Source organism: Methanogenium cariaci JCM 10550 (assembly GCF_001315945.1).
Lineage (GTDB): Archaea > Halobacteriota > Methanomicrobia > Methanomicrobiales > Methanomicrobiaceae > Methanogenium > Methanogenium cariaci.
The window spans coordinates 272,191-326,868 of the sequence record NZ_BBBG01000001.1 but is presented as its reverse complement, the minus strand read 5'-3'; the positions used below and the strand labels follow the sequence as shown (position 1 = coordinate 326,868).

Below are 54,678 nucleotides of genomic sequence, written 5' to 3'. Positions count from 1 at the left end.
CCCCCCCTCATAGACTCCGTCTATGTATATCTTGGCACCTGAAATCGGACTGCTGGTGGTATCATCTACTGCAATGACTGTCAGAACGACGGCCTGCCCACACCCACAGAGCGCACCCAGCAGAAGCAATACACAAACGGTACGGTACCAGTTCATGGGGGGGAAAATATCATATTACTATCATTTAGTCCATTCGGTCGATATCAATGGAATCCCGGGGAATTCTGTCAAGGAGCATCCCCCCCTCCACTACTACCGGAAACAGGCGGCGTGCCTCCTCAAGGGCCCGGCTCAGATGTTCCTCACTCCCCCCCGCATAAATGGTATAGATGGTCTCCCCCCCTTTCCTCACCTGAGTCCCGATCTTCGCATTACAGTAGATACCTGCACCCTTATCATGCGGCGCACCTGCAGTGCGGGCAACGGTGATCAGACCGGAATTATTGAGGCTGACCACATACCCGGATACCGGAGACGGAATAGACGCATGATGTGCTCCGGGAAGAATGTCGGATGAACGAACGTCCGGTTTACCGCCCTGCACTCGAATAATTTCACGGAACTTTTCCAGTGCCGCACCGGAGGAGAGCAGGGAACGTGCCACCTCCTCTCCCTCACCGCGTTGTGCTTTCCCTGCCATCTCCAGCAGAATACCCGCGATTGCCACACTCTTTTCAATGAGTGAGTTGGGCGTCTGTGCCCCCCCTTCAAGAACGGAGAGCGCCTCTGCCACTTCGAGATTCGGCCCGATGGCACGCCCCCCCACAGGCGAGTCCCCCCCATAGGTGACGGCACACTCCACCTGCATGCCGAGGCGGCTGCCGATTTCGATGAAGTCCTGTGCCAGCCGACGGGCATCCTGCATGGTCGAGACCTTGGTGGTGGGGGGGCCGACCGGTATGTCTATCACGACCATCTCCGCCCCCCCGACGGCAAATTTCTTTGCCATGACACTGGCGATCATCTGGCCGCGTTCGTCTATCTTGAAGGGATACTCCACCCGGATGATCAGGTCATCGGCCGGTGCGATATTCGTCGACCCGCCCCCCCAGACAATCACTCCCCCCCCACCCGGTCGGCCATCGTCTGCACCTCATCTGCGGTGAAGTCGACCGGTGCAAGGACTTCCATTAAGTCTGCCGTGCCGCCCGCACCGGTGATAGCACGAGAACTGGTCTTGGGAATGGTGAGACCGGCAGCAGCGATGATCGGCACCACAAGGAGCGTGATCTTGTTGCCCGGCACCCCCCCCGATGGAGTGTTTGTCGACCACCGGATGACCGGCAAATTCGATGCGTTCGCCGGTCTCGACCATCGCACGGGTAAGCGACTCCACCTCATCGAGGTCCATGCCGTTGATGTAGCTTGCCGTGACAAAGGCGGTGATCTCATTGAGAGAGAGGTTTTCATTCACCATATCACGGACGATGGTCATCATCTCCTCAGGGGGGGTGAGACGCCCTTTGTCCATCTTCTTGCGAATGAGACGAATGGATGAAGGGGGAATCCCTGTATGTACCTCGACTGCGTCTCCTTCGCTGAGACCCAGGTCAGAGCACGTGACATTATAGAGGGAAATCGTACCGGGAGTGAGGAGGGATGTGGTAATGTCAACGACGATGGGAGCAGATTTTCCGGTTTCCTGATGGATGACACGGAGACGGTCACCGTCAAAGACGCCGAGGCGGCGTGCATCCTCTTCATGGATAAACGCACCACGGCCGGCAATATCGACACGTTGTACTAAAAGCTGCATACAGTTCACCTGGCAGGAGAGCATCCTCTGGCCATATAAGAGAGGATTGCAAAGACAGGATGATAAGATTACCTGATTGCGGCGATGACAAACACCTTGCATCAGCGGGATATACGCACAGAAATAAACAACAGGAATGCCACCCGGGGGGGCGGCTTTAAAAAAAAGTTGGATTAGTTAATTTAGTCCTTGCGGGCAATGAGTGCTGCTACAGCACCAAGACCGATAAGGGATACAAGAACACCAAATCCAGGTGCTGCTGTAGGCTCAGCGGTTGGCTCTGCGGTAGGCACTGCAGTAGCTGTTGCAACCGGGGGGGTTGAGACCGGGGGGGTTGCGGTTGCGACTGGAGTTTCATCTGCTTTCAGGACGTTGAAGGTCTGGGTTGCAGTCTGATCTGCTACAATACCCTGTACCTTGACGATGTACTCATCAGGAACAAATGAAGATGCGTCAACTTCAAATTCCCAGACATTCTCGCCATCTTTGTCACCTGCGGTAACAAGGACGCTGCCGGACTGTCCGGAGAAGCCGCTAGCCTGAGTCTTCTCTGCTGGTCTGAATGAGGACGAAGAAACATCAACAATCAGGCTGTCGCCAACTGCGAGGTTGGTGGTACCGCTGATGGTGAAGGTTTCGCCAACATACTTGTCGCCGATTGGACTGATGATGATCTTTGGCTCCTCGATCATGAAGGTGAGCTTGTAGTAGGTATCGTCAATGTCTGCACTGTTCATTGCGTTAACAAGTGCGGTTGCTGCATTGGATCCCTGGAGACTGCCAGTGCCTTCGAGGATGAAGACAGGCGGTAAGAGACCAGCAGGGGTAGCGAGCTGTCTGTCAAGAACCGGACGAACAACAGCGGTCTGACCGACTGCAGGGTTTCCTGCCTGTGGTGCAAGATCGAAGAGATCGTTGGTCATTGGGTGCTGAACAACAACAAAGTACTGTCCAGGTGCGAGGTCTGAGGTGCCGGAGAACTTGTACTCAAATGCACCGTTGTCCTCAACGGTCTCGGTGGTGTATGACACGTAGTTCTTACCGAGGATCCAGATTGCAACACCCTGTGTGGGGGGGTCGCCCTCTGCGTTACCGGTGATGTACATGTCATCGCCCCGTGCAACGGTTGCTGAGGAAGTGGTTGCGGTCACGAACGGCTGTTTGATACCAACGGATACAGTTCCGTAGGTTGCGTCGTCCCTGCCGAGGTCATTATAGTTGGTTGCGGTGGTTACTGCGTAGATGGTGTATGAACCTGCATCGAGGTTTACACCTGCGGTGTCCCACTTGTACTCCCAAGTGTCGTCTGTCTCAACGTTTTCGCCGCTCCATACTGCACCAGAGTCAAGGAGACCGTCTGGGTAGTTTACGCTGCCAATGATTGCAGTGTTAACTCCATCACGGGGGTCCTCGATTGAGCCACCCTTGTTGGGCAGGTTGGGTCCGGTGATGTAGAGCCAGGTGTAGTCACTGTCAGTGTTTGTACCTGAGATGACAATTTCCTGACCAATGAAGTACTGGCTGTCGCCTGCTGTGGTGATGGTAATGTCACCAGCTTCGATCTTTACCTTGACGGTGTCATAGGTTGGGTTGTTTGCGACAACTGATACGGGCGGAACTGCAAGTGCATTTCCGGTGAAGTAGTCAGCTCTGATCGTGTAGGTCTGGTCTTTGGTGGTCTCGTCAGTGCCGAAACCGACGGTGCGGCTACCGGAGCTTGCGAGTTTGACCATTGCAAAGCAGTCTCCGCCAGCGATAGACACATCGTTAGCGACGGTCTGTCCTGCACGGAACTGGTAAAGTGCTGCGTTGTCACCTGCAGCGGTACCTGCAACGAAGACTTTGTCCTGGTTAGGTTTGACAAATGGTGCGGTGTCGGGTGCGGTGACACTGCTGGTTCCCTTTACCCAGAGAACGTAGTACTCGTCAGGCCGTCCGGTGATGGTGATGGAGAAATCGTTGTTGCGGACAACAGTGTCCTTGTTGGACTCGACTTTTACATCATCTTTGCCGACTTCAACGGTGTAGACTTTTGACTTGGTGACGCCGGTCACGGTTCCTACGTTGTCCTTTGCACTGTTCAGGTTGACCTGTGCATAGAACGAGTAGACGCCAGCCTTGTAGTCCGCCCGGTCAAGTGCCCAGTTGGAGTTAAGTTTAGAAGTTGGCTGTGCAACACCAGGCAGATAGAACTGTGATGTGGCTGGAACAAGATTTGTCAGACCGGTTGTGGTAAGGGCTGCCTCGTCGTTGTAGAGTGCAGTGTAAACAGTGCCCTCTTCGTCAACAACAACTACCTTAATGTTGGTTGCATCGCCAGCTACATAGTTCGGACGGGACAGGAGGCCTTCGTAAAGGTTGCTGTCAAGGCGGAACGTAATGTAGGTGTTATCTTTGACAACACGCTCGTTGGTCATGTCTTCGCCAGTGCCGGAATTGTATGCCTTAACATCAATTGCGGGCATCATGACGTTGATAATCGAGGTCTTTGTTCCTGGAAGATACCAGTTACCTGTGCGGGTCTGGAAAGTTGATGGTGAAATCACTTCGTTCGTTGGACCCTGACAGGTATACGTTGCTGCCGGAACGGCCGTAAGTGGGTCGTCACCGGATGCATACCAGTTAAGAACGGTGCCTACCGGAACAGTAACACTAGGTGTTGATTCAAAGGTGAGGCCTTGCTCACCGACAAATACGACTCCACCCGGTGATATGGTGGTTACTTCTGCTGCTGCTGGTGCAACTGCGAGAAGAGCCACTGCCACAAGGGCGAGGAGTGTAATACTAATTTTTGCTTTCATTCTAGCCTCCATACGATAAGTTGAGGAACAGCATGGAATTTCGTCATATGACGAAAAACGATTCACTTTGCTCCATACTCCGAACGACGGAATATACCACAATATTTGACAAACACTTAATATATCCTTTGTGGTTGAAGTATTTTTGAAAAACGGACAAAACGGCGGAATTGTCCGCCAAAACTCAAATATTCGGCCAATCCCACCACCGATGGGCTTGTGAAGAGAATGCACCCGCCCCCTGTAATATCAACGGTTTGGAATATGTATGGGGGGGAGAATTATGGTCGAAACCTATCCGGAATACGCGCCCAATTACCCGGCAGGCCCCCCCCGGCAGGAGCAACCTGCCGCATCACTGCCGCACATTCTCAGGACAATATCGCCAGATTAATAAAGTGCAGACCCTAACATAGTAACGCAATACCTTGGCATTGCTCAGTCCGGTAGTGTAGCGGTCAATCATGTGAGACTCTGGATCTTGCGACAGCAGTTCGAATCTGCTCCGGACTATCATTCTTCTTTTTGAGTTCGTTTCAGTGATTACAACAGAATAACAAATTCTACGCAATGATGAAATTTTGTCGTTGAGCGGGTCGGAACCTCGGAGAATACGAATCGTAATCTGGCCTTCCCAATTGCACAACGGGAAAACGTCCCCCCCCGGTACAAATCAAAATATCCTCCCGCTCATCCTGCCCCACCTTCTTTACGGGCACAGCGATTGCCACCATCTTTTGTTTCTCAGCCGTTGACCCACATGCACATTCCAGGTGACGAGTACCGGGTGTGCAACCTGTCCTGACTCCCGGAACTGCGGCGCATGATGCTCACCAATTAGGACAACAACCGGACATCAACCATCCCCCCCAAATCCTCCAACAGCAAATTCCACAGATTATTGTCCCGGAAAAATACATCCCCACAGAAGCCCGGAGAGGACAGATCTCAGTCGAGACAACCAATCCATCCTCCGAAATATATCTGTCAATAGCGACCCCCTTAATAGCTCACAATCAACCGCAATTTCAGCAAATAAAAGGTATTACAACCGTCAATTTCCGGCAGTAAAAACGAGCAGAAAACACGTCCATTTTACCCACGGATTCCCTAATGCAGGAGGTCAAAGAGGGCGGATAACAGGTTCCAAAAACAGGGGAAAGGCAGTAATCCCACATACGATATACATCCAACCGGTTTGCACCTTTACGCACGTATTATTTGCATCATTTCCATGTTTATAGTGGAAAATATCCTGCGTACAACCTTGATCAGACAATTCCGGCGCGCATGCAGGATTCATCGTTACGTTTACACACGCTCCGGATTCACAGAGACACAGACACCCACCCGGCTACAATAGTCAGACATGCTGTGTGTTCTCCCGGATGCATGGAAACTTCCCTTACTACCTGTACACATCTCTCCATACTCTACTTCTTTAGAATAATATGCACCGATACGGCGTTGCCAGAAGTCCATGTGTTTTCATTTTGCGGGTGCAAACCGGTTAAAGGAGTGTAATCATCAGAACCTGATGGCCACCAAATCATCCTCCGGAGTAATTATTCCGGCAGCATTTTTACAGAACCAAAGATTCAGATGTCTTCAAATCAGGAACAGGATCACAGCGCCGACAGCACGAATCTGATCCGTCCGGTCCGGCATTCAGGCCAGAAATGCCGCCAGAATACCACTGAGGAATATTCCGTCAAACGTACCCGCTCCGCCGATACTCACCAAGGGTGCGCCAATCTTATCCAGATGACGCCAGTTCATGAGATCGGCTCCAATTAATGTACCCATCGTGCCGCTTGCAAACGCAATGGGCGGAGCCGCAAGCGGGTCACCAAAGGAGAAAAGAATCCCACACGCGAGGGCACAGAGCGGCGGAATAAAGATGGGAGTCGTGATACCCAGCCCCGGAACTACCTTTGCCGCAGCGTGCGTAATGCCTGCCACCAAAAGAATTCCCGCACCCCCCTCCCATAAGAACTGCCAGCGGCTGCGGGAAGACCTCGGGTGACGAGAGGATATAGTACACCAGATATAGTGTGACGAAAAGCGGGATGAGGACACCCCCCACATTAACGGCAACAGTGGTGTCCGGACTGTCATGCATCGCAGCTATCCTGCCAAAGCGGTCCCGGAACGGATATTCCCGATTACTTCCTCCCGCGATACGCGTCACCGGAATATTGATGAAACTCCCGATAACAGACGCGATGATTAACAAGATGACCTCCCAGCCGGAGAAGCCCAAACTCCGGAACGCCCCTCCGATCACTCCCAGAAAGAGCAGCGGAAGAAAGAGCAGGATCAGGAGGATCACTACAACGATGAGCAAAAAAGAGAACGGATTGAAATAATACTGCCTCATTTCCCGCCCCCCCGGTGTAGTGTCACTCCCCCCCTTTTGTACAGATCATACAGGTATGGTCACGGTGGAACGGGTCCAGCGTGCCGGTCCAGACAATGGTCAGACCCATCTCCTGAAGTGCCGTGCGAGTCTCTTCTGCCACTTCCTCTGACTTCTTCCTGACATCCACGCTCCGTGCCTTCAGCATCAGAACCACGATACCACCGTTTTTGAGGAAGGGCAGATTCTTCCTGAGAATATCTGCCTGATTGGGCTGTGCCACATCCTGATAGATCATATCCACCGCCTCCACAAAGCACCCATAAACCTCTGGGCGGTTTGCATCCCCCATAATGGGCACAATGTTATGTCTGCGGCGTGCCACCTCAATCAGGTCCTGCATCGGACGGGGGGGAGCGAATTCAACGGCATAGACCGTCTCAACGTAATCCGCCACATGGGAGACGGTCGTGCCGTTCGCCGCACCCAGGTAGAGCACCCGCATGTCGGCCGTCAGGTCCAGCGGAGCACCATTGATGACGGCAGCAGGGAGTTTGCTGCGGTGCGGATCCCAGACCCGACATCCATTCAGCATCCGCTCGCCGTAGACACCGCCTTCTCCGACGGACACGATTGTCCCGCGAATGAGTTTCATTCCTTTTCACCTACACATCAATCCTGTCCTGGGCACGTTCGATAAATGCCGGGTCCAGCTCACCACGATAAAAGTCAATCTTCGCTGCAATCGCAAGTTTCCCCCGCAACCGCACGCGACACCTTCCCCCTTACATTCCGGGGGGGGCGTTATGCACCCGGCGGTGCTGGAAAATGATACCGTGTTTGGGGGGGGCGGACTCCCCCGCCCGGAGATGGGAAAAGAGCGCCCCTTCCGCACCCAACACCTGGATCGTGGACGCAGGCAGACCGGCAAGAACCGAGAGTCCGCCCGCACGTTCCATCAGGCGTGCCGCCACCAGGCCCCCGACAAGGGCACTACAGTTGGGCATCACCGCATCGGTTCGCTTGGAAACATCCCGCATCAAAGTGGCACGCTGATCCGAGAGTGCATCGATCTCGGCACAGATACGCCCAAGAGGCCCCCTCTCCTTCTTCATCACTCCGACCATCCGTTTCGCACTCATCGACTTGTACTTACGGGAGAATCCGGGATTTCTGACAAGATACCACTCCACTGCCTTCTCAGTCAGCAGATTGACCACCTCGTCAATCTCATCAAGCATCCGCACCATCTGGATCAGTTCAGCGTCGCCTTCACTGAACGCCGCGATAATCTTACGCCGGGCATCCCGTATCGTGACATTGCGCAGCTTTGCAAGATACTCCTCACGATCTCCAAAAAACCGCATTCACATGCCTCATCCACAGAGACCGGGACAAATCCGGCATCCACCTTTCCCCCGTATCGTATCACACCGTTCCAGGATCCTGTCCTCATCGCCCTGTGCAGGTGTGCATACCCCATCGTCAATGTCACCGAACCAGTAGCTGCGCATCTACCTTACCATTGCATATCCCCCCCACTAATAAATTGGTTGGAGAAGACGGCTTTCTGACACAAACCGGCTTAAAGCCAGAGAGCAAATCCTGTTTCACCAGAGCATATCCATGATCGTTGCAGCAGTAGTGTTATTTGTATTAGGTATGGCACTCCTTGTCAAGGGGGGGGCCGACTATTTTGTGAAGGGAGGCGGAGGCCTCGCTGCACGCTACGGAGTATCCTCAGCCACCATCGGGTTTACCGTCATTGCATTCGGCACATCACTGCCGGAGTTTGTAGTGAGTGTCAATGCCATCATCTCCGGCAACTCCGGGGTGGCGCTCGGCAACGTACTGGGCAGTAACATTGCCAATATCGCCCTGGTACTCGCCCTTTGTGCCATCATCAGCCCTGCCATGTTCATGTCCGGGCCGTCCGGCAAGGGCCGGGTGGAAAACGAGACCATCCTCATGATCGCAGCCACGGTATTTTTTGCTCTCTTAGCACTGACCGGTGAGCTGACCCGGATTTCCGGCGTGCTGATGCTCGTTGCGTTCTGCGTTGTCCTCTCTATCACCTGGAAGAAACTCGGCACCGAACCGGTGGAACGCATTGAGGTGCACGGCAAAATGGACTGGGTAATGACCGCGGGTGGTCTGGTGGCAGTCATCATCGGATCCCAACTGGTGCTTGACGGGGCAATTACCATCGCCGAGGCCTTTGGCATACCGGAGTTTGTCATCGGTATGACCATCGTCGCGTTCGGCACCTCACTCCCGGAACTGGCCACCTCCCTCGTGGCCATTCTCCGTGGCGACCTCGGCATATCGGCAGGCAACCTGATGGGCAGCAACATCTTCAACCTGCTCCTCGTCCTCGGTACCGGTGCCCTCATCCGCCCGATACCCATCCCGGCATACACCGACGTCATCATCATGCTGCTCTTCTCCCTTGCGGTCATCCCGATTGTCAAGGGCAAACCCCCCCGGGTGATCCGGGCCTGGGCCTCACTTCTCGTGGTGGCCTACTTCGCCTACGTGATCGCCCTCTATATCATGTAGAAGCAGAGCGGACAGACGAACACATTCTCTTTTCAGAACCATTCCGTTCCGGACATCATTTCTTTGTTAAATAACGTTGAGCGAGAACAAAATGACCGGCAGCATCACCGCACCCATACAGGTGACTCGCCGGACATTGACCAGCGACGGAATCAACCCGACCAGGGTGGCACAGACCAGAACAAAAATCCCAAAGAACCCGGTCAACAGGAAGGCCAGCAACGTGACAGCACCGATCACGGTGTAGCTCATCGCCCGCACCGGTATACCTCCCAGAAACTGTGCACCCCGCCCACAGACAATAGTGATGACAAAACCGCAGAGTGCGGCGGCCACCCCCCCACCAGCCAGAATCAGCAGCGGCGACGGCATGCCAATACTGTCCAGCACCACCATCACGCCGTTGCGCATCCGCCCCCCCAGTGCAATGAGGGCCGCAAGACCGAGGAAGGCGTTCGCGGTGTTCGCCGCACTGGTGGCAATGATATATCCCCTTCCCCCCCTCGCTGCCCGCCTGGAAGAACGGCGAGAGGAGGGTGTTGGCCGTTGCATTGGACAGACCCGGCAGCCACCCCCCCACCACCGCTCCGGCAACGGTGCCCATACCCGCGTGCCAGGCAAGGCTGCGACCCCCGACAGACAGGCCGGCCCGCTCCTGTGCGGGCATCACCCCCGCCGGAGGCACGCAGCAGCACCGATATACCGAAGAGCCCGGTCAGAAGCGGCATCAAAACCGACGAGGCGCCGGAGACCGGGGGGGAGATGAGCCAGGCATACCGGAAGGCAAAGAGACCCAGGATGCCGGAGAGCAGAAAGACTGCCACAGACCATTCCGGGGGGGATTCGGAACCGAGGATCAAAAGACCGGCAACGAGGATGAGGATGATGCCCAGCCACCAGTCGATATAGGACTGCAAACCCGGCAGAAAAAACATAAAGACGACAAAGAGCGGCATCACCATCACCACCGAGACGGCACTCCCCCAGGCAGAGAGACGGACGGCCTCCTCACCCCCCCTGCCTGCATGCAGAGGCATGCGCCGGGAGGACAGATATGGCGGTATCTGCGTCCGGGACACCAAAGAAGGTGCTGGGCACACAGTCGGTGAAGGTATGCACCACCAGGGCACTGAAGAGGGCAATCCCCCACCGCCGGTGCACCAAGAACGGCCAAAAGCCCGCCTTCGGCTGCCACCAGCATGCCTGCCATGGTATTGGCATGGATGCCGGGAACAAGGCCGCTGATAGTGCCGAGCGCCGTGCCGATGAGTATACCCGCGATGATCTCCGTTGCCACAAATCATCTGTGGCATGCAACAGGGGAAAAAAGATCCGAAACACAAAAAGCAATGATACCTCAGGATGCACATATACAGTAACATGAAGATTGCAATCACCAGGCTTCCGGAGAAGGCAGGCTCTGACCAGTCACTCTGCCAGGAATTTGGCCACGAATGCCTCATCGTCTCCCCCATGCAGGCACAGGTGTACGAAGATGCCGTGAAGGCCTTTGTCACCGCCGCGAATGAGGAGACCTATGACTGCATCTTCTTCACGAGTGCCCTCCCCGCCCGTCTCATCGGGCCACTCCTGAAGACGGCGGCACGTATCATCGCAATAGGACCCCCCCAGACCGCAGAATATCTGGCAGAGGAGGGTATCTCCTCCGAGACCCTGCCCTCCCATTACTCCCGTGACTTTGTCACCTATCTCGGGGACTGGATCGTGGGAAAGAAAATAGGCATCCCCCCCCGTGCGGATGTCCCGAACCCGGTGCTCATGGATGCCATCAATCGTGCAGGGGGGGGACAGGCCGGGGGGGAGATGCGAGTCTATGCACTGGAACCCACTCATGCGCCTCTTGAAACAGGGGGGGATGCAGAGGCAATTCTCTTCACGAGCGCCAATTCCTACACCTATGCCACCTACCGGAAAGAGGGATTGCTACCGCTTGCCATAGGTGAAGTCACGGCAGAACGGATGAGGGCAGACGGAACCGAGCCGGTTGTGGTCGGGAACGGCACCCTCATGGGCACACTCGCCGCACTGAACCACTATCTGGAAGAGAACGGACACATGTCTGCGGATCTTCATCTTGACATGCCCCCCGCGGCGGCATCATTGCGGTGGACAAACCACGGGGCCCGTCCAGTCACGAGGTGGCCGCATGGGTGCGTGATATGCTGGGTATGCCCTGTGGTCACGGCGGGACGCTGGATCCGGACGTCTCCGGTGTGCTTCTTGTCATGGTAGGCAGGGCGGCCCGTCTGGCACCGGTGATTCTCAGTCATGAGAAGGAGTACATCGCTCTGCTGCGCCTCCACGGGGGATGCGACCGAGGCACAAATCCGGATACCGCGAGAGAATTTATTGGGAAGAATTACCAGCGCCCGCCCCCCCTGAAAAGTGCGGTGGCCCGTGCACTCCGTATCCGGACGATGTACGAGATTGATGTGCTCGATATCGACGGCAGGGACGTGCTCCTGCGTGTCCGCTGTGAAGCGGGCACCTACATCCGGTCCCTCTGCCGCCACATCGGATTTGCCATCGGCACCGGCGGCCAGATGGTTGAACTCCGGCGGACACGCTCCGGCGGATACGACGAAACGATGTGCTGCTCCCTGCATGCCCTGCGGGATGCCACAGAACAGGCAAAGAACGGAAATCCCGAAGAACTCCTCTCATACATCCGGACACCGGAATCTGTCCTGGAAGGCATCCCGACGATCACCATCCGCGACACTGCGGTTGACGCCCTCTGCCACGGGGGGGCATCCCTTGCAGGCGTGGGCGTCACGGCCACCGACACCTTCAAAAAGGACAAAGAGGTCGCCGTGATGACCGCACAGGGGGGGGAACTGGTCTGTATCGGCACGGCCCTGGCTGCCTCGGACGCGATTGTGCCCGGTGCAACCGGCATTGTCATCAGACCGAAGATGGTGATCATGCAGACCGGCACCTATCCCAAGGCTGGGTCACCAAACCGCCTGTCGTGAGACCGAGGAAACAGGAGAAAAAACCTGCACCCACTTCACGGACAGAAAAGAAGGGAGAACGGGCGGAGAAAAAGACGGCACCCCCCATACCCGCAAATCGTTGCGCCCCCCCGGACCCAAGAAGCGCCCGGATAACAGTAAAGAATACCTGAATACCAGTAAAAACGGCAAACGCCGCGGTCTCGCGGAAAAATCATCCAAAGGTAAAGGCAAAAGTGGCGGAAAACAGGGCCAGAGCAAGTACGGCGGAAGCAAATCGGTTCAGCGAAAGAAGGGAAACCGCTGATATCGGGTCTGCAGGCCCGTTAACAGGTAATATTTCAATCAATTTTTTTCTTTTTTGAGTCTCTTTTCGTTGTTCAGTTCACCCGGTTCATCAACCGGCATTTCCAAAGACTGCATACTGATCCGCACGAACCCATCCCATCCCTCCTCATTGATCTGCGCCCCCCCCACCCCCCCGATGGTTCATGGAGAAACCCCCCCATCCGGATCCCATTTCGACAGCAATTCACCAGCAGAAAACCCATAGCATTAAGAAACGCCACCCCCCCGAATAGTGTAAGGCAGCAATATGCTGTGCTGAGGTAGTCTAGTCTGGTAGGGCGCAGGCCTGGAAAGCCTGTGGGGACTTTCCCCCCCTCGGGAGTTCAAATCTCCCCCCCTCAGCGTATTGATCCTTTTTTATATCTCGCTATTCCGCCACACTAGGTTATTTCTAAAAATACGGCTGATTCTAAGCATTCTCTACATACCACACCGGACAGGTATCAGAAGAACCCTGACCCTTGTCACTCGATAATCACAAACCCCCCCTTCTTCTTAGTACCACACCGCGGGCAGACCCAGGTGTCAGGCAGTTTTTCAAACGGGGTGTTCGGTCCGATGCCCTGGGTATAATCACCGGACTCCGGGAGATACACATACCCGCATTTCGTGCACTTGTATTGGTCCATGACCTGACATGCCCGGCAGGACATATATGTGTTTTGAGGAGCAGAACATGAGGAACACGAGTTGCCACCATCTTTTTATATCCCGCCCGCATATTGCGGGATCGTTTACGGCAGGGAGAAGTGCCGGAAACAGAGGTGAACAAAATGGAAGAAGGCCCCCCCGAGGAGCAATCCTCCAGCGCGATAAACAGTCCTATGCAATCGTCCCCCCCGCACACCCGCAGGCATCGTCAGCCCGGAACACCTGGAAAGCATCGTCAAGGTGGCACGGCGCTACGAGATCCCGGTAATAAAGATCACATCCGGTCAGCGGCTGGTGCTTGTCGGTATCAAAGAGGAGGATGTGGAACAGATCTGGAACGAACTCGGCATGACCGTCGGGGAAGCGACCGCACCCTGTGTTCATTATGTGCAGGCATGCCCCCCCGGCACCGCGGTCTGTAAATACGGGCTGCAGGATTCCCTGGGTCTCGGACTCGAACTCGAAGGAGTCTATCAGGATATGCACCTGCCGGCAAAGCTGAAGATGGGCATATCCGGCTGTCCCCGGAGCTGTGGGGGGGAGAGTTACCTGAGGGATATCGGGGTGCTGGGCACCGGGAAGGGCTGGACCGTCATATTCGGCGGCAACTCCGGCGGAAGGCCGCGTATCGGGGGGGACGTGGTTGCAAAAGATCTCTCTGCAGATGAGGCCAAAGACCTCGTGAAACGCCTCCTTACGTATTATCAGGATACGGCAAATCCGGGCGAGAGAACCGCACGCTTCACGGAACGGGTCGGCATGGACCGCATCAAAAGTGATCTGCTCTCATAAGGGAAATGACCCTCATGCTGCATTTGCAGAAAGATTGAGCAGCACTGCCCCTGCAATGATCAGGGAAATGCCTGCAAACTTCACCAGACTCACATCCTCATGAAAGAAGAGGACACCCACCAGTGTGATCCCGGTGATACCAAATCCGGCCCAGACGGCATATGCGATGCCTACCTCCATTGACGAGAGCGCACGGGAAAACAAGTAGAATGCGGCAGCGAAACAGACCGCAAAACAGACAGAGGGGGGGATTGCCTTTGAAAATCCCTCAGAGAGTTTCAGACAGGTGGTGCCCACCACCTCCAGCACAACACCCACTCCCAACAGACCCCATGGTCCAAACATTATACATCAAAATCATCCCGTCAGTTAATATGGGTTTATGCTGATGGATCCGGACACCAGAAAGCAGGCCGCAGAGTCATCCGGACCTGGACCGGCGTCTCGTCACATCCCGGCACAGCACAACTCCATCACACGCGCGTTTTCGCCATTTCATTCGGCAATGAAAGGATGTCCATTTTCTTCAGGGAGGGAATCGGCTCTCATGTCAGGTTTCATCGCCAGACATTCCGCATTCTGCAAAAATACCGGATTATCACCACCAAACTATTTATGGATAAATAACAGGAATAGAAAAAAGGGAGGCCATTCCCACGCAGAAATCATATACAAAAATACCAGTCAATGCCACCCGGCCATCAGGCCTGCGGCAGAGAACCATTCTTATCCTTGTGATCATCATGGCATCTGCCGTTTTCGGCTGCGGATGCATCAACAACACCGCACCCGCTGCACCTGCAGAAGAGATAAACCACTCCTCACCCCCCCTGTCTGTCGCGGTCACCATACCCCCCCCTACCGGGAGTTTGCCGAAGCAGTCGGAGGTGACCGTGTAGAGGTCATGGTCATGGTACCGCCCGGTGCCAGCCCGCACACCTACGAGCCCACGCCCGGCCAGATGCGGGCGCTTGCAAAAACCCCCCCGCTGTATCTTGCTGTTGGTTCAGGCATCGAATTCGAGGATGCCTGGATGAAGAGGCTCACCCCCCCGGTCAACCCCCCCGATATGCAGGTCGTGGATACATCCGCGGGCATCACTCTGTTACGTACAGACATGGACACCGCCACCGCGGATGAAACGATTCGCGATGACCCCCATGTCTGGCTGTCACCGGCAAACGCCCGCATCATCGCACGCAATATCGCCGATGCCTACATCGCATATGCACCAAACGACGCCGCATATTTTGAGGCCCAGTTTGTTGCATACGATCAGAAACTCGCCCGTCTTGATGAAGAGATCACAGAGACCTTCTCAGAAACCGATAAAAAGACCGTGCTGGTCTATCACCCGGCATGGAGGTATTATGCCGACCGCTACGGGCTTGTCCTGACGTCCGTTGAAGAGGACGGAAAGGAGCCCTCGCCTGCCTCGCTCCAGACGATCATCGCTTCAGCCGATGAGGCAGGTATACCGGCGATATTTACCTCACCGGAGTCACCGACCCGCAACGCCGAAGCCATCGCAGATGAGATAGGCGGCAGTGTTGTCTATATCAGCCCCCTTGCAGAGAACTACACGGAAAATCTGGTGCAGGTCACCGATGCCTTCAGGACGTGGGCGGTATGAACACCCCCCCTCGCCGGTCATCGAAGTGGATCACGTAAACCTCGGACAGGGGGGGGCCCAGCCGGTGCTCGAGGATATCAGCCTGACCATCAATGAACACGAATTTCACGCGATCATCGGGCCCAACGGTGGCGGGAAGACCACACTTTTGAAAGTGATCCTCGGGCTCATCCGCCCGGACTCCGGCACGGTCCGGGTGATGGGCGGCACCCCCCATGAGATGCGGGCGCATCTCGGCTATGTACCCCCCCAGTTCCGGACATTTGACTTTCAGTTTCCGATATCGGTGCAGGACATGGTCACATCCGGTCGCCTCGGTCACCTCACGAGTCCGTTCCGGCGCTTCTCCCGTGAAGACACGGACGCGGCGGCAGAGGCCATGGAGACGATGCAGATTACCCACCTGAAAGACCGTCCCATCCATGACATATCCGGCGGGGAACGCCAGCGGGCGATCATTGCCCGTGCTCTTGCCGGAAAACCCTCTATTTTGCTCCTCGATGAACCCACCGTCTACGTGGACAGCCCGACCGCGGTGCGGTTCTACGACATCCTCAGCCAGTTGCGGGAGACGATGACCATCGTGCTTGTCACCCATGACATCAGTGCCCTCTCACCGGATGTCACCCATATCTCCTGTGTCAACCGGCGCCTCTTCACCCATCACGATAATCAGATCACCGACGATATGATTGCCGGTGCCTACCCATGCCCGGTGGATATCATCGCCCACGGCGTGCCGCACCGGGTCATCACCGACCACGATAACCGGATATTCGGGGGCAGAAGATGATCGAGGCACTGGGATTTGAGTTCTTCCGCAACGCACTCATCGCAGGGTTCCTTGCCAGCATCGCCTGCGGTGTCATCGGCAGTTTTGTGGTCGTCAAACGTATGGCGTCCCTTGCCGGTGGCATCTCCCACGCGGCATTCGGAGGTATCGGCCTCGGATATTTTCTGGGCATCAGTCCGCTTGCCGGTGCTGCGGCAGTCGCACTCGGCACTTCCGCTGCCACCGCGTGGATACGCATGAAGGCGGACCAGCACCTCGACACACTCGTGGGTGCAATCTGGGCCACCGGCATGGCGGCAGGTATCCTCTTCATCTACATCACCCCCCCCGGCTTTGCACCCGACCTCTTCAGTTACCTCTTCGGCAACATTCTCCTCGTCCCCCCCCGCGAGACCCTGTTGGTGATGGCCCTTCTTACCGCAGGGATCTGCGGCATCGTGGCCATCCTTTACCCCCCCGCCTCGTTGCCGTCACCTTTGACGAGGAGTATGCTCCGTGATGGGCCTGCACCCGGACCGGATCATGGTGATCCTCCTGCTCTTAACCGGCCTCACGGTGGTGATGCTCATCCAGATCGTGGGTATCATCCTTGTGATCGCCCTCCTGACCCTCCCTGCCGCCACCGCCCGGCTCTTCTCCCGCAGTATGAAAGAGCTGATCGTTGGTGCGTCCCTGCTGGGCATGGTATTCACCACCGCAGGGATCTGGCTCTCCTATGCCTTTGACATCCCCTCCGGTGCGACCATCGTCATCGTGAGTGCATGTGTCTACTTCGGAGCACTCCCCCCCCTGCAGCACCGGATACTCTGCCGCAGGGAACCTATCTGAATACAGACAGATTCCCCCCCCTCCGGGGGGGGCAGGTGGGTAAAAAATGAGAGATCAGGACGCCTGCATAAACCGGACAGAGACACTGCCGTCTTTGGTCTGCAGGGTCAGATCTTCCCCCCCGCTGAGCTGATAGGTGACCGCCGCCTCCAGTGCCGCCAGGTAGCCGGTCTCCTGTTCCATCACCCCCCCTGCAGGGTTTCACAGTACATCAGGGTAAGGCCCAGCGGACCGACCGAGATACTCGGTTTGTCTGTGGTATATGAGCCGAAATAGGTGTTGCACCCGGAATTTCCGGTCACCTGTCCGTCCGTCCCGAAGACTGCGGTCACCTTGCTACCCTCCAGTGCAGATACCGTCTTCCCTTCTGCGTCCCGGTACGAGACCATATGCCATTCCCCCCCGGTGGTAAGTTTCGGCTGTGCCACCGTGTAGGTCAGAAGAATACTACCGCCTGCATCCCGCAGAGTGAGCGTCTTCGGTGCCCGCTCAAATGTAGCCACATCCCCCCCGAGGAGATTCAGGTAGCGTAACTCCTGCTCCATCACCCCCCCCTCAGGGGGGGATGCACAGTACATTTTCGTGGAACCCGCCGGACCGATGGTCATCTCCGTTTCGCTCACCGCATAGGATGCAAAATAATTGTTGCACCCGACACTGCCGGTCACCTGCCGTCTGCACCGAATTTCGCAGTGATGGTGGTGTTTGCCAGAGGCGAGACCACACCCTTTCCGTTGTAATACCCGGTCAGCTCCCATGTCTCCCCCCCCTGGGGGGTGGGAGTATACCGTTCATACACCGCCATCCGTTTGCCGTCCGCATCCATGAAGGTCAGGTCACCGGGACCGACACGGTAGGAAGCGGCTGCCTGCACGGCTGCCAGATACGCACTCTCCTGCGCCATCACACCCTCAGGAGATGCGCAGTACATCTCGGTCATCACGAGAGGCCCGATGGAGATGGCACTGCCGGTCACGGTATATGCACCGGAATAACTGTTGCATCCCGCATCCCCGGACATCTGTCCATCTTCACTGAACGCGGCTGTGACAGTAGTCCCTGGGACAACAGAGACAAATCCACCCGCTCCGTTATTGTAGCCAGTAAGCAGCCACTCGGTTCCGTCCAGGTTCTGATCCACGGCATGGAAAATGAGAATCTCCTGTCCGGCCGAATTGGTTATGGTGAGCAGGTCACCCGATACCGTGTATTCCGCCGCTGTCTGGAGAAGGGACAGGTAGCGTGACTCCTGATCCATCACACCTGGCTCTCCGCAGTACATCATCGTCACAATCGGCATACCCACCGTAAGCGACTGCCCGTCTGCGACATACGGCGCATTGTAGGTGTTGCAGCCGGACGTGCCACCCACAGTATCCTCTGCAAACTCTGCCGTTACCGGTGCTGTGGCAAGCGTTTCTGCCATAGACCCATCAGCATCCATATACTTCTCCAGCATCCAGACGGTCTCGGTCAGTTTCCTTTCCTCGGTCACCGGCTCCTGTGTGCATCCACAAGAGAAGGAGACAGCAAGGATGATGAGAATTATCCCCCCCCGGTCAGTACAACTCTGCTCATATGCCCCTGAATCACACCCGGACAATAAATATGTAGTGGTGAAACCGGACAGACGCGGGTTCACACCTTCGTTCACTCCGGCACCTGTAGCCCACGATACAGGTCATGATGAATGAATCCCAAATTCTGGTTAAGCAACGTTTACATACACCAAAAATGGCCCGAGCCCCCGGAAAAACGCGTCCACACAGAAGCCCGGAGCGACCCTTTCTCCACCAAAGACAATCCATACATCCTCCCAAAATATCCGACAAACACGACCCCGCAATGGCCCACAAAAAATCATTATTTTAGCAAATAAACGATATTAAAACCGTATTTTTCCGGCAGAAAATGGAAACCGAAAATACGTCCGTTCCGATCCCCGATTCCCCCGTACAGGGAGACAAAAAGGTGAGATTCAATTTCCGGATACGGAAAAAGAGAGAGTGCGGGATTACGGTTCCAGACACGCCCGGCCCAGTTCAAAGGCCCGGATATTGGTCTCCACCGTCTTCGGTGGCACGCACCGGGTGATGGCCTCCCGGAGTGCCTCAACACTTAGCGGCAGCGCGTGTGATGCCGCACCCAGCATCACCACATTCTGTGCGAGAACTGTACCCGCCTCTACCGCGAGGCCTGCCGCATCGATGGCGGTGCAGGTGACATCTGCCAGACGTTCCTGAATCTCAGTCGGCGTCGGCACCTCTGCACCGGCGGCGAAGGCAGATGTGGGCATAATGACCACATCGCTGGTGACAATTGTGCCACCGGGTTTCAGGAAATGACGGTAGCGGAGCGACTCCAGGAGATCAAACGATATGATCAGATCGGCTGTCCCTGGTGAGATGAGGGGGGCCGTATACTCCGCCGATCCGGATATGGGTCTCTACCGATCCCCCCCCGCGCTGCGCCATGCCATGGGTCTCAGCACCGCGGACGGGGGGGAGATCCGCAATCAGACATGCCGCGCCCAGTATGTTTGAGGCAAGAATCGTGCCCTGTCCGCCGACACCGACAATAAGCACATCAAAGGATTCGTTCATTTCGCACCTCCCTTGTGAATGGCACCCGCAGGACAGATATCGGCACAGACCGAACAGCCGCTGCAGAGGCTGGTTATCACTGCCTTTTCATCGTGGAATTCAATGGCCGGGCACCCGAACTTTATGCAAAGACCACAGCCGGTGCAGATCTCCGGGTCAACCACATACGGTTTCCGGCGGATGCCCTCACGGCGTGCGGCAATCACACACGGCTGCCGGGCGACGATCACCTTCACCCCCCCGTCACGGTCTTTTGCCGTTTTCAGTGCCTGAAGAAGACCGGTGAGATCATAGGAACTGACCGTCTCGACCCAGGGCGCACCGACAGACCGGCATATCGCTTCCAGGGCAACCGGCGGAGAGGCGACACCCGTTGCCGTCACCCCCGTATTCGGATTGGGCTGGTGGCCGGTCATCGCCGTGATACGGTTATCGAGAATGACGACAGTCATATTGGCACCATTGTAGACCGCATTCAGAAGACCCTGAATGCCGGTGTGCAGAAAGGTCGAGTCACCGATGGTGCAGACCACCGGTCGGCTCTCACCGGACTGCGCGATACCGCTGCCGACCGTAATGGACGCCCCCCCATACAGATGGTGGTATCCACCGTGCCGAGCTGGATGCCCAAAGTGTAACAGCCGATGTCACTCGGGAAGATACCGTCGCGAAACACCTTCTTCATTGCATAGAAGACCGCGCGATGGCCACATCCGGCGCATAAGAGCGGTGGCCGGGCCGGAATGCCCGCCTCGGGCGCCACCACCGGATAGGTCTTCGTGGGAGTAAACCCGGCCGATACCATCGCCTCTGCCACCGCGGCAGGGGGGGAGAGTTCGCCTTCCAGCGGCAGATGACCATCCATCTTTCCGTGCACCAGCGTCGTTGTCGCTGCCATGCGGACTGCCTCCTCGATGACCGGCGAGAGTTCCTCAATGACAAGCACCGTCTCGTGCTGGTCCACAAACGTTTTGAGCCATTCGGGGGGGTCGATCGGGTAGGCACCGATCTTGGCAAACGAGACGCCTTCCGGAACCAGTTCTTCCGCATAGGCCGCGGCAATACCACCGGTGATGACGGCGGTCGTTCCGCGCACCTCTGCGGTGTTGAACCCGCCTTCGACGAACATCTTCGCAAGGCCCGCCTGTTTATCGTTGAGTTTTTTGTGCAGCATCCGCGTATGAACAGGGATGACCACATACTGCTGCGGGTTCCGGACAAACTCACCGGTCCGGTGTCCGGTGCCGATGTCACCGGGTTCAACGTCACTTTTGGAATGGCAAATGCGTGTCGTCGGGCGGAAAAGCACCGGCAGGCCCACCTCTTCGGAAACGGCAAAGGCAGCCTTCATCATCGAATGCGCTTCCTGAACTGTCGCGGGGTCCAGACACGGAATCTTGGCAAAGAGGGCATAGCGTCTGCTGTCCTGTTCATTCTGTGAACTGTGGGCATACGGGTCATCGGCGGACAGAATCACAAACCCACCGGTGACACCAGTATAGGCACTGGTGAGAAGCGGGTCTGCTGCCACATTGAGCCCGACATGCTTCATGGTGACAAGAGAACGGATGCCGGTCCACGCCGCAGCAAGGGCATTTTCAAAGGCAACCTTCTCATTAACCGACCATTCAACGTAGAAATCACGGTCTTTCTGGTGGCGAAGGTAATCAATCACTTCTGATGAGGGAGTCCCCCCCGGGTAGCCGCTGGCAAAGTCAATCTCTGCTTCCAGGCACGCATGGGCAATCACCTCGTTTCCCAGCATATATCGAGTATTCATACCTGACAGAACGTATGAGTAAGAATGGGTTTATACTATTCTGATCCGCCGCGTCTCCACCCCCCCCTCAGACGGACAGAAACAACGCCCGGGAAACAAATCAAAACCATTAATTACTCATGAATCCCATCTTATTAGGTAATCCGAAGGGGGGGGCCCGTAGCATAGTCGGTGGTGCACCCGGCTGATAACCGGGAGGTCGTGCGTTCGAGTCGCACCGGGCCCACTATTTTTGTATTTTTTTAATGCAGAGAGTCATCCGTTTCATTTCATTTCCTTAATAAGGAACGCCTCACCAATACAGTGTATGGACAAACGACAGGTCGCAGCTGTCTTCATCGCAGGCATCGCAATCTTCGCATATCTCTCATTCATCGGCCAGTTTGCGGCAAGCATCGTTGTTATGGTGATACTGATCATCGGTATGACTGCCTACCTGACCGTGCTGGGAAAAACCATCAGTGAGATCCCGGAGCTGACCGCAAAACTCAGCCAGGACGCAAAGGCCATCATCATCAGGAACTCAGGCAACACCAGCGCAGTACATATTCATGCCGCAGTCGTTCCGCTTGATATCGAGTACGATGTCCCGGAGATCCCTGCAGAAGAGGAACATACCCATTCCCTTGATGCCATGATCAGCGAAGCAAAGGTGGTCATCACCTGGAAAGACATGAAGGGCAATTTGTTTAGCCACGAGAGCGCCATCTCCGCACTGGGCAAAGGGGGGGAGGACGACCTGCTCAAACCCATGTTCCCGATGTTTGACATCAAAAAGTGATCCGGCAGATACAATCTGCGGATTTTTTCAACCGGTTTCCAAATATTTTCGGACGGGTTTCCCATCGAACGACTTCTAAAAACGGATCCGGATATTCCCGCATCATGGATAACATGACAGATATCTGCGCATACTCACCCTGATCCGCGGGAAGATACTTCTGTTGTATAATAAAAGGAAGGAGGTTGACAAGGTGTGTGTAACCTGGCTTTACCGTCCGAAAAACCCGTATGGCGTCAGAGCCCGGCAGGGAAATGATGCCGGACACTCCCTATGTCACAGACATGGGATGCGCCCACGTTGGCGGCATGTACAGCAGAATGCAGCAGATGGCGGAAGGTGCCGCCATCATACCGAGAGATTATGGCGCTTTGTTCGACCTCTCCGGCCAGAATCGCACCGGAAGCAATTTGGCTGGCGGAATCTGCCAGAGCACACTCACCCGAACCCGCACTGGTATGAGAGACGTCCCCCCCGTGCTGGGGGGTCTCATTCTTCCGCAATATCCTCTTCTCTTGAAGAAGCGTCTCTCTATTCTCTCTTAAATCTCTACCATTCGGTTGGAATGCCCCCCCGTTTTTATTATGGCGGAAAGTGCCGCATCCTGCTGCAAAGCTACCGCCATTCCGCCAACGTCGCCCTGCTATTGGTGGGGGGACGGTCGCTGTGATCGTTTCCGGGGTAAGAAATGATCAGGGCATTCAACGGTTTTTTGTTTTCAGCATGCCCTGATTGTCGTTATCGTTCACTCAGGCGAGAGTGCCACAGGAAAAGCCGAATCCGGACCCCCAGACGAGGGCCCAACCCATCCTGAAAGCAGTTCAAAGCTTTTTCCTGCACGCACACGCCACGCAGCTCTCCCAGCATGCCCCCGGATAGTCTCCCGGTCTCCTGATGCAAAGGCCGTGCGGACATCGGTCACATCAACGCCCTGTTCCTCAAGCACTGCAAGACGGTTCTCCATCGGCTGGTCGCAGCCTGGATCGCAGGTCTGATCACGGTTCTGGTCGCGTATCTGGTCGCAGATGGGGTCACAGGTTCGGTCACGGATCTGGTCACCCATACCGCTGCCACCTGCGGCACAGCCGTTGCCCGCACCCATACCCATTCCGGCACTCACCGGGGCGATGACGAATGCAACGAGGCAGAGAGCCCCCCCTGCAAGGCCTGCCCATAGTCTCTTTGAATGTATGTTCATCTGGTATCACTCCTGTGTTGGTATCGCGGGTGCGGGACAGATTGCCTGAGGCGTGCCCCCCCACCCCCCCGGTACATACATCCACCCGGTCAGATAAATGAACAAAATGGGGGCAGTTCCCATTGGAGAACCGGATGGTTCCATACATGACAACAGAACCCAGATACCAGGAAAGCATCAGGCGACGACTCAGGCACCCGGCGGGAATGTGTTCCCCCCCGCCGTCTCCAGTGCCTCCCGCAGGTCATCCGCCGATGCAAACCGGTCATTCGGTCTCTTCTCCAGACACCGGAGAATGACCCCCCCGTCCAACGGCTCAAGAACGGATAATAGACAGAAGGTGCCTGCGGAATATCCGTCAGGATAGCAGTTGTCATCTCGGCCACACCAGTTGCAGAGAACGGACGGACACCGGTCACGCATTCGTAGAATACCACCCCCCCGACCCCCCCATAGATGTCGGTGCGTTCGTTTGGTGACCCGAACCGGGTGGGGGCAACCTGTTCCGGTGCCGCGTAGTTCAGGGAGAACCCCCCCAATGGGGTCGTCTCGTGCCCGTCGGCGAGGATGGAACCCAGCCCCCCCAGTCGGTAAGCTTCGGCAGACCATCATCCGTGATGAGAATATTCTGCGGTTTGATATCTCGGTGGATGATGCCGTGTGCATGAGCATACGCAATACCTGCCGCGATGCCTAGGACAATTTCCACTGCCTCTGCAGGGTTTAGCGGAAGGGACTTCTCTGCAAGCGATCCCGGCAGATACTCCATCTCGACAAAGGGAACCGGCAGGATGTTCACCGAGAAGAGAGTCACGATATTAGGGTGGGAGAGCTGTTCCCAGATACGCATCTCCTTCAAAAACATCTTCCCGGTCACTTCATCAAAACTGATGGGAACCTTCACTGCCACCTCCTCCCCATCCGAACGTCTTTTTGCACAGAAGACACGTGCAATACCCCCCCCTTCCCGACAAACCGGACATCCTGGTAGCGTTCGGTGAGCGGCAGCGGGAAATACGTCGAGCCCGGTGACCCGTCCATCACGGCTGCCTCGTCGGGAAACGACGGGCCACCCAGAGACGAGGTCACGGCCACCGTCTCGTCAAAAGGAACCGCCGCTTCATCACGGGGGACTGCCGTTCTGCGCCGTTTCCCGGTAACATACCGATAGAGCAGGGCACCGCCCGCAGCCGCGAGCACACCCACGACGACGAACAGTAGCACCGGGTCAATCCCGTAATGGTTCAGGGACAGAAACGATTCCTGACCCCCCCCGTAGCCATGAGATTCCCCCCCGGATGGTGCCTGCATCTCTGGCAGGTATACTTCCTTATCATGCAGGACAGTAGTGTTTTCGGGTATGAACCCATGCTGCCCGGCACCCCCCCAGGCCCTTCCATCCGGTCGTCCGCACCGGAGGGCAGACCGCCTGCGGCTGCCGCTCCGGTAACAATGCAGCACACTGCGGCGAGGAGGATCACACACCCCCCCAAACCGAACCAATACGCGTTACTTCGTCCACCCGTTGCGGTCACTGGTCTGGTGCCCCCCCTCTCGTCTCTGTGTCTCCCAGAATGAAGAGAAACCTCGCCCCCCCTTCAGACCCCCCCGTGCAAGTTCGAGCAGATCCCCCCCGTCTTTCAGCGGATGCTCCACACCCACAGAGACCGGCATCTCATTGATATACGAACGCTGGTGCTTCTGCAGTCCTCATACGTCCACCCGGACGCGGTCTTCCGGATGATCCCGTGAGGTTTTGAAACACGGGTCACCCCCCCCTCATACCGTCGGGAGAGGACAATCGCTGCATCCGGACGACCAGACGAGGCGGGAATATAGCGGTGGGTGATATCGGTTCATCTGCACCCGCCCTGCCCGCCGCATCGGCCCGTCCGAGATGAATGCTCGTATCGGTCAGAGGAAAGACGACCGTCTCTTTTGTCTCCTCCGGCATCACGAGGAGAGGAACATCCCCCCCGGCATACTCGGTCGCCACCATTCGGCGTGTCTCCTCCACCATCCCGGCAAAGGCGCCGCCTGCGATTCTCACATCAATGTTGCTGAAGATACCAAGATTTCGGATCACCGTCTCCATACCCCCCCTGAGGCAACAGAATATTTCCAGACGGGAAGGGCACCCCCCCCGGAGGTAGAACGTCCGATACCTGCCTCTTTTTTCACCACACCCGCATTCAGAAGTTTGGCCATATGCTTTTTGGTGTTCTCGTAACTTGTGCCAATATCCCCCCCGGCAACCTCCCGGATATCCTTTGGCCCTGCCTCCAGCACCTTCAGGATCTTCAGGCGTGTGGGACTGGAGAGCGCGTTCAGGTATTCGGAGAGGTCTGCATAATACTCCGGATCATCTGCCGCCACCACCGTCTCACTCATCACATCTTCGTTCTGCATCGTATCACCCGTCTTTTCCCTCCCTGTCAATCCGTATCTGAGCAAACAAAATATTCCGGCATCTCCCCGTGACAGACTGCTGTTGCTACGGAAAGATGCATATGAAAAAAGATCTGCTCCCGGACACCCAATAAAACTATACTACAGGGAACGTCCCGTCAGGGAACCGGATGGTTCCATACATCCGCCCCCTGCAAAAAAAGACAAAACAGCAGAGTACTGCTGTTCATGGAAAATCAGTCTGTGGCGTCAAGCTCTTCTGCAAGCAGAAAATCAAGGACCCTGCCCATTGCCTCATGAAGGCCGGATTCATTGAGAGCAAACTGCTGCACGGCCTTATAGAGCATCACCACTGCCTCCAGTCCGTAGAGGGAGATAGCATCCTCTGCCGAGAGGTCTTTCTTGTAGACGTCGATTAAAAACCCGTCACTGCTGTACATCAGTTCCGAGAAGACACCGTCTTCGCCCAGCACCAGATACTGGTTATCCACCTTCTTGGTGGTGTCATCCGGCCGGTAGGGCATGGGGTCGGTCTTTCCCAGAATCAGCATCTTCTGGTCAAAGTATACCGTATCATACAGTTCGCCCTTGCCGTCCTGCTTTCCCCCCCTGAGCATCATCAAAAGACCGGCGGTGGGAACAATCGTTGCCGCATCCGCTGCAAGACGGGATATCAGAGGCACCAGTGACGCATGAATCTCCGGGGGGGAAAGGGCCTCAACCCCCCTTCCGTGCCCTTCTTTGCACAGGCAACGGCTGTCTTAAATCCTTCTTCAATCTTGTCCAGATCGCATGAACCCTGCATACTGAATCGTTATACAAAAGAGGCATTAATCCTTCGCAAAGATTGAACCGATCCCAGAAGGTGACAGACAACAAAAGGGGGGATTTTAAAAATGAGAGAGGAGATCAGACGGGTGCGGCCAGCAGGTAATGGCGGTGGTGCCCGGTCACCGTCACCCAAAGACGGGTGCCCAGCGGGATGTCTTCTTTGATCACAATATTCTGGTAGGTGGCATCCCGTGCAATGACCGTCCCGTTTTTTTCTGTTCGGTGACTAAAACCGGCAGTCTGCGCCCGATCCAACGGAGGTTCTCCTCATCATAGATGCGTTCCGTGAGATGGGTAAGGGCACGGGGAGCGTTCCTTTTTCACCCAGTCGGGGGGGTGGTCGTGGTAAAGAGCGGCAGGCGTCCCCCCCTCCCGCACCGAGAACCGGGTGATGTTCACCTTGGTCGGGCGCACCCGGCCGATCATCTCAAGGGTCTCGTCAAACTCGCGGCACCCCTCGGTGGGAAAGCCTGCGATGATATCTGTGGAGACCCGCACATCCGGGATCTCGGCACGGAACGCCGCCACGATCTCTTCAAAGGTGGCCGCCGTATATCCACGGTTCATGGATGCAAGGACCGCGTCAGACCCCCCCGACTGCACCGGCAGATGCACAAACCCGAATATTTTTTCATGCGCAAATGCGGGCGCAAGGCGACTGATGATACGTCCGGCGGTCGCGGGGGGGTTCATCATGCCGACGCGGAGACAGAAATCCCCCCCCTTCGCATGGGCAATCCGCTCCAGCAGATAGGCAAGGTCCTGCCGATGTCCATGCCCCAGGCACTCACATCCTGCCCGGTGAGCTGAATTTCATACGCACCGAGAGCGGCCAGTCGTTCCACCTCGGCAACGATCGCGTCTGCGGAGAAACTCTTCAGCGGACCGCGGGCCAGCCGGGTGACACAGTAACCGCATGAGCCAAGACAGCCGGTGCCAATCTGGACAACCCCCCCGGTGTGGGGGTCGGTCATCGCCCCCACTTCCGGGCATGTGGCATACATTGTCTCCGGCAGAATGATGTGCAGGCCGGGGGGGTCAGTTTCCAAAAGAAGGTCCCGCTGCACCACGGGCATGCACCCGGTGACGACAATCTCCTTTCCGGCATAAGCCTTATACGGCGCAGCATCGTTCGTTCAGTCGCCCCCACCACCGTGCAGGTATTGATGATGATGCACTCCGCCTCCTCCGCGGGCACCTGCACGCATCCCTGCCGTTCTGCAAGAGCGATGATCTTCTCGGTATCGGCATGATTGAACGTACAGCCGTATGACTCGACGTGGATGGTCTTATTTCGCAGGGTATCCATATATGGCTCCGTTTCGCAGGAATATCGTTTCACCGGCAGGGAGATAATGATGAGGATTGGGCCGTGTGCAGGACCTTTTTCATGATCAGACGATCCTCCCCCCCCTCACCAAAATATTCGCAGATGGTCTCGGTGATCCGATACCCTAAAGAATCATAGAGGGATCGGGCCGGGTGGTTTTCCGGGTCTACGGAGAGGTAGAGTTCCTGTATCTCCATGGCCTCAAACCGCTCTTCAAGGGCCCGCATCAGAGCGCGGCCAATTCCCCCTACCACGCAGGATGGCACAACCCCCGAGGCGGATGACCCATGCCGCTTCACTCCCGCCAATGACCGGCGCACCGATGGTATACCCGCAGACCACACCGTCACAAACGGCGCAGAGAAACGTTGAGCGATAGAGAACTCCCGCCTGCCGGACAAATACCGCCCCCTGCATAGCTCATTCTGCCCCTCCCCGTTCAGCACAGACGGCGGCAAAGTCGTCGTCCGTATACCGCCGGATCATCATTTCAGCCACTTCGTTCACCTCTCTCCCTCTCAGCGTGACCGGAAGGCCCGTATGATCTCCTGTTCACAGAGGGCGTCTACAAGGACAAGCGCCAGCATACTCTCTGCGACCACCCCCCCTATCCGCGGCACGATACAGGGTCATGGCGGCCCTCTACCGTGACCGTAGTATCTTTGTTCTCCATCGTCACCGTCTGCTGTGGTTGTGCGATGGATGGGGTCGGCTTCACCGCAATTCGCATCACGACCGGCGCACCGGTCGATATGCCGCCGAGAATACCGCCTGCGTTGTTGGATGCATACCCCGCGGAGGTGATGGGATCATTATGGACGGAACCCCGCATCCGGGCCGCCGCAAACCCGGAGCCTATCTCCACACCCTTCACCGCACCGATGGAGAACATCGCCTGGGCGATCTCGGCGTCCAGTTTTTCGGCCGCAGGGGGGGCACCCAGCCCCCCCGGTGGACACCCGGTAGCGGTCACTTCGAGAATCCCGCCCACGGAGTCATGCGCCTCCTTCGCCCGGAGGACGGTCGCGGCAAAGCGGTCCGGGTCGGACTCGCCGCCGATTTCACAGACTCTGCTCTCGATACGGATGCCACGGGCGACAAGCACCTGCATCGCAAGGGCTCCGGCCATGACCCGTGAGACGGTCTCGCGGCCCGAACTCCGGCCACCGCCCCGGTGATCCCGGCAGCCGTACTTCTGGTGATAGGCAAGGTCGGCATGACCCGGCCGGGCGGTGTCACGGAGCGTGTCATACGCACTGCTCTGTGCGTCCCAGTTCCGGGTGATCATCGCCACCGGCATACCGGTCGTCTCTCCTTCAAAGACCCCCGACAAGATCTCCACCTCATCCAACTCCTTGCGGGGGGGCGAGGACAGAGGCTTTGGCCCGGCCGCCGCCGCTCCATCAGAGGAGTCAGGTGTGCCGGGGAAAAGGGTATCTGCGGAGGGCAGCCGTCAACGACCACCCCCCCCAGCGCCGGTCCGTGGCTCTCGCCAAACATCGTACAACGAAAATATCGTCCAAAGGTATTCATCCCAGTATCTCCCGTATGAGTGCGGCGTCTGCGGCAATGCCGGTGAAAAGGCGCATCTGTTCCTGCGCTTGGTACACAAACATCTCGGTGCCCCCCCGGATACACCGGCAGCCTGCAGCATTTGCCTGTTGGAGCAGTTCCGTCTCCGGCGGGGTATAAACGAGGTCAAAGACAGTCTGGTGCGCCCGGAGGTCACCTTTCTCCAGCACACTGCCGCCGCGTCCTTCCATGCCCACCGGTGTTGCGTTCACGATCAGGTCGGTTTTTTCCGGATCATAGGCGGCCGGAGTGCCGTATTCGCACCCGAAGTGACGGGCAATGACACCGGCCCGTTCCTCCGTCCGGTTCAGCACCGTCACCTCCATCCCCAGATCCTGCAGGGCGTAGACCGCCGCACGGGCAGCACCTCCCGCCCCGAAGACCACCGCATGACCGGGCGGGGGGGTGCCCGAGAGCGGTTGGCGGATACCCGTCCAGTCGGTATTTGTGCCGACACACCGGTCACCGCATCGGACCACCGTATTCACCGCACCAATCGCCTGTGCGTCTGCGGTTATTTCATCACAGTATGACATCACATCCGACTTGAACGGAATGGTCACCGAAAGCCCCTTGCACCCGACCGACTGAACCAGCGCCATGATGGCATCAAGGTCAGGCCACTCGATACGGGTATAAACACCGTCCACTCCGCAGGCGGCAAAGAGGGCAGTGAAGAGTTCGGGACTCCGGCTGTGCAGGCAAGGGTTGCCAATGACAGCAAAGAGACCGTGCAGAGGCTTGCCCTCCACCATGTGGGGATCGCCTCCAATCGCCTGCCACTCATCACGGTTTTTTATCCTCCATGTCCGCCGCAGAAGTGTGAACTGCTCCATGCGGGGTTCAGGCGAACGGCGCTCCTCTACGAACGCCTTGATGCGGGCAACAGCCTCGGCAGGAGAGAGCACGCCGGTATCAATACAGAAGTCGGCGGCCCCCCCCGGTAGAGCGGCAACCGTTCCTTACGGACGGCGGCCGCCTCGGCCTCCGGGGGAGAGAGCCGTTAACGGCGGGCGGGTGCTGCCTGCGGTTCGCGCCGCAAGGACGGTGGCATCGGCATCTAGAAACATCGTGAGACTGCCGGAGCGGAGTGCCTGCACATTATCACTTAACAGAACGGCACCGCCGCCCGTTGCCACCACCCCCCCTCGATCCTGCGGCAGCGCACGAATGGCTGCGGACTCTGCGGCCCGGAATGCAAGTTCGCCCCCCCGCTCGGCAAAGATCGCAGGGATGGCCATACCCTCAGCCGCTTCCACCATTCGGTCGGTGTCGATGAACGGGTAACCCAGATTCTCCGCGAGAAGGTGCCCGATGGTCGTCTTCCCACTGCCACGGGGGACCGATGAGAACGATTCTCACAGCATGCCTCCTTTCCGGAGTGCGTCCCAGAATCCGGGATAGGATTTCTGCACGCATTCCGGGTGCAGGATCTCCACATCGCCCCGCTTCAGGGCGACCACCGCCGCACTCATCGCGGTTCGGTGGTCGTCCTCCGGGTCAATGATACCACCGCCCGGCAGCCTGCCGGGGATGATGGTGATCGTATCACCGGAGACCACCGCATCCGCCCCGCCGAGGACGGCAATCCTGACCATCGCAGCAATCCGGTCACTCTCCTTGGCCCGCAGGTTACGGATGCCGGTAAGAGTCGTCGGCCCTTCGGCAAAGGCTGCCACAGCGGCAAGCGTCAGCACCACGTCAGGCATATCCCCCCATCGCAGCGGCGATGCCTCTGAGCCTGCCATCCGATGCGACCGTGACAGAATCACTGCCCTCCGTGACCTGGCAGCCCATCGCTGCCAGCAGAGACAGAAACATCCGGTCACCCTGACAGGAGACAGGATTTAGGTGCGTCACCTCCACCGTCCCGGCGCAGACCGCAGCGATAGCAAAGAAGTAGGAGGCAGAGGAGTAGTCCCCCTCCACCGCATACGCCGCCGGAGTATACCCACCGGGAGAGACTGAGAAGCGGCGGTAGCCGTCCCTCGTCACTGGCGCCCCCCCGAAGCTGGCCATCACATCGGTGGTGATATCCAGATACGCCCGCGATGCCGGTTCACCGGGCGTGGTGATCCGGGTCTGTTTTGCACCGCATGGTGCTGCCATCAGGGCAGACGACAGGAACTGGCTGCTTGCCGAGGCATCAACTTCCATAGACCCGCCCCGGAATGCCCCGTCCACCCGTAGCGGCGGAAACCCGGATTCCTTCAGGTAGCAAATCTTCCCCCCGGCGGTGTTCAGCGCATCCACGAGGGGGGGCGCCACCGGCCGCTTCTGCAACTGCTGACTGCCGGTCAGACAGACCGGCCGGTCTGCAAGCAGGGCAAGAGAGAGCAGCATCCGCATGGACGTGCCGGAACTGTGGCAGTTGATTGTGCATCCCGGCGAAGCAGAAAACTGTCCTCCGGTGCCCTCCACCACGAGGTCTCCGGTACCGGTGATCTCTGCGCCGAGCTGCCGGAGGGCAGTGATGGTCACCTCCGTATCCTCTGACTGCAGCGGGTTGCGGAGCACCGACCTGCCGTCCGCACACGCGGCCGCGATGAGTGCCCGGTGGGTGTAGCTCTTTGAGGGCGGGGGGCGGTGATACGGAACCGGATACCAGAGACTTTCGGCAGATGCACACTCATATGTCACCCTCCAGCCGGCCGTACCAGCGAGATCCTTGACAGACGCCAGTCTTTTGACTGCCTCCAGCGCATCTGGAAGACCCGGAGCGATCTCCACATCGATAAAGAAGATGTAGTTCCCCATACCCCGTTTGGACGGCCGTGACTCGATGCGGGTGAGGTTCAGGTGGTGCCGGTCAAACACCCCCAGCAGTTCATACAGCAGACCCGGCCGGTCCGCGTCGGGGTCGATGATCAGAGAACACTTGCCGGTCGCGGGCCGGGTCTCGGGACGGTCTGCCGATATGCGCAGAAACCGCGTGGTATTGTTCTTTGTGTTCTGCACACTGCGCTGCTGCAGGGGGGGCAGCCCGGCCATACCGGCAGCAGTCTCGGTGGTGATCGCACCGGCGCCGGGATGGGTGGCCGCCTGCGCAGCGCTTGCACTGTTGCTCTCGGTGTGGATGACCGGCACCCCAAGCATCTCAATAAAGTTCAGGCACTGGTCATGCGCCTGCGGGTGGGCGTAGAGCACGGTGATCTCTCCTGCAGGCACGGCTGCGGCAAAATGATGGGCAACCACGAGATAGGCCTCCCCGGTGATCACCACGGGGGTGCGGGACAGGCCGTCCATCACCGGCCCGACCGCACCGGCGTCACTGTTTTCCACCGGCACGATACCGTCGCACTTTCGTTCCGTTACCGCCAGAAAGACATCGGTAACCGTCGGAAAGAGGAGGAGATCATCGTGATCATCGCTGAGAAGACGAGCCATCTCATGGCTGAACGTGCCTTCCGGCCCCCAGACAGCAGAGGGTCATTTCTTTACCAGCCCCCCCTGAATGAGCCGGTTCGTTGTCTCCATGGAACCGGGGGGGATGACCGGTGCAAAGAATGCCGCATTCTCCTCGAAGAACGCGGCAAATCCGTCCGTATCGTGGGTGCAGACAATATCCTGCAGACGTGCTGCGGCAGCAGAGAACGCCGTCACCACCTCACGCACCTCCGGGTTGTCCTGAAGAATCGGGCCATAGAGCGCTGCATCCTGTCCGAGGATCCGTCCGATAATCCCGGTCTCAATCTGGTATATCGGGCTCTGGTAGCGGAGCAGGTCTTTGGGTGCGGCACCGATATCCCGCATCGTCTCTGCGACAACGAGCGTAGAGAAATGCATCAGACCCTGAATAACGGCCATCATACGGTCATGCTCTGCGGCCGTTGCCACCGTCACCCGCGCCCCTGCCGGGAGAGCATGCCCATTAGTTCATCCCCCCCTGCGGCAGGCAGGCACCGGGCGGGCACCGCAACCACGGTCTGGCCCTCCAGGGACGAGACTCCCGGTCCGAACATCGGGTGCAGGCCGATGACCTGCGCAGGTGTTGCAAGCATCGCCTCCATCGCCCCCTGCTTTATCGAGGTGAAATCACAGAGAATCTGGCCGCCGGAGAGAAACGGGGGGGCAATATCATCAATGACCGCCACCGTATCCCGTATGGGAACCGAGACTACCACGATACGTGCCTGCTGTGCGAGGTCACGATTGGAAAGCGGCGTGGTGCGCCCGGAGACAATGACCCGGTAGCCTTCCTTTTCAAAAACATCCCGGAAGAACCGCCCCCCCATCTCCCCCCCCGGCCGCCGATGATGCCCACCGTATTGGCGTCAGGTTTCACGGATCGTCTCCAGGACCGCCACCCCCCCGAAATGGCGGCCTCCCTGCTGCCGGTGGCCGAGGACGGTGTCACCCGGTCGCAGGGCGACAACCGATATGGCCCTGCCTTCGGCGCCCACCAGACGGACGGTCTCGGCATTCTGGAGCACAAGGGACGATTTCATCCCGGCATGCTCCACTTCGACAAGCACCATCGGCCGCCGTTCGGTCTTCACCCTGCCGACCATGGCAACAGTGGTAGAGCCGTCCTCACGGGCCACCAGCACGCGGTCACCTGCCGTCACTTCAGAGAGATATTTGGTCTTCCCGTCCGCCATCAGTGCGTAGGCATGCACCGCCCCCGCGTTCACCCGGAACGGCCGGGGGGGTGCGACATACGGGTTCTCCAAGGTCTCAGCCTGCACCAACAGGAAGGCGGACGAGGTATTGCCGATGAGCATCCCTTCTCCTTCCTGCATCAAAGAACAGGTATCGACACAGACCCGGTCGCCCATGATGCCGGGTGATATGGCCGTCACCGTGAAGGGCACCAGATCATACTGGGGGGGTGATGGCACGGACAAGAGCGGCAGTCGCGATGATCTCTGCCGGGTCGTCGGTCACAAGACAGATGCCTGCCGTGCCGCGCTCGAGAACGGTCAGGGCCGTCTCTGCCTCCGCTGCGCTGTGCACCGCAGCGATGATACGGTCGGACTGTGAGACGAGATTCTCCAATGGTATCACCGACCAGTCCGTGGTGGTCACGATCACCGGTGCTGTTTGTGCCAGAGAGAGTGCCTTTTCTTCACCCTCCTTGCCGTCGATACAGACTTCATGCACATCCGTCCCGAGGATCAAATCGCCGTCCGGTGCGATCACCGTCACCCGTCCGAGTGCCTGCAGCGGGGCGGCCTCTGTTGCAACGAGTGCATCCGCCCCCCCTGCTCTATCGCAGTCGTCGCACACTCCTTGCCGCAGGTGCGGACATCCACCCAGAACGTCTTCATACATTGCCCCCCCCAGTGCATCCTCAGGGGTGGCGTCCTGCTGCACCACGCGGGTGATGGCATGGATGAACCGGACGGGGGGGTCGTCACGCTGGAAGGCATTCCTGCCCATCGCAACGCCCGCCGCACCGGCGCCCACTGCCTCCCGGATCATCTGCAGGCTCTCGCGATCGCCGCCCTTCTCGCCGCCTGCGACCAAAACCGGTACCGCACAGGCACGGGTAATGGCCGCAAAGCTCTCCGGATCACCGGTGTAACTGGTCTTGATGATATCCGCGCCCAGTTCTTCTGCCACCCGCACACAGAGCCCGATGGCCGCCGGATCGGTGGGGTCAACACCCTCACCACGGGGGGGGTAGATCATGACGAGCAGCGGCATGCCCCAACGGGTGCACTGCCGGGATATGACGCCTGCCTCCTCGATCATCTTTGACTCGTTCGGGGGGGCCCAGGTTGATATGGATGGAGACACAGTCGGCACCGAGGGAGATGGCCTCCTCCACCGAACAGACCGAGACCTTGTCATTCGGATCCGGGTTCAGGGACGTGCTCGCCGAGAGATGGACAATGAGCCCGATGTCAGGTCCCGCCTTCCGGTGGCCGTGGCGCACCATCCCCCCCTTATGAAGGACGATCGCGTTCGCACCGCCCTCACTCACCGCCGATATGACCTTTGGCATGTCATGCAGCCCGTAGATCTGTCCGAGCGAGAAGCCATGATCCATCGGTATGATAACCGACCGACCGGTATTCCGATTCATGATCCGTTCCAGACGGATGGCCTTTCCGATCATACGCGCCCACCTGCCCGGAGCATCTCTGCCGCCTCCTCTGCGCTGCGGTGTTCATGCACCACCTGCGCCATCGCACGGACAAACAAGTCCGGGTGCGGGTGCTGGAAGGCATTCCTGCCGATGGATATCCCCCCCGCAGCGCCGCCTGCCATCGCCCCCCCTTCGATCATCTGCAGGGTCGCGAGATCATCCCCGCGTGCACCACCTGCGACCACCACCGGGACATGGCATCCGGCAGTGACCTCGCGGAACGAGTCCGGGTCACCGGTGTAGGGCGTCTTCACGATATCGGCGCCCAGTTCAGAGGCCACCCGTGCCGCGTGTTTGACCTCGTCTACCCCCCCCTTCTCATTGATAATATTCGGGCCGCGCGGGTACATCATCGCCAGAAGCGGCATACCCCACTCCATACACTCCACTGCGATACGGCCGAGGTCCTCAAGCATACGGGCCTCAGAGTCGGCACCGATATTGCAATGCACCGAGACACCGTCCGCCCCCATCTTCAGGGCATTGGTGACCGTGTTTACCAGCACCTTGTTATTCGGGTCAGGTCCCATATCCGTGCTTGCCGAGAGATGGAGAATCAGGCCGATGTCAGGCCCGCCTTTCCGGTGGCCGTGCATGGCAAGCCCGATATGGCCGATCACCGCATTCGCACCGCCCTGCGCCACTAGGTTCACACTCTCATCCAGGTCGATGACACCGGCAATCGGTCCGCTCGACACCCCGTGGTCCATGGGAACAATTACGGTTGCGCCCGTGTCACGGTTCATGATTCTTTCCAGTCGGATTTGTTTTCCTCTCATGGTAAGTCTCTCCCGCAGCAGCTGCCGAACAGAATAAAACGCACCTACCTTCAGAGAGTAAACGCAAACCGGTTAAAGATTGCGCTCACTTCGAAGTAGGTCCAAAAAAACTGATAATAACGATATGATGAATGCAGAAGAAAGCCTGTGCTAGGGTCGGAGACCATCACGGGCAATACGCGTTCACCACACATTGGTCTGAGTATTAGGAATATCTCGGATATAAATATTTGTGATACCGGAAAAGAAAACGATAAACCGGATCCATTACACCAACGTCCCGACAAAGATGATAAAAACAATTAAAACCTATTTTCTGAATACAAATGCGCAGGATTGGATTATTGGGGTGCGGGAATGTCGGCGAGATCATCGCACACAAACAGGAGGGATTTATTATTGCAGCCCTCCACGACGCAGTCTATGCCAGGGCACAGGCTGTAGAGGATGAATGCGGGGGGGCACCGGCATACGAATCATTTGACGAATTCCTTGCACAGGACCTGGATATCGTTGTGGAAGCTGCGTCCGTTTCTGCCGTGCAGGCCCATGCAGAAGCAGTACTTCTTTCCGGAAAGGACATGGTGATCCTCAGTGTGGGGGGGCCTTACAGATGAGACATTCCGGGACCACCTGAAGGCGTGTGCCGTAGAGAAGGGCAAAAAAATATACATCCCGAGCGGTGCCATCACCGGCCTTGACAACCTGAAGGTATGTCAGATTGCCGAGGTCAGCAAGGTGATGCTGCGGACGACAAAAAATCCTCGTTCACTGGGCATTGAAGTGGATAAACCCCTGCTCCTCTTCAAGGGAACCGCACGTGACTGTATCCTCCGCTACCCGAAGAATATAAATGTCGCCGTTGCAATTGAACTGGCATCGGGCCATGAGGTAGAGGTTGAACTCTGGGCAGACCCCGGCACAGACCGCAATACCCACGAACTGATTGTCGAAGGGGGGGAATTCGGAGACATTAACATCACCGTAAGCAACCGCCCCAGCCCGGAGAACCCGGCGACCAGTTATCTTGCCGCCCTCTCCATCCTGACATTGTTACGGAATCTCGATAACCCCCATCCAGATAGGGACCTAAAACCATGAATACCAAACAATTAAAACGAATCGCACAACTCAAAAAGGAAAAAAACGCGATCATTCTTGCCCATAACTACGAGCCTCCGGAAATACAGGACGCTGCAGACATCATCGGCGACAGCCTTGAACTCGCCGTGAAGGCCCAAAGCGTCACTGAGGACATCATCGTCCTCTGCGGGGGGTCCGGTTCATGGCGGAGACGGCAAAGGTGCTCAATCCGACAAAGACCGTGATCCTCCCGGCAAAGGATGCCGGATGCCCCCCCCTTGCAGACTTTCTCACCCCCCCGGAGATGGTCCGGGAGGCACGCAAGGCCCACCCGGATGCGGCAGTGGTTCTCTACGTGAACAGTGACACGGCGGCAAAGGCAGAAGCGGATATCGTCTGCACCTCAGCAAACGCCGTCGACGTGGTGCGCTCACTCGAAGAGACGACGGTTCTCTTCGGCCCGGACTCAAACCTCGCAGACTATGTCGCACACCGGGTACCAGAGAAACGAATCATCCCCCCCCTGCCACCGGAAGGACACTGCTATGTTCACGCAATGTTCACCTGTGATGATGTCATCACAGCGGCAGAGAAGGGTTGCACCACGATATGTCACCCGGAATGTCCCCCCCGTGAGGTCAGGAAAGGCGCCGATGTGGTGGCTTCGACCGGCGGCATGGTAAAGATGGCAAAGAACGCCGATTCTTGGATGCTGCTCACCGAGAAAGGCATTGCATACCGACTTGGGAAACTCTTCCCGGACAAGGAATTCCACGTCCGGGAAGACGCCATCTGCAAAGATATGAAGAAAATAACCCTCGACATGCTGGAACAGTCACTCATCACCGGAGAGTATGCCGTAGAACTCTCCGCCGACCTGATGGAGCGGGCACGTGGCCCCCATCGAAAGGATGATGGCACTCCGGCGGGAATAAGGAAACCATGGCACTTCGGGAAGACCTCCTCCGTTACCTGAATGAAGACATTCCGTCAGGTGACGTCACCTCACGGGCAATGATCCCTGACCGCAGGTGTGCGGCCCGTATCACCGGAAAAGAGCGTGCAATCATATCCGGCCTTGCGAGGCAGAGGCGCTCTGCAGCCACTGCAACATCACCTTCACCCGGAAAGTGGCGGAAGGTGCGGAAATTCAGCCGGGGGGGACGGTGATTGCAGAACTCGAAGGCAGCGCAGCAGAGATCCTGATGGTGGAGCGCACGATGCTCAATCTGATGAGCAGGATGAGCGGCATAGCAACCACGACCCGCCGGGTGGTAGAGGCAGCAAAAGCGGCAAACCCAAAGGTGCGTATTGCAGGCACCCGTAAGACCGCACCCGGACTGCGTCTCTGTGACAAGCAGGCACTGGTAACCGGTGGCGCTGATCCGCACCGCATGAACCTCTCGGACATGATCCTCATCAAGGATAACCACCTGACCCTCGTTCCCCCCCTCGAAGAGGCCGTACAAAAGGCGCGGGCATACAGCCGGTATGTCAACGTGGAGGTGGAAGTGGAGACGGCAAAGGATGCACTCACCGCCGCCCGTTCCGGAGCGGACATTATTCTTCTCGACAATATGTCCCCCCCAGAGACGTGCAGGGAACACTCGACCTACTCACCCAGCAGGGCGTCAGGGAACAGGTCGTCATCGAAGTCTCCGGCAACATCACACCAAAGACACTCGAGTCCTATGCGGTGCTGGGAATCGATACCATCAGCATGGGCAGCCTCACCCACACGGTGAAAAATATCGACATTTCCCTTGACGTGATGGCCGCGGTGAGCACCGTAAAGATATTCTGAAGATTATCCTCCCGAGATTCTATTTTTTTGCAACGATTGCAGCAGCCAGTATCCTAATCCTCCGGGCGACTGACACTCCGGTATGACCCATCACACTTGGGGAGGGTCTTCGTCGTCAGAACCAAAAGAGGATACCATTGCGAAGACATTGACAAGACTTTGGTTCATGTCAAAAATAGATACACTCATTTTAGAGATGAACATCTCCGCAATCAGGAAAACAGTCTTCTCCTTTCCTGAAGAGATACCGTTCACCGAACAATAGGTCCGGGCTTCACGCTGCAACCTTAGGACAACATACCCGGAAAGGAATCAAAAAAAATATTGGGATTAGACCAGCTTGAAGAGCGGGTGGTCATCGGTTGCGACATCCACACCAAGTTCTTTTGCTGCTTCTGCAAGGACAACATCGGTGAATGCGATAGCAGTGGATGCTGCTTCACAGTTCTCGATAGGTCCGTACATGATAAGGTCTGCACCAAGGGTTGCTGCCATGATGTTACAGCCGATATCAGGCGCTGACCATGCGGCCTGCTTGATACCTTCCATACCACCAAAGTGGTGATGTCCCATCTGCTCAAGGAGAACTTTCTTACCCTCATACTGCTTTGCAAGCACTGATGGATTCTTTTTGGTTCCTCTCCAGCGTTTGAGCCATGTCCAGGAGACAGTCATGTTGTGGTATGCACCACCGGTTGGGAGACCATGAATTGCCTTGCATGCAAGAATCTCACGGAATGAACCGCCTGACCCGAGACCGAGCGGTGTTGCTGCGGTATCGAGGATAGGGCGGGTAATGCCGCACTCTTCTGCAATTGCAAGCATGGACTTCTCCTGACCAGCGACGCCACCCTCTGCGAGCACTGCCTCACGGCCCTTTACGGTTGGGTCGCCAGGGTTGAATGCAAGCACAATAGCTGCGTTAACGTCACTGTTCTTGAGTGCCTCAATGTTCTCCGGGAGGATTGAACCATTGATAGAGTTGTAGATAGCACGGTCTGCCAGTCCGACCTCGGTCACATACTCACATGCGTGAGCAAGTGCCGGTGGCATGGACGAGTCCATCAGGAATGCTGTCTTGCTGTCAATGGAGTCAAACCATGAGAAGTAGTTCTCAAATGCCTCTCCTGATTCAGAGATGATCTGGATAAAGTGTTTTACACCTGTCTGGTCAGAAAGTTCCTGACACCTGTTCCAGAGCGCCTCTGCGCGATCCTTGTCAATTATGCCCTTCTCATCATCAATAACAGTCTCGTGCTTGTTATAGAAGATGGATGCACCGAGAACCCGTGGATATTCTCCGGGCTGCCCGCCTATCTTGGTACCGTTGAAGTCGTGTACCGTCTGTTCTTTCTCAAATTTGAACATTTTTTCTCCCTCCTCAGATAAATCCGCCTAACTTGGGGAGTAATACCAATAACATCATGAATACAATCAGACCAGCGACAAGGCCATAGAGAATACCTATGTCACGGCCGACCTTACGGCCATAGCGCTGAGCAAGTTCTGCATCAGCAAACTCCAGTTTTGTCTCGATAGCATTGAGTTTTGCCTCAACTTCGAGGAACTGGGGGTTTGCTGTGGCAGCCACTTCACCGCCGGCACCGCCTTCATCATCGCTGACCTCGATGACCATCGGGTCTGCGCCGAATGCACCGGGATCTTTCCCTGCACATTCGTTGATCTTTGCGGTGATCGCGCCCATGTCTTCGCTTTCCATGATGTCGATGATCTCGACCTGCTGCTGGAAGCGCTCGATGGCGGCTGCGTCAAGGTTCTCGATAAATGCGATAGCACCATTGGAACCGACGATCTTACCGCCCTCGACACCATTCTCGTGCAGGGCCTTCAGTGACTGGGCAGAAAGATGCCCTTTCACTTCAGTTCCGCAGAAGATGATGAAACGGATGTTCGGATTTGAGATGGTGTTTGCAATCAGCTTCTCAAGACCGAGGTTCTCTGTCTTACAGGAACCACAGATACCAGCGCCTGCGTCACAGATACCCTGTTCGTCAAGGTGGGAACCAAATGAACAGACTGCAACACAGCTCTCTCCACTGCCGGAGATGTAATCGCCCTGGATAACTGGCCAGCCTGAGGCCGGGGATTTCTTATCTGCCATTTCAGATACCTCCCATTAATAATACAGGTACCATCACAAGGACGATAGAAATGACCAGACCGATAGAAAATCCGATGATACCGCTGGCACTAATTGCAGAGTCAAGCTTGTTGGTACGTGCAAGAATCTGCCTTTGTACGTGATATCAGACATCATGCCATCAATCGCTGCAGTACGGATTGTTGTGGGTTGTTTTTCATCTGTCATTTATATCACCCCATCAGAAGGAAGCCCAAAAGGACAAACGATATGATCAGTCCGATCATTACTCCCTCAACTTTACCGGAATACACACCCGCTGCGTAGCGGTTGCGGTATCCCATATCGGTGACCATCATCTGGATGGTCTTCATCCGGGCGTGAATCAGAGCAAGTTCAGCGGACATCTCAGCTTCGACGCCTCTGCACCTTCTCCTGCACCGCCTTCATCATCGCTGACCTCGATGACCATCGGGTCTGCGTCAAATGCGCCGGGGGTCTTTCCCTGCACATTCGTTGATTTTTGCGGTGATCGCACCCATGTCTTCGCTTTCCATGATGTCGATGATCTCGACCTGCTGCTGGAAGCGCTCGATGGCGGCTGCGTCAAGGTTCTCGATGAATGCAATAGCACCATTGGAACCGACGATCTTACCGCCCTCGACACCATTCTCGTGCAGGGCCTTAAGTGACTGGGCAGAAAGGTGCCCTTTCACTTCAGTTCCGCAGAAGATGATGAAACGGATGTTCGGATTTGAGATGGTGTTTGCAATCAGCTTCTCAAGACCGAGGTTCTCTGTCTTACAGGAACCACAGATACCAGCGCCTGCGTCACAGATACCCTGTTCATCAAGGTGAGAACCAAATGAACAGACTGCAACACAGCTCTCTCCACTGCCGGAGATGTAATCGCCCTGGATAACTGGCCAGCCTGAGGCCGGTGATTTCTTATTTGCCATATCTTATCACCTCATAAGAATCCAAACGCGACTATCCCCGCGATGAAAAGTCCGACCGCAAGACCATACCACATTGCTGTGACACCACCCGCATAAAGCAGGCTTCGCCTCTCCCGGGGGGGAACGACACCATAAAGTCTCCTTCTCCCGAGAGCATGTTAACAATGTCATCAGCAACCTTGTCGAGTTTATCGACACGCTCAACAACCTGACCGAGGGATGCCCCCCCTGCGGTGGTTACGAGTCCAACCATAGGGTCAGCGACGAGACCATACTCAGGCAGTACCTGGATATATCCCATTACTGTTCACCTCCGACTTCACGGATAGGCTGCGAGTCAAGCCATGCAAATGCATCACGCTTCGAGAGCTTGATCAACTCACTGTAGGACCATCCCCCCCAGAGGATGATGGAAATAACAAATGAGATGACGACTGCCGGAAGCGAAAGGAATGCAAGTGACATGATTGCAACGCCGATCATGCTCAAAGCACCGCATTCAATTGCGCACATCTGTGTGCGGTCCCATGATTCGTTGGGGGGGCCGAGACATGCATTGAAGGGGGGGTGCTGGATTGCGATTGCACCGAGCATGAAGATTGTTGCGAGCACACATCCGCCAATAACGGATGATGCGTAGCTTGCAAGTTCAACACCAAGAACGGATGTTGTGCTGGTGATGAGATCTCCGAACGAGAAGGTACCTGCAACCATTGCAGTGAAGCCGAGCATTGTCAGTGAACCGACAACGGTAAGCTCTGCAATCATGCGGGTCATCACCGGGATGTTCATGTTGAGAACCTTGTCTGAAATGAATCCGAGGATTGCTCCGAGGATTGCTGCAACAACAACACAGCCGACAGGTACAAGAAGCGGACTGATTCCTGCGAGTTTTGTTGCAAAGAGCATGGCAACAACACCGGAACCAAGCGCGATCATACCTGCGGACGGTACACCGGTACCGAGACCGTAGCTGCAGAGGTTCTTGATTGAGTCAGTACCCCCCCACCAGAGTGCGATGATAGCCGCAATCCCGCCAAAGAAGGCGAAGACTTCGGTTGACATCAGGGTGTTGAGGTAGACCAGATAGATACAGACCAGTGCGCCAATGAGCCGATGCCAAGCATGGCATTGTGGTCCATTCCGCCTTCTGATGCTTCAATTTTAACTGACATTCTCTAACACCTCAGATTACCACCAGAAGAATAGCAACAAGACCGCAGGCTGCACATGCTGCAGACGATCCGATTACTGCGCGGGGCCATCTCTTGAACTTCGGGTCGTGAGGACCTTCGATGGTACCGGTAATGTTGTACGCGGTAAGTACTGCTGCTACAAGGAACATACCGACTGCAAAGATACCTGCAAGGGATACGGCAAGCGTAGCCATGCTTCAGGAGTCATGCCGAGGACATTTGGAAGTGCCTGCTGGTAGACTTCGAGAAGTTCAAGGTAGATGAGCGTACCGCCGAGACCGGCGAGGATACCACCAATTACACCACCAACATAGGAGATGAACGGAAGTCCGTGACCCTCAGTTCCCTGAGATCTGTATCCATCGTACGTGTCACCGGTAATGGGGTCTTTCTCGACCTTTCCGGATGCAGCGGGGGGGATACCCATTGCATACACGTAGACAACGTTCACCATCAGACAGGTAATTGCCATCAGGAGACCGCCGCCGATTGCGCCTGCGCCGAGTGCGACCCAGAGGCCCATCTCAGCAGCCCATGCGCCTCCGAAGAGACCTGCAAGGCCACCACCGGCAGCGAGCATTGCCACACCGGTAGCGATACCGGGTGCCTGACCCATTGCTGCGGGTGCACCACCGACCGGCACGAAGTGCACACCAAAGGAGATGAGCACGCCGCCGATGATGACGCCGATGAGAGGAATGAGTGCTACTGGGTAGACTACATAGGCAATACCAACTGATGCAAGTACGATAACCAGTGCGATCACTGATGCAGCCGGGTTAATACCTTCTCCACCAGCTGAACCGCCACCTAATGCACTCATGCTGTTGCCTCCTCTTCTGTTGCTGTTTCTGTAGTATATGGACCGTAGGTCTTACGTGCCCATGACTCAACCATGCGGTCGATGACCATGAAGACGATGATGATTACGGCACCGGCGATCACTGCTCCCCCCCAGCCTGCTGCGAATGGCTCGAAGAGAATGGTACGCCATAATTCGAAGAACACGATAAGACCGAAACAGATACCGGATGCGGGACCTGCTCCCTTGGATGTGAACCATCCGTTGTCAAGTGAACTTCTCTGTCCTGCCTCTGCATACCGGACGATGTCACCGGATGCGGAGATAGGTAACCCTGCACCGAAGGGGGGGTACTTCTGATACTGGCGTTCTTTCCCGTAGAACGGGTTACCAGTTGCAGATCCTGCTGCTCCCAGTGCGATTCCCCCCCATACAATACCCATCAGTGGCAGCGGGAACGGATGTCCCAGAGCCTCGATGATAAGGAAACACATAGTAACAGTAGTGAAGACCGCCACGAATGCGTGGGCCATAGTCACAGTTGTAACCGATTTTAAAATATCGATATACACCGGCTGTTCAAATTTTGCGAGACTTGCAGTACGACCGAGATATGCAGTCGTTGCGTACACGCCCTGCACAAAGACTGCGACCGCAGAACCAATGATGAGAGCAAGAATCGCATTGTACTGAATCGCCATCAACGCCCAGGCAATTCCGGCAGCTAATGCCACCCATAGACCGTACGCAGGGGGGGTTCACCGGATACTGCTTTATTGTAGATCCTGTGAATATACCCCATCTGCGGAGCCAGCTGAACCTGTGAGTTCGGGTCACCCTGTGATCCGATATCAGATTCAGTGTCCTCCGCAGCGCCAGCTACAGTGGCAAGAGCGCCAGCCAGAGCGCTAATACCGATGCCAAATAGTATTTCTTCCATTCAGGCATCCTCCTGTGTGTCAAAGCACCAGAGTAACACGTTACACAAACCCTTTTTGGTTCAATTAAACCTCGATAGGGATTTTATTAAAGGTTTCGAAAAAAAGAGAATCACTATTTTACATTCGAAACGGAATGCAGGCTACGTTAAAAAATAACCATTGATTTGTTTTTGTTAATGAAAAAAAATTGGGTTGATCTTACCTTGCAGGTATGATCAGTGAGCGCTCGCCTGCTGGCTTGAACTCGCGTATTGCACCCTTCGCAAATTCGCGGCGGGGGGGTTCGGAGAAGTCGAATGTAAGTGAGGGGGGGTCTGCGAAACAGATCTTCACAAGTGGGTCGAAGCAGAATGCGTCGCCGCGTCCGTAGTGCGCACCACCGACGATAGCTGCGTATTCTCCCTGGTGACCGACATTCATTGCGTAGTTTGGATAGTTTGGTCCACGGAGTTCGCCCATCAGACCGCGGTCAGGCTCCATGGAGAGGGAGTTTGCTGAACCACACTGGTCCTGAAGATCGTATCCGAAGAAACCAAGACGTGACCATCCTTCCTTGTGCATGAGCATGGAAAGATACCATCCGTTCAGACCGGCATTGGAGTTTCCGGTACCAATGGAACAGGTCAGACCACAGGCTGCTGCCATAACACCAGCACGCTGTGACCCGCCGAAGTGGTCTTCCATCATGGTTGGGTACTGTTCGTACTGTTCCATTGCATTGAGGTTAACCTCAGTTGCAAGGTCGTTGACGACATCCTGAGTTGGAGTGATGGTTGCTGCGGGGGGGTCCGGGTTGGAGTAGTCGAAGCCGTACTTGTCCTTCAGGTAGTCCATACCGTAGTAGGTGTACTCATCAAGGATGTTATCGGTGTATGCTGCGGTTGCATACTGGGTGAAACCGACACCACCGGACATGTAGGAACCAAGCCAGATCTGGTCGAAGAGCATGGTACCTGCACCGACAACCTCAAGGGATGCACGTGCGGGGGGGTCGTTCGGGTATTTCCGGTTTGCCTGAATAATATCGGAGAATACACCGAATTTGATTCCACCGGGTTCGTTTGGACCACGGGCACGGCGTGCCGGAAGGATGGATGCCATCTGTGAGACACCGGCGTGCTTTGCGGCGAACGAAAGGTCAGCGACTGCTGCTTCACCAGCGCACATTCTGTATGCTGCGATGAAGGACATACCGATCTGCATAGCAGACCATCTGGAGGTGGTTCCACCGTCACAGGTACGGGAGACAATGGTCGGGATGTGGATTGCCTGGTACATCGACTTGCCGACCTGTTCTTTCAGGACTTCTGCCTGTTCGGAGGTGAAGAGCTTGTCGATGTTGATCAGGAACTGTGGCTCAATGTCATCTGCCATTGCGTCGTCGCCAGTGAAGACCTTCACGTAACAGTCATCGACAAGGCCCGGGTGGGTCTCGACCATGTGTTCCTGAACCACTGCTGCACCGGGCATTGCGTGGTTGAGGATGTGGAGGTATTCGTTGATCGTCTCAGGGGTAACTTCCTTACCGAGACGTTTCTGGAGTGTTGCGTGTGCAAGATCCATGCCGACAACGACAGTACGGCGGATGTCATCCCACATCTGCTGCATTGCAGCGTTGTTGACGAAGTGAAGGTCATCACCCTCTACGAAGACACCGGACTGGGAGACTTCGTAGGTCATGAGCTGTCTCTGACCCATTGGCAGTCCACCAAGGTGGCAGTGCTCTGGATCATACATGGAGATTCCACGTTCCATTTCAATGCCCTTTGCTGCAGCCATAAATTCGCGCTTACGCGGAGACTGGCGGACACCATTGAAGTTGTAGAACGTGGTCTTTACGGACTCAGGATCCTGGCCCTGGAACTTCTCTTTGAGTGCGTCAAGGAAAAGCTTCTGTGATCTCTCTATTTTTGCCATTAAAATCACTCCTCAACCGGCATGAAGCCGTATTTTGTTCTCAGCGAGTGGATGCGGACGATGTATTCAATGTACTCCTCGTCATCACGGTATGCTGAACCGACGAGTGAGTGGAAGATGGTCGAGTGGGCTTTTGCCCATGCGTCATCGAGTGGCTTGCCGACTGCGACTGCACGGTCGAGGGGGGGCTCTCCAATCTGGTCTTTCACGTAGGTAACGATACCTTCGTCACCAACAATACACCTCTGGAGCATGTCGAACATCAGGCCATCTTCTGCAAGACGGAGTGAGTGTCCGTGCACAGTTGCGCCACGGATGCTGGTAAGAGCGGGCTCGAACATTTCGGTCTCGAGGAGCCACTTGGAGTAGGACTCAAGGTCACGCTCACGGCACTCGACGATCTGACGACCGGAGAGTGTACCTGGGTCAATACCACGGAAGCGGTAACATTCTGCGTAGGTACGCTGGTATGGCTGGGACGGACCGTTGTACATAGAGTCAACAAACTGTATGTAGCGGACGCGGTCGCCTGCCTTTGCACCCTCGGTTGGCTCGACAATCTTGCGGATTGGGCAGTCAGGTTCCTGCTGCTCTGCGAGTGGGGGGGGTGTGCAGTTGGATATGCGGAGCCCGGTGCGCGGTGACCGAGAACCAGCACAACATCTTCATCAGTTACATCTCGAACTTTGTCAAGTTCGACGTTCGGGTTCATCTGGCGGCGCCTGTTCTCAGCGACGACGGATGTGCCCGGACCATACTGTGGTGTGTATGCCATAATTATTTCACCTTAATTAGGATTTTTCATTACGTTCAATACTGCCTGAACAACTTCGGCGAGTTTATCCCGCGGCGGGGGGGTCTGACCTCTGGTCACACCGCTGACAATTGCTGCCACCTCACCCTTTGTACGGATGTGCTCCGGTGACGGCATGACATATGCGGTTTTGACACCGACTTTTGCGAGATCCTCATAGTCAATTGGTGCCTGTGAGACAACAACTGCGCGGACATCTGCCTGTGAGAGAATAAAACGCACCTTCTCCACCACATGGGAACGTACATTCCCGTGGTGCAGAACAGCAACTTTATGCTGCTCAATTTGTGACACCTCTTTTCCTGAAAGGCCAAAATAGGCCCCCAGGACAGAACCTGCCAGTTTTGGAGCATCAGCAGGGACGCCACTTCCCGAGTTGAGCACAAGAGTGCTCACCGAGAATTCCACGCCCTCTCTCCTCAGGGCAGACGTGATATCACATACCGGTTTAGTCACATGACGCCTTCCGGGAGACATGCCGACGACAATCACATCAGGATGGCGACACTCTGAAATAGTGCCACGTTGGGCAAGGCCTCCGCCTTTACCCATCCCCCCCATGGATTCGCGGCAGTCAACAACCTGGGTTATGCGACCAATCGGCATGAATATCTTACCTTCCCTGAATAATTACCGGTCCTTCTTTATTCCGCGGATCCATGAGACCGATCAGGTCTGGATCCACGTTGGGACCATATTTCGCGTAGTCCGCAACAGTTGGCTGGGTTCTCATGTACTTCTTCCCGGTCTGGAGCTGATACGGGAATTTCGTGAAGAACCGATCACATAGTGCACGGATCTTTTCAGTCACACTGTCATCCAGCACCTCAAAGATCATGGTCCCGACCTGAACACGGAGTTCAAATTCCGACCCGCCAACCATAATGACTTTACGGTTGGAATTGGGGGGGTTGGGTTTCCCCCCCGCGCAGGCCCGTACGGGACCGTGCGCGGAAGATTGGGACCATTTATCATCATCCGGCGAATTCCGGGAATCTTCACAACCTCATTGAGGAGTGCTTCCGCGGAGTCCGGTTTGAGCATGCGGAGGGGGGGTGTGATCCGGCACTGGGGGGGTAATCAACGACAGCTTCAGTCATTCAAATCAGTTCTCTGTTCAGATACCGTCTGCGATATTCTGGATCGGTCTCTTGAATACGTCAATCTGACCGTATGTTTCGCCCATGATAGCGGAAGTGCCCTCAGGAGTGAACATCTGTGTACCTGCATCGAGTGCACATGCTGCAACGACACATGGAATTGCACAGCCGTTTGCGTGACGTGTTACGACGTGGTTACCATTGAAGATACCAGGACCGCCGCCACCATAGATGGAGTGGCTGAAGAATGAGAAACCAACAGCAGTTCCCATTACACGACCGAAGTCAGTGCTGGGGGGGAGACCGGTCTCGTGTTCAAGCAGATCGTTGAAGTACAGGAGAGTCGAGGAGACACCCTGTGCGAAACGTCCTGCACCACAGTTGACAAGTGTTGCTGCCATGGTACCTGCTGCTGCGTATGCGTTCCACATCATGGGGGGGTCCTTGGTGTCGTAGAACTGGAAGTAGCCGCCCTTCTTGCCTGCAACGATGACCTTGTCTTCGATTGCACGCTCAACGAGGGACTGGACAACAGTACCGATGGTACCTGACTGGCCGTTCTCTTTGACGAGTTCGTATACGAGGTTGTTTGCGTTAAGACCCTGGTATGCGTACTGCAGAAGCATGTGGCGCTCGAATGGGCCGATTGCGCCACCCATCTCGAACTCTCCTGCGGTCTCGAGGGTTGATGCGAGTGCTGCACCCTGCATTGCATTCCTTCCGGTCATCATAACGAAGTGGTTAACACCGATGTTACGCAGTGCAAAGCCGATACCCTCATTGTTCTGTGGAATGTTAAGGACAGATGTTACACCTGAGCCCGGCATGTCCATTGTGTGGGGGTATCCGCCCCCCCAGCATGCTGCCTTAACAGTGGATGCGTTGAATGCATCGACGTTAAACTGGTCAACAACCGCATAGGTGGTTGCTGCTGCAACAGCTGAGATAGCTGCATCGTAGGTTGCTGCAGAATCGAGACGTGCCTTTGGAACCTCAACGAGGAGAAGACTGCCGCCCTTGAATTCGTTGACAACGGTGTCGCCACCCTCAACGTCAACCATCTCTTTAATCTTAGCGACGATTGCGTCTTTGTTGTCCATAATCGGGAGGTCAAGCTCACGGCCCATAATGGTACCCTTGCCAAGTTTACCAGCTTTGAGGCCTTTCTCAATGCCGCCGAGGTTGACTGCGATGGACCTCTTGGTGAGGTCAACGATCTTCTTTGATGCCGGGTTGACGAGCGGGCTGACCTTGTCGATGGTTACGCCGCTCTTCAGAAGCTTACCGTCATCTGAATAGAGATCGATTGTGTCGGAATATTTTGCCATTTATTTTCCTCCAATTACCCTTTTGTGCAATGCATTTCATTTTCTGAACAAAGACAGGAATAAATCCTGACAGAAATCGATGATAGTAACTACTGCACGTCCCCCCCGCATGGGACAAGAAAGATATACACAATGTCAGGATATAAGTATTCCTAATCCCAAGCAATATAATCTTTAAAAAATAAAAGCCAAACTGTGAGAAACAGGCAAATCAACCGTTAGTTCAGGAAAGATTATTATCGAGTATTACGCAATGCATATGTCCGTAACACAAGATGCGACAAAGGTCCAATTTTTTTATCATTTAATTGATGCGCTTCTTTTAAGCTTGTTTTTTAAAAATTAACGCGCATTTTGGATGGAAATATACACAATAGAGAGAGATGGGGGGGAAAAAATTCAGAATAACCCCCCCATCTGAACAGGAACTCACAGATGTTCCACAACCGAATCTTCCGGAAGTTTGGCCAGAACAGATTTCACAATCTGATCAAACCCAATCTCATCCAGCTGGTCTGCAAGAAGGCGGGTCCCCCCCACTGCCTGACGATAGATACGATACATCGCCTCATCAACCGCCTGCTCTGCAGCTTCCAGAGAGTTTACGATCACCAGACGCCGACCAACCTTTGGGTGACGCCCACGCCTGCCACCGAAAGTGATCTCATAGACCGGATCTTCTGCGGTTATCACCCCATACGGACAGGTATGTACACAGGCACCGCAGCGAATACAGCGTTCATCATTAAGGACAATAACACCGTTTATCACTTCAAGAGCATCTTCATTGCAGAAATCAACGCATGTCCCACAGCCGGTGCATTTTTCCGGGTGGCGAAGAGGTTTTAAGTGACCGGTTACCCCCACTTCACAGAGGCGTTCACTCACACAGGAATTCGGACAGGCGGAGATGCCAATACGCGTTTTGACCGGCATTTCACGCCCAAAGTATTTCCGGTCAATGTTGAGGGCAAACGGGATGGCATCAATATTTGCAAGCCGACAGCGTTCATTTCCCGGGCATGCCGTCACATTGACCACATTCTGAAATTCTGCACCAAACGGTGTTCCGTTCTTGGTAAGTGCAACACCAAGTGCCGGAAGATTTTTTTCAGCTACATGCGGAATTTCTATTGTCTGTCGTGTGGTGAGATGCACGTCATCCCCGCCGTACTTCTGTGCAGCGTCAGCAATCCCCCGCAGTTGATCGGGCGTAACAATGCCTGCCGGAATGCGGAGCCTGATGGTATATGCCTCCATCCCCTCCTCCACGATTACCCCCACTCTGGGAATCTGGATCATATGAGTGCTTCATTACCTGTACCATACTTTCTCCAGCGTATTAATTTTCACGCCCCCCTGAAAAATGGATTTCCGGGCAGCATATCTGCGCCCGAATGTTGGAGTTATATTGATTTAATTGACAATGCAGCCAATATCCACCAATAATCGTCAATTATCAGAGAACAGAGAGGCCAATTAAAATAGTTGACATTCTGACTGAATTAATGGAAAGATATGAATTTTAGTTACGTTTCAACAGTATGCCCATTCTGTTCGACCGGATGCTCATTCAATCTCGCAGTCCGGGATGGAGCAGTTATGGCAGAAGGGCCGTATCACCGGTCACCGGTAAATGACGGCAAGACATGCCCAAAGGGGGGGCACTATGCATACGAGATGCTGTCAGGGAAAGAGCGCATATACTCCCCCCCACTTATCCGAAAAGACGGAGTACTCACCGAATGCAGCTGGGAAGAGGCACGTGCCTGTATCACCATGAAATACAAAGAATACGCAGGCCCGGAGATTGCGGTTATTGCATCTGCACATGCCACCAATGAGGATATCTATGCCCTGAAACGCCTTGCAGAAATACTGGAAACAGATAATTTCACATCCCCGCAGCAGTGGGCATTGATGCCTCTGCAGGGAGTATCTCTGACATTGCCGATGCGGACTGCATCGTTGTAGTCGGAAACCTCGCACTCTCCCATCCCCTTGCGGCACGCAGGGTTGCAAATGCAAGGGACAATGGAGCCAAAGTAACAGTTGTGGATACCTATCTAAGTCCGACTGCCAGACTGGCAAACGAATTTATTCAGGCCGTCCCGGGCAATGAGCGTAAAGCTGTTGCAAGAGCTGCTGAATTCATTGAGGGTGAGAAATCCTACGTCCTCTTCGGCATCACTGCAGGAGATGCAGAGACATCAATCGCTGCAGCCGCACTGGAGATAGCCGAGGCAAAAGGAGCCACATTCTTTGCATTCCCGGCACAGAGCAATGGACGGGGGCGCACTCGATATCGGCGCCTCCACACCCATCAGCACCGTCCTCACCAACGAGAAGATCAGGGCATGGTATATCATGGGCGAGGAGATGGGAGCGGTTGCGGCTGACTTCGTCGTCGTCCAGGATGCCTTCCTCACCGTAACCGCACAGAATGCCGACGTTGTCCTGCCGGCAGCAGTCTTTGCCGAAACCGAAGGCACCGTCACCAATGCCGAACGCCGTGTCCAGCGTTTGCACCGGGCACAGGAACCCCCCCGGAAGGCACAAAACCCCCCCACTGGAGAATTGTCGCAGACATCGCTTCTGCCATGGGAACCAGTCTGGGATATGAAACACCCGCGGCAGTCTTTACCGACATCACAGCGAATGTCAAAGGATACGATGGCCTGACCTATGCAGCGCTTGAAAAAGACGGATTCCTCATCACACCCCGGAAGGCCTCTGTTACTCTCGGACCCAGACCTGCAACAGTGAAGATTAGCGACGGATTCCCGCTTATCCTTTCGATGGTCCCCGACATCTGGCATGGGTTTGGCACTGCAGGCACATTCTCAAAGAACTGCCCGACACTGGTGCAGGAAGTCCCCGGCATATGGGTCGGCATCAGCAGGGAAGATGCCCATACATATGAGGTATTGGACGGCAGGAATATTTCCATCACCTCAGGTATCGGCACCATGACAGCAACCGTAAAAATAATGGACGGCATTGCCTCAGGGACCGCAATAATTCCTGCAATGCGGATGGGTGATATCTGTGCCTGTACGGTAACCGGCAGACGAAAAAACTGTGCGGTGCGTATTGAGGAGGTGGCCTGAATGTCAGCAAAAGGAGACTTTGTCTACGCCTGGGCATCTGATGCCGGAATGGCGGAGAGAGGAGAGTGCGGAGGTGCTGTCTCAGCACTGCTGAAATATGCACTGGAGAGCGGAATGGTTGATGGTGTTCTTGCCGTAAAGAAGGGAGTTGACCTCTATGACGCCGTACCTGCATTCATCACCGACCCGGCAGAGATCGACGAGACGGCAGGATCGCTTCACTGCGGCACCCTGCTGCTTCCCAAACTCATTAAAAAATACTTCAATGGTGCAAATGACATAAAAATTGCCGTGACCCTGAAGGGCTGTGATGCAAAAGCGATGTACGAGCTCGCCAAGAGAAACCAGATCAATCTGGATAATATCTACATGATCGGCCTCAACTGTGGTGGTTCCGTGAGCCCGGTACAGGCACGCAGGATGATTGCAGAGAAGTTTGAGACCGATCCTGACGCGGTCATCAAAGAAGAGATCGACAAGGGTCAGTTCATCATCGTCACCGAAGACCACGAACACACGGGCATCAAAATCGATGAACTGGAAGAAGAGGGATACGGCCGTCGGCCAAACTGCCAGCGTTGCAAGACAAAGATACCTCGCCAGTGTGACCTTGCATGCGGAAACTGGGGAGTCATCGGAGAAAAAGCAGGA

58 protein-coding genes, 3 tRNA genes and 21 pseudogenes (2 of these 82 cut by a window edge) are annotated in these 54,678 nt (G+C 55.9%); 24 read left to right on the top strand and 58 right to left on the bottom strand.

Features of this window, described 5'->3' with window-relative positions; translation table 11 throughout:
- From JCM10550_RS01980 to JCM10550_RS01970, 3 genes and pseudogenes are all read right to left on the bottom strand, one after another.
- On the bottom strand, positions 1–156 hold the 5' end (the start) of the coding sequence (locus tag JCM10550_RS01980) for a hypothetical protein (protein ID WP_157199837.1). It extends 285 nt beyond the left edge of the window; 156 of the gene's 441 nt are visible here — the first part of the coding sequence; its start codon is at positions 154–156; its stop codon lies beyond the left edge, outside the window.
- 28 nt (positions 157–184) lie between these two features.
- A pseudogene (locus tag JCM10550_RS01975) lies at positions 185–1,756 on the bottom strand (AMP phosphorylase).
- A 182-nt stretch (positions 1,757–1,938) separates the two neighbouring features.
- Complete coding sequence (locus JCM10550_RS01970) at positions 1,939–4,557, bottom strand: MEMAR_RS02690 family S-layer glycoprotein (protein ID WP_062396549.1); 2,619 nt, start codon at positions 4,555–4,557, stop codon at positions 1,939–1,941.
- A gap of 440 nt (positions 4,558–4,997) precedes the next feature.
- Here JCM10550_RS01970 and JCM10550_RS01965 point away from each other — a divergent pair.
- Positions 4,998–5,070: transfer RNA gene (locus JCM10550_RS01965), tRNA-Gln, on the top strand.
- 1,155 nt (positions 5,071–6,225) lie between these two features.
- Here the strand turns inward: JCM10550_RS01965 and JCM10550_RS24200 are convergent.
- The 4 genes from JCM10550_RS24200 to JCM10550_RS01945 form a co-directional block, all read right to left on the bottom strand.
- Positions 6,226–6,519, bottom strand: coding sequence for a DUF1614 domain-containing protein (locus tag JCM10550_RS24200; RefSeq protein ID WP_062396544.1), 294 nt, complete (start codon positions 6,517–6,519; stop codon positions 6,226–6,228).
- Positions 6,404–6,937 carry a DUF1614 domain-containing protein gene (locus JCM10550_RS16660; protein WP_281175218.1) on the bottom strand — a complete coding sequence of 178 codons (534 nt, stop codon included), beginning with the start codon at positions 6,935–6,937 and terminating at the stop codon, positions 6,404–6,406. The genes JCM10550_RS24200 and JCM10550_RS16660 overlap by 116 nt, the downstream gene beginning before the upstream one ends.
- 22 nt (positions 6,938–6,959) lie before the next feature.
- Positions 6,960–7,571 carry a fibrillarin-like rRNA/tRNA 2'-O-methyltransferase gene (locus tag JCM10550_RS01950; RefSeq protein WP_062396542.1) on the bottom strand — a complete coding sequence of 204 codons (612 nt, stop codon included), beginning with the start codon at positions 7,569–7,571 and terminating at the stop codon, positions 6,960–6,962.
- 130 nt (positions 7,572–7,701) lie between these two features.
- On the bottom strand, positions 7,702–8,283 hold the full coding sequence (locus JCM10550_RS01945; RefSeq protein WP_245618605.1) for a hypothetical protein: 582 nt from the start codon (positions 8,281–8,283) through the stop codon (positions 7,702–7,704).
- A 259-nt stretch (positions 8,284–8,542) separates the two neighbouring features.
- Between JCM10550_RS01945 and JCM10550_RS01940 the strand changes: the two genes are divergently transcribed.
- On the top strand, positions 8,543–9,475 hold the full coding sequence (locus JCM10550_RS01940; RefSeq protein ID WP_062396541.1) for a calcium/sodium antiporter: 933 nt from the start codon (positions 8,543–8,545) through the stop codon (positions 9,473–9,475).
- A 66-nt stretch (positions 9,476–9,541) separates the two neighbouring features.
- Here JCM10550_RS01940 and JCM10550_RS21450 read toward each other — a convergent pair whose 3' ends face one another.
- Both JCM10550_RS21450 and JCM10550_RS21445 read right to left on the bottom strand, forming a co-directional pair.
- On the bottom strand, positions 9,542–9,958 hold the full coding sequence (locus JCM10550_RS21450; RefSeq protein WP_245618625.1) for a tripartite tricarboxylate transporter permease: 417 nt from the start codon (positions 9,956–9,958) through the stop codon (positions 9,542–9,544).
- A complete protein-coding gene (locus JCM10550_RS21445) occupies positions 9,871–10,512 on the bottom strand; it encodes a tripartite tricarboxylate transporter permease (protein WP_245618604.1) in 642 nt (213 codons plus the stop codon). Before JCM10550_RS21445 ends, JCM10550_RS21450 begins: the two co-directional genes overlap by 88 nt.
- A gap of 17 nt (positions 10,513–10,529) precedes the next feature.
- On the opposite strand from JCM10550_RS21445, the gene JCM10550_RS21440 reads away from it, so the two are divergent.
- From JCM10550_RS21440 to JCM10550_RS17925, 4 genes and pseudogenes are all read left to right on the top strand, one after another.
- Positions 10,530–10,859 (top strand): hypothetical protein, encoded by a 330-nt coding sequence (locus JCM10550_RS21440; protein WP_245618603.1) that lies wholly within the window; start codon positions 10,530–10,532, stop codon positions 10,857–10,859.
- Positions 10,856–11,539: pseudogene (locus JCM10550_RS01930) on the top strand (uroporphyrinogen-III synthase); the annotation flags it as partial. The gene JCM10550_RS21440 and the pseudogene JCM10550_RS01930, both read left to right, overlap by 4 nt.
- A gap of 53 nt (positions 11,540–11,592) precedes the next feature.
- Entirely contained in the window at positions 11,593–12,471 is an 879-nt protein-coding gene (locus JCM10550_RS01925) for an RNA-guided pseudouridylation complex pseudouridine synthase subunit Cbf5 (RefSeq protein WP_062396539.1), read from the top strand.
- Positions 12,472–12,571: 100 nt separating this feature from the next.
- On the top strand, positions 12,572–12,757 hold the full coding sequence (locus tag JCM10550_RS17925) for a hypothetical protein (RefSeq protein WP_157199836.1): 186 nt from the start codon (positions 12,572–12,574) through the stop codon (positions 12,755–12,757).
- Between the two features lie 38 nt (positions 12,758–12,795).
- On the opposite strand, the gene JCM10550_RS24195 is transcribed toward JCM10550_RS17925, so the two are convergent.
- Positions 12,796–12,927 (bottom strand): hypothetical protein, encoded by a 132-nt coding sequence (locus JCM10550_RS24195; RefSeq protein WP_281175217.1) that lies wholly within the window; start codon positions 12,925–12,927, stop codon positions 12,796–12,798.
- 125 nt (positions 12,928–13,052) lie between these two features.
- On the opposite strand from JCM10550_RS24195, the gene JCM10550_RS01920 reads away from it, so the two are divergent.
- Positions 13,053–13,142, top strand: a tRNA-Ser gene (locus JCM10550_RS01920).
- Positions 13,143–13,262: 120 nt separating this feature from the next.
- On the opposite strand, the gene JCM10550_RS01915 is transcribed toward JCM10550_RS01920, so the two are convergent.
- Positions 13,263–13,427, bottom strand: a complete 165-nt coding sequence (locus tag JCM10550_RS01915; RefSeq protein ID WP_062396636.1) for a rubredoxin — start codon at positions 13,425–13,427, stop codon at positions 13,263–13,265.
- A 170-nt stretch (positions 13,428–13,597) separates the two neighbouring features.
- On the opposite strand from JCM10550_RS01915, the pseudogene JCM10550_RS01910 reads away from it, so the two are divergent.
- Positions 13,598–14,241, top strand: a pseudogene (locus JCM10550_RS01910) (NAD(P)/FAD-dependent oxidoreductase).
- Positions 14,242–14,253: 12 nt separating this feature from the next.
- Here JCM10550_RS01910 and JCM10550_RS01905 read toward each other — a convergent pair.
- Positions 14,254–14,586 (bottom strand): multidrug efflux SMR transporter, encoded by a 333-nt coding sequence (locus tag JCM10550_RS01905; RefSeq protein WP_062396537.1) that lies wholly within the window; start codon positions 14,584–14,586, stop codon positions 14,254–14,256.
- Between the two features lie 398 nt (positions 14,587–14,984).
- On the opposite strand from JCM10550_RS01905, the gene JCM10550_RS21435 reads away from it, so the two are divergent.
- The 5 genes and pseudogenes from JCM10550_RS21435 (at position 14,985) to JCM10550_RS24185 (ending at position 17,495) form a co-directional block, all read left to right on the top strand.
- Positions 14,985–15,140, top strand: coding sequence for a hypothetical protein (locus tag JCM10550_RS21435; RefSeq protein WP_245618602.1), 156 nt, complete (start codon positions 14,985–14,987; stop codon positions 15,138–15,140).
- Between the two features lie 11 nt (positions 15,141–15,151).
- Complete coding sequence (locus tag JCM10550_RS01900) at positions 15,152–15,874, top strand: metal ABC transporter solute-binding protein, Zn/Mn family (protein ID WP_245618601.1); 723 nt, start codon at positions 15,152–15,154, stop codon at positions 15,872–15,874.
- Positions 15,849–16,667, top strand: a complete 819-nt coding sequence (locus tag JCM10550_RS01895) for a metal ABC transporter ATP-binding protein (RefSeq protein WP_062396534.1) — start codon at positions 15,849–15,851, stop codon at positions 16,665–16,667. Before JCM10550_RS01900 ends, JCM10550_RS01895 begins: the two co-directional genes overlap by 26 nt.
- Positions 16,664–17,053 (top strand): annotated as a pseudogene (locus JCM10550_RS24190) (metal ABC transporter permease); the annotation flags it as partial. The gene JCM10550_RS01895 and the pseudogene JCM10550_RS24190, both read left to right, overlap by 4 nt.
- A gap of 136 nt (positions 17,054–17,189) precedes the next feature.
- Positions 17,190–17,495, top strand: a complete 306-nt coding sequence (locus JCM10550_RS24185) for a metal ABC transporter permease (RefSeq protein WP_281175216.1) — start codon at positions 17,190–17,192, stop codon at positions 17,493–17,495.
- A 54-nt stretch (positions 17,496–17,549) separates the two neighbouring features.
- On the opposite strand, the gene JCM10550_RS24180 is transcribed toward JCM10550_RS24185, so the two are convergent.
- From JCM10550_RS24180 to iorA, 5 genes and pseudogenes are all read right to left on the bottom strand, one after another.
- Entirely contained in the window at positions 17,550–17,678 is a 129-nt protein-coding gene (locus tag JCM10550_RS24180) for an META domain-containing protein (RefSeq protein ID WP_083475222.1), read from the bottom strand.
- Positions 17,678–18,163 (bottom strand): META domain-containing protein, encoded by a 486-nt coding sequence (locus tag JCM10550_RS01885; protein WP_062396532.1) that lies wholly within the window; start codon positions 18,161–18,163, stop codon positions 17,678–17,680. The genes JCM10550_RS24180 and JCM10550_RS01885 overlap by 1 nt, the downstream gene beginning before the upstream one ends.
- Positions 18,160–19,137 (bottom strand): META domain-containing protein, encoded by a 978-nt coding sequence (locus JCM10550_RS01880; protein ID WP_218185078.1) that lies wholly within the window; start codon positions 19,135–19,137, stop codon positions 18,160–18,162. The genes JCM10550_RS01885 and JCM10550_RS01880 overlap by 4 nt, the downstream gene beginning before the upstream one ends.
- A gap of 372 nt (positions 19,138–19,509) precedes the next feature.
- Positions 19,510–20,098 (bottom strand): annotated as a pseudogene (locus JCM10550_RS01875) (indolepyruvate oxidoreductase subunit beta).
- Positions 20,095–21,878 (bottom strand): annotated as a pseudogene (iorA, locus tag JCM10550_RS01870) (indolepyruvate ferredoxin oxidoreductase subunit alpha). The pseudogenes JCM10550_RS01875 and iorA overlap by 4 nt, the downstream one beginning before the upstream one ends.
- A gap of 153 nt (positions 21,879–22,031) precedes the next feature.
- Here iorA and JCM10550_RS01865 point away from each other — a divergent pair.
- The 3 genes from JCM10550_RS01865 (at position 22,032) to JCM10550_RS01855 (ending at position 23,204) form a co-directional block, all read left to right on the top strand.
- Positions 22,032–22,104 (top strand) — tRNA-Ile (locus JCM10550_RS01865).
- An 81-nt stretch (positions 22,105–22,185) separates the two neighbouring features.
- The gene (locus tag JCM10550_RS01860; RefSeq protein ID WP_062396529.1) at positions 22,186–22,659 is read left to right on the top strand and encodes a hypothetical protein; all 474 of its coding nucleotides are present in this window, start codon (positions 22,186–22,188) and stop codon (positions 22,657–22,659) included.
- A gap of 230 nt (positions 22,660–22,889) precedes the next feature.
- On the top strand, positions 22,890–23,204 hold the full coding sequence (locus JCM10550_RS01855; RefSeq protein WP_062396527.1) for a hypothetical protein: 315 nt from the start codon (positions 22,890–22,892) through the stop codon (positions 23,202–23,204).
- Between the two features lie 200 nt (positions 23,205–23,404).
- On the opposite strand, the gene JCM10550_RS01850 is transcribed toward JCM10550_RS01855, so the two are convergent.
- From JCM10550_RS01850 to JCM10550_RS01760, 26 genes and pseudogenes are all read right to left on the bottom strand, one after another.
- Positions 23,405–23,857, bottom strand: a complete 453-nt coding sequence (locus tag JCM10550_RS01850) for a hypothetical protein (protein ID WP_062396525.1) — start codon at positions 23,855–23,857, stop codon at positions 23,405–23,407.
- A gap of 189 nt (positions 23,858–24,046) precedes the next feature.
- A complete protein-coding gene (locus JCM10550_RS20230) occupies positions 24,047–24,280 on the bottom strand; it encodes a hypothetical protein (protein ID WP_062396523.1) in 234 nt (77 codons plus the stop codon).
- A 97-nt stretch (positions 24,281–24,377) separates the two neighbouring features.
- Entirely contained in the window at positions 24,378–24,767 is a 390-nt protein-coding gene (locus JCM10550_RS01840) for a protein kinase (protein WP_062396521.1), read from the bottom strand.
- On the bottom strand, positions 24,758–25,342 hold the full coding sequence (locus JCM10550_RS01835; protein WP_157199833.1) for a hypothetical protein: 585 nt from the start codon (positions 25,340–25,342) through the stop codon (positions 24,758–24,760). Before JCM10550_RS01835 ends, JCM10550_RS01840 begins: the two co-directional genes overlap by 10 nt.
- A gap of 24 nt (positions 25,343–25,366) precedes the next feature.
- Positions 25,367–25,531 carry a hypothetical protein gene (locus JCM10550_RS17920; protein WP_157199832.1) on the bottom strand — a complete coding sequence of 55 codons (165 nt, stop codon included), beginning with the start codon at positions 25,529–25,531 and terminating at the stop codon, positions 25,367–25,369.
- Positions 25,532–25,625: 94 nt separating this feature from the next.
- Positions 25,626–25,952 carry a hypothetical protein gene (locus tag JCM10550_RS01830; protein WP_062396518.1) on the bottom strand — a complete coding sequence of 109 codons (327 nt, stop codon included), beginning with the start codon at positions 25,950–25,952 and terminating at the stop codon, positions 25,626–25,628.
- Entirely contained in the window at positions 25,940–26,266 is a 327-nt protein-coding gene (locus JCM10550_RS01825; protein WP_157199831.1) for a helix-turn-helix transcriptional regulator, read from the bottom strand. Before JCM10550_RS01825 ends, JCM10550_RS01830 begins: the two co-directional genes overlap by 13 nt.
- Positions 26,267–26,502: 236 nt before the next feature.
- On the bottom strand, positions 26,503–26,949 hold the full coding sequence (locus tag JCM10550_RS01820) for a hypothetical protein (RefSeq protein ID WP_062396515.1): 447 nt from the start codon (positions 26,947–26,949) through the stop codon (positions 26,503–26,505).
- On the bottom strand, positions 26,940–27,071 hold the full coding sequence (locus JCM10550_RS24175) for a hypothetical protein (protein WP_281175215.1): 132 nt from the start codon (positions 27,069–27,071) through the stop codon (positions 26,940–26,942). The genes JCM10550_RS01820 and JCM10550_RS24175 overlap by 10 nt, the downstream gene beginning before the upstream one ends.
- A gap of 104 nt (positions 27,072–27,175) precedes the next feature.
- Positions 27,176–27,352 carry a hypothetical protein gene (locus JCM10550_RS21430; RefSeq protein WP_245618600.1) on the bottom strand — a complete coding sequence of 59 codons (177 nt, stop codon included), beginning with the start codon at positions 27,350–27,352 and terminating at the stop codon, positions 27,176–27,178.
- 15 nt (positions 27,353–27,367) lie between these two features.
- Positions 27,368–27,835: a hypothetical protein gene (locus JCM10550_RS21425; RefSeq protein WP_245618624.1), complete on the bottom strand. Its 468-nt coding sequence runs from the start codon at positions 27,833–27,835 to the stop codon at positions 27,368–27,370.
- Positions 27,790–28,071, bottom strand: coding sequence for a hypothetical protein (locus tag JCM10550_RS21420; RefSeq protein WP_245618599.1), 282 nt, complete (start codon positions 28,069–28,071; stop codon positions 27,790–27,792). The genes JCM10550_RS21425 and JCM10550_RS21420 overlap by 46 nt, the downstream gene beginning before the upstream one ends.
- Positions 28,068–28,406: a hypothetical protein gene (locus JCM10550_RS21415; protein ID WP_245618598.1), complete on the bottom strand. Its 339-nt coding sequence runs from the start codon at positions 28,404–28,406 to the stop codon at positions 28,068–28,070. The genes JCM10550_RS21420 and JCM10550_RS21415 overlap by 4 nt, the downstream gene beginning before the upstream one ends.
- A 29-nt stretch (positions 28,407–28,435) precedes the next feature.
- Positions 28,436–28,681, bottom strand: a complete 246-nt coding sequence (locus JCM10550_RS01810; RefSeq protein ID WP_157199830.1) for an N-acetyltransferase — start codon at positions 28,679–28,681, stop codon at positions 28,436–28,438.
- Positions 28,641–28,844: a hypothetical protein gene (locus JCM10550_RS01805; RefSeq protein WP_062396511.1), complete on the bottom strand. Its 204-nt coding sequence runs from the start codon at positions 28,842–28,844 to the stop codon at positions 28,641–28,643. The genes JCM10550_RS01810 and JCM10550_RS01805 overlap by 41 nt, the downstream gene beginning before the upstream one ends.
- Before the next feature lie 101 nt (positions 28,845–28,945).
- Positions 28,946–29,960 (bottom strand): annotated as a pseudogene (locus tag JCM10550_RS01800) (chorismate synthase).
- On the bottom strand, positions 29,957–30,907 hold the full coding sequence (gene aroE / locus JCM10550_RS01795) for a shikimate dehydrogenase (RefSeq protein WP_062396509.1): 951 nt from the start codon (positions 30,905–30,907) through the stop codon (positions 29,957–29,959). The pseudogene JCM10550_RS01800 and the gene aroE overlap by 4 nt, the downstream one beginning before the upstream one ends.
- Before the next feature lie 54 nt (positions 30,908–30,961).
- Positions 30,962–31,324 (bottom strand): annotated as a pseudogene (locus tag JCM10550_RS01790) (shikimate kinase); the annotation flags it as partial.
- A 33-nt stretch (positions 31,325–31,357) separates the two neighbouring features.
- Positions 31,358–32,639: pseudogene (gene aroA / locus JCM10550_RS24170) on the bottom strand (3-phosphoshikimate 1-carboxyvinyltransferase).
- A gap of 48 nt (positions 32,640–32,687) precedes the next feature.
- Positions 32,688–33,410 (bottom strand): annotated as a pseudogene (locus tag JCM10550_RS24165) (prephenate dehydratase domain-containing protein); the annotation flags it as partial.
- Positions 33,411–33,428: 18 nt separating this feature from the next.
- Positions 33,429–33,836, bottom strand: coding sequence for a prephenate dehydrogenase dimerization domain-containing protein (locus JCM10550_RS24160; protein ID WP_281175214.1), 408 nt, complete (start codon positions 33,834–33,836; stop codon positions 33,429–33,431).
- Positions 33,837–33,838: 2 nt separating this feature from the next.
- Complete coding sequence (locus JCM10550_RS24155; RefSeq protein WP_281175213.1) at positions 33,839–34,234, bottom strand: prephenate dehydrogenase/arogenate dehydrogenase family protein; 396 nt, start codon at positions 34,232–34,234, stop codon at positions 33,839–33,841.
- Between the two features lie 39 nt (positions 34,235–34,273).
- Positions 34,274–34,840, bottom strand: coding sequence for a 3-dehydroquinate synthase II (locus JCM10550_RS24150; RefSeq protein WP_281175212.1), 567 nt, complete (start codon positions 34,838–34,840; stop codon positions 34,274–34,276).
- The gene (locus JCM10550_RS24145) at positions 34,818–35,273 is read right to left on the bottom strand and encodes a 3-dehydroquinate synthase II (protein ID WP_281175220.1); all 456 of its coding nucleotides are present in this window, start codon (positions 35,271–35,273) and stop codon (positions 34,818–34,820) included. The genes JCM10550_RS24150 and JCM10550_RS24145 overlap by 23 nt, the downstream gene beginning before the upstream one ends.
- A gap of 9 nt (positions 35,274–35,282) precedes the next feature.
- Positions 35,283–36,063: pseudogene (locus tag JCM10550_RS01765) on the bottom strand (2-amino-3,7-dideoxy-D-threo-hept-6-ulosonate synthase); the annotation flags it as partial.
- Positions 36,060–36,872, bottom strand: a complete 813-nt coding sequence (locus JCM10550_RS01760; protein WP_062396506.1) for a 2-amino-3,7-dideoxy-D-threo-hept-6-ulosonate synthase — start codon at positions 36,870–36,872, stop codon at positions 36,060–36,062. The pseudogene JCM10550_RS01765 and the gene JCM10550_RS01760, both read right to left, overlap by 4 nt.
- 326 nt (positions 36,873–37,198) lie before the next feature.
- On the opposite strand from JCM10550_RS01760, the pseudogene nadX reads away from it, so the two are divergent.
- The 3 pseudogenes from nadX (at position 37,199) to nadC (ending at position 39,759) form a co-directional block, all read left to right on the top strand.
- Positions 37,199–37,973 (top strand): annotated as a pseudogene (nadX, locus tag JCM10550_RS01755) (aspartate dehydrogenase).
- Positions 37,970–38,890: pseudogene (nadA, locus tag JCM10550_RS01750) on the top strand (quinolinate synthase NadA). The pseudogenes nadX and nadA overlap by 4 nt, the downstream one beginning before the upstream one ends.
- Positions 38,891–38,897: 7 nt before the next feature.
- Positions 38,898–39,759, top strand: a pseudogene (nadC, locus tag JCM10550_RS01745) (carboxylating nicotinate-nucleotide diphosphorylase).
- Between the two features lie 330 nt (positions 39,760–40,089).
- Here nadC and mtrH read toward each other — a convergent pair.
- The 15 genes and pseudogenes from mtrH to JCM10550_RS01675 form a co-directional block, all read right to left on the bottom strand.
- On the bottom strand, positions 40,090–41,127 hold the full coding sequence (gene mtrH, locus JCM10550_RS01735) for a tetrahydromethanopterin S-methyltransferase subunit H (RefSeq protein ID WP_062396502.1): 1,038 nt from the start codon (positions 41,125–41,127) through the stop codon (positions 40,090–40,092).
- A gap of 13 nt (positions 41,128–41,140) precedes the next feature.
- On the bottom strand, positions 41,141–41,881 hold the full coding sequence (mtrA, locus tag JCM10550_RS01730; protein WP_062396500.1) for a tetrahydromethanopterin S-methyltransferase subunit A: 741 nt from the start codon (positions 41,879–41,881) through the stop codon (positions 41,141–41,143).
- Between the two features lies 1 nt (position 41,882).
- A pseudogene (locus JCM10550_RS16650) lies at positions 41,883–42,088 on the bottom strand (tetrahydromethanopterin S-methyltransferase subunit F).
- A gap of 5 nt (positions 42,089–42,093) precedes the next feature.
- Positions 42,094–42,819 (bottom strand): annotated as a pseudogene (gene mtrA / locus JCM10550_RS01725) (tetrahydromethanopterin S-methyltransferase subunit A).
- Positions 42,820–42,830: 11 nt separating this feature from the next.
- Positions 42,831–43,120, bottom strand: a pseudogene (gene mtrB / locus JCM10550_RS01720) (tetrahydromethanopterin S-methyltransferase subunit B).
- Positions 43,120–43,994, bottom strand: a pseudogene (gene mtrC / locus JCM10550_RS01715) (tetrahydromethanopterin S-methyltransferase subunit C). The pseudogenes mtrB and mtrC overlap by 1 nt, the downstream one beginning before the upstream one ends.
- An 11-nt stretch (positions 43,995–44,005) precedes the next feature.
- Positions 44,006–44,838, bottom strand: a pseudogene (gene mtrD, locus JCM10550_RS01710) (tetrahydromethanopterin S-methyltransferase subunit D).
- A pseudogene (gene mtrE, locus JCM10550_RS01705) lies at positions 44,835–45,757 on the bottom strand (tetrahydromethanopterin S-methyltransferase subunit E). The pseudogenes mtrD and mtrE overlap by 4 nt, the downstream one beginning before the upstream one ends.
- Before the next feature lie 199 nt (positions 45,758–45,956).
- Positions 45,957–47,675, bottom strand: coding sequence for a coenzyme-B sulfoethylthiotransferase subunit alpha (mcrA, locus tag JCM10550_RS01700; RefSeq protein ID WP_062396498.1), 1,719 nt, complete (start codon positions 47,673–47,675; stop codon positions 45,957–45,959).
- A gap of 5 nt (positions 47,676–47,680) precedes the next feature.
- A pseudogene (gene mcrG / locus JCM10550_RS01695) lies at positions 47,681–48,450 on the bottom strand (coenzyme-B sulfoethylthiotransferase subunit gamma).
- Positions 48,451–48,462: 12 nt separating this feature from the next.
- Positions 48,463–49,095 carry a methyl-coenzyme M reductase I operon protein C gene (gene mcrC / locus JCM10550_RS01690; RefSeq protein WP_062396496.1) on the bottom strand — a complete coding sequence of 211 codons (633 nt, stop codon included), beginning with the start codon at positions 49,093–49,095 and terminating at the stop codon, positions 48,463–48,465.
- A 7-nt stretch (positions 49,096–49,102) separates the two neighbouring features.
- Positions 49,103–49,372, bottom strand: coding sequence for a methyl-coenzyme M reductase operon protein D (locus tag JCM10550_RS24140; protein ID WP_281175211.1), 270 nt, complete (start codon positions 49,370–49,372; stop codon positions 49,103–49,105).
- Positions 49,324–49,533 (bottom strand): methyl-coenzyme M reductase operon protein D, encoded by a 210-nt coding sequence (locus tag JCM10550_RS24135; RefSeq protein WP_281175210.1) that lies wholly within the window; start codon positions 49,531–49,533, stop codon positions 49,324–49,326. Before JCM10550_RS24135 ends, JCM10550_RS24140 begins: the two co-directional genes overlap by 49 nt.
- A gap of 73 nt (positions 49,534–49,606) precedes the next feature.
- Positions 49,607–50,917, bottom strand: coding sequence for a coenzyme-B sulfoethylthiotransferase subunit beta (gene mcrB, locus JCM10550_RS01680; RefSeq protein ID WP_062396494.1), 1,311 nt, complete (start codon positions 50,915–50,917; stop codon positions 49,607–49,609).
- Between the two features lie 429 nt (positions 50,918–51,346).
- The gene (locus tag JCM10550_RS01675; protein WP_172673727.1) at positions 51,347–52,189 is read right to left on the bottom strand and encodes a 4Fe-4S binding protein; all 843 of its coding nucleotides are present in this window, start codon (positions 52,187–52,189) and stop codon (positions 51,347–51,349) included.
- A 246-nt stretch (positions 52,190–52,435) separates the two neighbouring features.
- Between JCM10550_RS01675 and JCM10550_RS01670 the strand changes: the two genes are divergently transcribed.
- The 5 genes in view from JCM10550_RS01670 to JCM10550_RS01655 are tightly spaced (each overlapping or abutting the next) and all read left to right on the top strand, a layout consistent with a single transcriptional unit that may run on beyond the window.
- On the top strand, positions 52,436–52,891 hold the full coding sequence (locus JCM10550_RS01670) for a molybdopterin-dependent oxidoreductase (protein WP_083475218.1): 456 nt from the start codon (positions 52,436–52,438) through the stop codon (positions 52,889–52,891).
- Entirely contained in the window at positions 52,828–53,316 is a 489-nt protein-coding gene (locus tag JCM10550_RS17915) for a hypothetical protein (RefSeq protein ID WP_157199829.1), read from the top strand. The genes JCM10550_RS01670 and JCM10550_RS17915 overlap by 64 nt, the downstream gene beginning before the upstream one ends.
- A complete protein-coding gene (locus tag JCM10550_RS01665; protein WP_245618597.1) occupies positions 53,297–53,599 on the top strand; it encodes a molybdopterin-dependent oxidoreductase in 303 nt (100 codons plus the stop codon). Before JCM10550_RS17915 ends, JCM10550_RS01665 begins: the two co-directional genes overlap by 20 nt.
- The gene (locus JCM10550_RS01660) at positions 53,518–54,027 is read left to right on the top strand and encodes a molybdopterin dinucleotide binding domain-containing protein (RefSeq protein ID WP_083475217.1); all 510 of its coding nucleotides are present in this window, start codon (positions 53,518–53,520) and stop codon (positions 54,025–54,027) included. The genes JCM10550_RS01665 and JCM10550_RS01660 overlap by 82 nt, the downstream gene beginning before the upstream one ends.
- On the top strand, positions 54,028–54,678 hold the 5' portion of the coding sequence (locus tag JCM10550_RS01655) for a Coenzyme F420 hydrogenase/dehydrogenase, beta subunit C-terminal domain (RefSeq protein WP_062396485.1). It continues 588 nt past the right edge of the window; only the first 651 of its 1,239 coding nucleotides appear in the window; it begins with the start codon at positions 54,028–54,030; its stop codon lies beyond the right edge, outside the window. It abuts the gene before it with no gap.

Excerpts from the sequence above, each read along its gene's own strand:
- JCM10550_RS01970 (WP_062396549.1), bottom strand. The coding sequence starts at position 4,557 with ATGAAAGCAAAAATTAGTATTACACTCCTCGCCCTTGTGGCAGTGGCT.
- JCM10550_RS16660 (WP_281175218.1), bottom strand. The coding sequence starts at position 6,937 with ATGAGGCAGTATTATTTCAATCCGTTCTCTTTTTTGCTCATCGTTGTA.
- JCM10550_RS01950 (WP_062396542.1), bottom strand. The coding sequence starts at position 7,571 with ATGAAACTCATTCGCGGGACAATCGTGTCCGTCGGAGAAGGCGGTGTC.
- JCM10550_RS01945 (WP_245618605.1), bottom strand. The coding sequence starts at position 8,283 with ATGCGGTTTTTTGGAGATCGTGAGGAGTATCTTGCAAAGCTGCGCAAT.
- JCM10550_RS01940 (WP_062396541.1), top strand. The coding sequence starts at position 8,543 with ATGATCGTTGCAGCAGTAGTGTTATTTGTATTAGGTATGGCACTCCTT.
- JCM10550_RS21445 (WP_245618604.1), bottom strand. The coding sequence starts at position 10,512 with ATGCCTCTGCATGCAGGCAGGGGGGGTGAGGAGGCCGTCCGTCTCTCT.
- JCM10550_RS21440 (WP_245618603.1), top strand. The coding sequence starts at position 10,530 with ATGGCGGTATCTGCGTCCGGGACACCAAAGAAGGTGCTGGGCACACAG.
- JCM10550_RS01915 (WP_062396636.1), bottom strand. The coding sequence starts at position 13,427 with ATGGACCAATACAAGTGCACGAAATGCGGGTATGTGTATCTCCCGGAG.
- JCM10550_RS01905 (WP_062396537.1), bottom strand. The coding sequence starts at position 14,586 with ATGTTTGGACCATGGGGTCTGTTGGGAGTGGGTGTTGTGCTGGAGGTG.
- JCM10550_RS21435 (WP_245618602.1), top strand. The coding sequence starts at position 14,985 with ATGGCATCTGCCGTTTTCGGCTGCGGATGCATCAACAACACCGCACCC.
- JCM10550_RS01900 (WP_245618601.1), top strand. The coding sequence starts at position 15,152 with ATGGTACCGCCCGGTGCCAGCCCGCACACCTACGAGCCCACGCCCGGC.
- JCM10550_RS01895 (WP_062396534.1), top strand. The coding sequence starts at position 15,849 with ATGCCTTCAGGACGTGGGCGGTATGAACACCCCCCCTCGCCGGTCATC.
- JCM10550_RS24185 (WP_281175216.1), top strand. The coding sequence starts at position 17,190 with ATGGTGATCCTCCTGCTCTTAACCGGCCTCACGGTGGTGATGCTCATC.
- JCM10550_RS24180 (WP_083475222.1), bottom strand. The coding sequence starts at position 17,678 with ATGGAACAGGAGACCGGCTACCTGGCGGCACTGGAGGCGGCGGTCACC.
- JCM10550_RS01860 (WP_062396529.1), top strand. The coding sequence starts at position 22,186 with ATGGACAAACGACAGGTCGCAGCTGTCTTCATCGCAGGCATCGCAATC.
- JCM10550_RS01855 (WP_062396527.1), top strand. The coding sequence starts at position 22,890 with ATGGCGTCAGAGCCCGGCAGGGAAATGATGCCGGACACTCCCTATGTC.
- JCM10550_RS01850 (WP_062396525.1), bottom strand. The coding sequence starts at position 23,857 with ATGAACATACATTCAAAGAGACTATGGGCAGGCCTTGCAGGGGGGGCT.
- JCM10550_RS20230 (WP_062396523.1), bottom strand. The coding sequence starts at position 24,280 with ATGCGTGACCGGTGTCCGTCCGTTCTCTGCAACTGGTGTGGCCGAGAT.
- JCM10550_RS17920 (WP_157199832.1), bottom strand. The coding sequence starts at position 25,531 with ATGCCGGTCTCTGTGGGTGTGGAGCATCCGCTGAAAGACGGGGGGGAT.
- JCM10550_RS01830 (WP_062396518.1), bottom strand. The coding sequence starts at position 25,952 with ATGGAGACGGTGATCCGAAATCTTGGTATCTTCAGCAACATTGATGTG.
- JCM10550_RS01825 (WP_157199831.1), bottom strand. The coding sequence starts at position 26,266 with ATGCAGAACGAAGATGTGATGAGTGAGACGGTGGTGGCGGCAGATGAT.
- JCM10550_RS24175 (WP_281175215.1), bottom strand. The coding sequence starts at position 27,071 with ATGCAGGGTTCATGCGATCTGGACAAGATTGAAGAAGGATTTAAGACA.
- JCM10550_RS21420 (WP_245618599.1), bottom strand. The coding sequence starts at position 28,071 with ATGACCGACCCCCACACCGGGGGGGTTGTCCAGATTGGCACCGGCTGT.
- JCM10550_RS21415 (WP_245618598.1), bottom strand. The coding sequence starts at position 28,406 with ATGGATACCCTGCGAAATAAGACCATCCACGTCGAGTCATACGGCTGT.
- JCM10550_RS01805 (WP_062396511.1), bottom strand. The coding sequence starts at position 28,844 with ATGCAGGGGGCGGTATTTGTCCGGCAGGCGGGAGTTCTCTATCGCTCA.
- JCM10550_RS24155 (WP_281175213.1), bottom strand. The coding sequence starts at position 34,234 with ATGGGGGGGCGGTTCTTCCGGGATGTTTTTGAAAAGGAAGGCTACCGG.
- JCM10550_RS24145 (WP_281175220.1), bottom strand. The coding sequence starts at position 35,273 with ATGTATGAAGACGTTCTGGGTGGATGTCCGCACCTGCGGCAAGGAGTG.
- JCM10550_RS01760 (WP_062396506.1), bottom strand. The coding sequence starts at position 36,872 with ATGAGAGGAAAACAAATCCGACTGGAAAGAATCATGAACCGTGACACG.
- mtrH (WP_062396502.1), bottom strand. The coding sequence starts at position 41,127 with ATGTTCAAATTTGAGAAAGAACAGACGGTACACGACTTCAACGGTACC.
- mtrA (WP_062396500.1), bottom strand. The coding sequence starts at position 41,881 with ATGGCAGATAAGAAATCCCCGGCCTCAGGCTGGCCAGTTATCCAGGGC.
- mcrA (WP_062396498.1), bottom strand. The coding sequence starts at position 47,675 with ATGGCAAAAATAGAGAGATCACAGAAGCTTTTCCTTGACGCACTCAAA.
- mcrC (WP_062396496.1), bottom strand. The coding sequence starts at position 49,095 with ATGCCGATTGGTCGCATAACCCAGGTTGTTGACTGCCGCGAATCCATG.
- JCM10550_RS24140 (WP_281175211.1), bottom strand. The coding sequence starts at position 49,372 with ATGGTTGGCGGGTCGGAATTTGAACTCCGTGTTCAGGTCGGGACCATG.
- JCM10550_RS24135 (WP_281175210.1), bottom strand. The coding sequence starts at position 49,533 with ATGCTCAAACCGGACTCCGCGGAAGCACTCCTCAATGAGGTTGTGAAG.
- mcrB (WP_062396494.1), bottom strand. The coding sequence starts at position 50,917 with ATGGCAAAATATTCCGACACAATCGATCTCTATTCAGATGACGGTAAG.
- JCM10550_RS01670 (WP_083475218.1), top strand. The coding sequence starts at position 52,436 with ATGAATTTTAGTTACGTTTCAACAGTATGCCCATTCTGTTCGACCGGA.
- JCM10550_RS01665 (WP_245618597.1), top strand. The coding sequence starts at position 53,297 with ATGGGAGCGGTTGCGGCTGACTTCGTCGTCGTCCAGGATGCCTTCCTC.
- JCM10550_RS01660 (WP_083475217.1), top strand. The coding sequence starts at position 53,518 with ATGGGAACCAGTCTGGGATATGAAACACCCGCGGCAGTCTTTACCGAC.